Annotated in this window: 56 protein-coding genes (1 of these 56 running past the window's edge); 22 read left to right on the plus strand and 34 right to left on the minus strand. The window is 69.4% G+C overall.

The genetic code is table 11. The features are described 5' to 3' along the window. The 3 genes in view from BM140_RS16975 to mdcA are tightly spaced (at most 23 nt apart) and all read right to left on the minus strand, a layout consistent with a single transcriptional unit that may run on beyond the window. A protein-coding gene (locus BM140_RS16975) for a biotin-independent malonate decarboxylase subunit beta (RefSeq protein WP_091948953.1) crosses the window boundary here: on the minus strand, positions 1-220 show its start. 689 nt of this gene lie to the left of the window's left edge; only the first 220 of its 909 coding nucleotides appear in the window; the start codon lies at positions 218-220; its stop codon lies beyond the left edge, outside the window. A 1-nt stretch (position 221) separates the two neighbouring features. Then, positions 222-530 (minus strand): malonate decarboxylase acyl carrier protein, encoded by a 309-nt coding sequence (gene mdcC, locus BM140_RS16980; RefSeq protein WP_091948956.1) that lies wholly within the window; start codon positions 528-530, stop codon positions 222-224. Between the two features lie 23 nt (positions 531-553). Then, a complete protein-coding gene (mdcA, locus tag BM140_RS16985) occupies positions 554-2,200 on the minus strand; it encodes a malonate decarboxylase subunit alpha (RefSeq protein ID WP_091949183.1) in 1,647 nt (548 codons plus the stop codon). Between the two features lie 154 nt (positions 2,201-2,354). Here mdcA and BM140_RS16990 point away from each other — a divergent pair, with 154 nt between their 5' ends. Next, positions 2,355-3,071 carry a GntR family transcriptional regulator gene (locus BM140_RS16990; RefSeq protein WP_091948959.1) on the plus strand — a complete coding sequence of 239 codons (717 nt, stop codon included), beginning with the start codon at positions 2,355-2,357 and terminating at the stop codon, positions 3,069-3,071. A 185-nt stretch (positions 3,072-3,256) separates the two neighbouring features. After that, positions 3,257-4,141 carry a metallophosphoesterase family protein gene (locus BM140_RS16995; protein WP_091948962.1) on the plus strand — a complete coding sequence of 295 codons (885 nt, stop codon included), beginning with the start codon at positions 3,257-3,259 and terminating at the stop codon, positions 4,139-4,141. On the opposite strand, the gene thpR is transcribed toward BM140_RS16995, so the two are convergent. Then, positions 4,084-4,665 carry an RNA 2',3'-cyclic phosphodiesterase gene (gene thpR, locus BM140_RS17000; RefSeq protein WP_091948967.1) on the minus strand — a complete coding sequence of 194 codons (582 nt, stop codon included), beginning with the start codon at positions 4,663-4,665 and terminating at the stop codon, positions 4,084-4,086. The genes BM140_RS16995 and thpR overlap by 58 nt on opposite strands. Positions 4,666-4,669: 4 nt before the next feature. Beyond that, entirely contained in the window at positions 4,670-5,299 is a 630-nt protein-coding gene (locus tag BM140_RS17005) for an arylesterase (RefSeq protein ID WP_091948970.1), read from the minus strand. Between the two features lie 249 nt (positions 5,300-5,548). On the opposite strand from BM140_RS17005, the gene BM140_RS17010 reads away from it, so the two are divergent. The 4 genes from BM140_RS17010 to BM140_RS17025 all read left to right on the plus strand — a co-directional run bounded on the left by BM140_RS17010 (position 5,549) and on the right by BM140_RS17025 (position 9,657). Then, positions 5,549-6,232: an ABC transporter ATP-binding protein gene (locus BM140_RS17010; RefSeq protein ID WP_091948975.1), complete on the plus strand. Its 684-nt coding sequence runs from the start codon at positions 5,549-5,551 to the stop codon at positions 6,230-6,232. Then, positions 6,232-6,843 (plus strand): nucleotidyltransferase domain-containing protein, encoded by a 612-nt coding sequence (locus tag BM140_RS17015; RefSeq protein WP_091948979.1) that lies wholly within the window; start codon positions 6,232-6,234, stop codon positions 6,841-6,843. The genes BM140_RS17010 and BM140_RS17015 overlap by 1 nt, the downstream gene beginning before the upstream one ends. Positions 6,844-7,110: 267 nt before the next feature. Beyond that, positions 7,111-9,198, plus strand: coding sequence for an AbfB domain-containing protein (locus BM140_RS17020; RefSeq protein WP_131803865.1), 2,088 nt, complete (start codon positions 7,111-7,113; stop codon positions 9,196-9,198). A gap of 84 nt (positions 9,199-9,282) precedes the next feature. Next, positions 9,283-9,657 carry a PH domain-containing protein gene (locus BM140_RS17025; protein WP_091948987.1) on the plus strand — a complete coding sequence of 125 codons (375 nt, stop codon included), beginning with the start codon at positions 9,283-9,285 and terminating at the stop codon, positions 9,655-9,657. A gap of 383 nt (positions 9,658-10,040) precedes the next feature. Here the strand turns inward: BM140_RS17025 and BM140_RS25475 are convergent, their stop codons facing one another. Then, on the minus strand, positions 10,041-10,280 hold the full coding sequence (locus tag BM140_RS25475; protein ID WP_131803867.1) for a hypothetical protein: 240 nt from the start codon (positions 10,278-10,280) through the stop codon (positions 10,041-10,043). Positions 10,281-10,648: 368 nt separating this feature from the next. Here BM140_RS25475 and rpsF point away from each other — a divergent pair, with 368 nt between their 5' ends. The 8 genes from rpsF to radA all read left to right on the plus strand — a co-directional run bounded on the left by rpsF (position 10,649) and on the right by radA (position 19,409). Next, complete coding sequence (gene rpsF / locus BM140_RS17030; RefSeq protein WP_091948990.1) at positions 10,649-11,116, plus strand: 30S ribosomal protein S6; 468 nt, start codon at positions 10,649-10,651, stop codon at positions 11,114-11,116. Positions 11,117-11,118: 2 nt separating this feature from the next. Then, positions 11,119-11,373, plus strand: coding sequence for a 30S ribosomal protein S18 (gene rpsR, locus BM140_RS17035; RefSeq protein ID WP_091948993.1), 255 nt, complete (start codon positions 11,119-11,121; stop codon positions 11,371-11,373). A gap of 212 nt (positions 11,374-11,585) precedes the next feature. Continuing rightward, positions 11,586-12,578 carry a DUF2232 domain-containing protein gene (locus BM140_RS17040; protein ID WP_091948996.1) on the plus strand — a complete coding sequence of 331 codons (993 nt, stop codon included), beginning with the start codon at positions 11,586-11,588 and terminating at the stop codon, positions 12,576-12,578. A gap of 34 nt (positions 12,579-12,612) precedes the next feature. Then, complete coding sequence (gene rplI / locus BM140_RS17045) at positions 12,613-13,185, plus strand: 50S ribosomal protein L9 (protein ID WP_091948999.1); 573 nt, start codon at positions 12,613-12,615, stop codon at positions 13,183-13,185. Between the two features lie 455 nt (positions 13,186-13,640). After that, positions 13,641-14,999, plus strand: coding sequence for a hypothetical protein (locus BM140_RS17050; RefSeq protein WP_131803869.1), 1,359 nt, complete (start codon positions 13,641-13,643; stop codon positions 14,997-14,999). A gap of 256 nt (positions 15,000-15,255) precedes the next feature. After that, a complete protein-coding gene (locus BM140_RS17055) occupies positions 15,256-16,743 on the plus strand; it encodes a replicative DNA helicase (RefSeq protein WP_091949006.1) in 1,488 nt (495 codons plus the stop codon). 13 nt (positions 16,744-16,756) lie between these two features. Next, positions 16,757-17,923: an alanine racemase gene (alr, locus tag BM140_RS17060; protein ID WP_091949010.1), complete on the plus strand. Its 1,167-nt coding sequence runs from the start codon at positions 16,757-16,759 to the stop codon at positions 17,921-17,923. A 55-nt stretch (positions 17,924-17,978) separates the two neighbouring features. Further along, positions 17,979-19,409 (plus strand): DNA repair protein RadA, encoded by a 1,431-nt coding sequence (gene radA / locus BM140_RS17065; RefSeq protein ID WP_091949014.1) that lies wholly within the window; start codon positions 17,979-17,981, stop codon positions 19,407-19,409. A gap of 124 nt (positions 19,410-19,533) precedes the next feature. On the opposite strand, the gene BM140_RS17070 is transcribed toward radA, so the two are convergent. After that, positions 19,534-20,217, minus strand: coding sequence for a queuosine precursor transporter (locus BM140_RS17070; RefSeq protein WP_091949018.1), 684 nt, complete (start codon positions 20,215-20,217; stop codon positions 19,534-19,536). Positions 20,218-20,368: 151 nt separating this feature from the next. Between BM140_RS17070 and BM140_RS17075 the strand changes: the two genes are divergently transcribed. The 5 genes from BM140_RS17075 (at position 20,369) to BM140_RS17095 (ending at position 25,108) form a co-directional block, all read left to right on the plus strand. Beyond that, the gene (locus BM140_RS17075) at positions 20,369-20,962 is read left to right on the plus strand and encodes a CvpA family protein (protein WP_091949021.1); all 594 of its coding nucleotides are present in this window, start codon (positions 20,369-20,371) and stop codon (positions 20,960-20,962) included. A 152-nt stretch (positions 20,963-21,114) separates the two neighbouring features. After that, the gene (purF, locus tag BM140_RS17080; protein ID WP_091949025.1) at positions 21,115-22,590 is read left to right on the plus strand and encodes an amidophosphoribosyltransferase; all 1,476 of its coding nucleotides are present in this window, start codon (positions 21,115-21,117) and stop codon (positions 22,588-22,590) included. 5 nt (positions 22,591-22,595) lie between these two features. Then, the gene (locus tag BM140_RS17085) at positions 22,596-23,339 is read left to right on the plus strand and encodes an SDR family NAD(P)-dependent oxidoreductase (RefSeq protein WP_091949028.1); all 744 of its coding nucleotides are present in this window, start codon (positions 22,596-22,598) and stop codon (positions 23,337-23,339) included. Positions 23,340-23,409: 70 nt separating this feature from the next. Further along, entirely contained in the window at positions 23,410-23,820 is a 411-nt protein-coding gene (locus BM140_RS17090) for a dihydrofolate reductase (protein WP_091949030.1), read from the plus strand. 163 nt (positions 23,821-23,983) lie between these two features. After that, positions 23,984-25,108 (plus strand): carboxylate-amine ligase, encoded by a 1,125-nt coding sequence (locus BM140_RS17095; RefSeq protein ID WP_091949034.1) that lies wholly within the window; start codon positions 23,984-23,986, stop codon positions 25,106-25,108. A gap of 10 nt (positions 25,109-25,118) precedes the next feature. Here the strand turns inward: BM140_RS17095 and BM140_RS17100 are convergent, their stop codons facing one another. The 14 genes from BM140_RS17100 to BM140_RS17165 all read right to left on the minus strand — a co-directional run bounded on the left by BM140_RS17100 (position 25,119) and on the right by BM140_RS17165 (position 42,403). After that, entirely contained in the window at positions 25,119-26,036 is a 918-nt protein-coding gene (locus BM140_RS17100; RefSeq protein ID WP_091949036.1) for a sulfite exporter TauE/SafE family protein, read from the minus strand. A gap of 214 nt (positions 26,037-26,250) precedes the next feature. Continuing rightward, positions 26,251-27,777: a phospholipase D-like domain-containing protein gene (locus BM140_RS17105; RefSeq protein ID WP_091949041.1), complete on the minus strand. Its 1,527-nt coding sequence runs from the start codon at positions 27,775-27,777 to the stop codon at positions 26,251-26,253. Beyond that, complete coding sequence (locus BM140_RS17110) at positions 27,774-28,499, minus strand: TVP38/TMEM64 family protein (protein ID WP_091949045.1); 726 nt, start codon at positions 28,497-28,499, stop codon at positions 27,774-27,776. The genes BM140_RS17105 and BM140_RS17110 overlap by 4 nt, the downstream gene beginning before the upstream one ends. Positions 28,500-28,687: 188 nt before the next feature. Continuing rightward, positions 28,688-29,095 (minus strand): hypothetical protein, encoded by a 408-nt coding sequence (locus BM140_RS17115; protein WP_244535470.1) that lies wholly within the window; start codon positions 29,093-29,095, stop codon positions 28,688-28,690. A 282-nt stretch (positions 29,096-29,377) separates the two neighbouring features. Continuing rightward, positions 29,378-30,094, minus strand: coding sequence for an SURF1 family protein (locus BM140_RS17120; protein ID WP_091949048.1), 717 nt, complete (start codon positions 30,092-30,094; stop codon positions 29,378-29,380). A gap of 10 nt (positions 30,095-30,104) precedes the next feature. After that, complete coding sequence (gene cyoD / locus BM140_RS17125; RefSeq protein WP_091949052.1) at positions 30,105-30,506, minus strand: cytochrome o ubiquinol oxidase subunit IV; 402 nt, start codon at positions 30,504-30,506, stop codon at positions 30,105-30,107. Then, a complete protein-coding gene (cyoC, locus tag BM140_RS17130) occupies positions 30,503-31,150 on the minus strand; it encodes a cytochrome o ubiquinol oxidase subunit III (protein ID WP_091949055.1) in 648 nt (215 codons plus the stop codon). Before cyoC ends, cyoD begins: the two co-directional genes overlap by 4 nt. Positions 31,151-31,155: 5 nt before the next feature. Further along, positions 31,156-33,165: a cytochrome o ubiquinol oxidase subunit I gene (gene cyoB / locus BM140_RS17135; RefSeq protein WP_091949058.1), complete on the minus strand. Its 2,010-nt coding sequence runs from the start codon at positions 33,163-33,165 to the stop codon at positions 31,156-31,158. A gap of 50 nt (positions 33,166-33,215) precedes the next feature. Continuing rightward, entirely contained in the window at positions 33,216-34,349 is a 1,134-nt protein-coding gene (gene cyoA, locus BM140_RS17140; protein WP_244535471.1) for a ubiquinol oxidase subunit II, read from the minus strand. A gap of 120 nt (positions 34,350-34,469) precedes the next feature. After that, a complete protein-coding gene (locus tag BM140_RS17145) occupies positions 34,470-35,804 on the minus strand; it encodes an MFS transporter (protein ID WP_091949064.1) in 1,335 nt (444 codons plus the stop codon). Positions 35,805-36,035: 231 nt separating this feature from the next. Beyond that, on the minus strand, positions 36,036-36,710 hold the full coding sequence (locus tag BM140_RS17150) for a DUF2490 domain-containing protein (protein WP_091949067.1): 675 nt from the start codon (positions 36,708-36,710) through the stop codon (positions 36,036-36,038). Between the two features lie 199 nt (positions 36,711-36,909). Continuing rightward, positions 36,910-39,966 (minus strand): efflux RND transporter permease subunit, encoded by a 3,057-nt coding sequence (locus BM140_RS17155; protein ID WP_091949070.1) that lies wholly within the window; start codon positions 39,964-39,966, stop codon positions 36,910-36,912. A 20-nt stretch (positions 39,967-39,986) separates the two neighbouring features. Beyond that, positions 39,987-41,069, minus strand: a complete 1,083-nt coding sequence (locus BM140_RS17160) for an efflux RND transporter periplasmic adaptor subunit (protein ID WP_091949073.1) — start codon at positions 41,067-41,069, stop codon at positions 39,987-39,989. A 194-nt stretch (positions 41,070-41,263) separates the two neighbouring features. After that, a complete protein-coding gene (locus BM140_RS17165) occupies positions 41,264-42,403 on the minus strand; it encodes an efflux RND transporter periplasmic adaptor subunit (RefSeq protein WP_091949077.1) in 1,140 nt (379 codons plus the stop codon). A gap of 143 nt (positions 42,404-42,546) precedes the next feature. Here BM140_RS17165 and BM140_RS17170 point away from each other — a divergent pair, with 143 nt between their 5' ends. Both BM140_RS17170 and BM140_RS17175 read left to right on the plus strand, forming a co-directional pair. Continuing rightward, positions 42,547-43,119: a TetR/AcrR family transcriptional regulator gene (locus BM140_RS17170; protein ID WP_091949081.1), complete on the plus strand. Its 573-nt coding sequence runs from the start codon at positions 42,547-42,549 to the stop codon at positions 43,117-43,119. Positions 43,120-43,311: 192 nt separating this feature from the next. Beyond that, the gene (locus BM140_RS17175; protein ID WP_091949186.1) at positions 43,312-43,524 is read left to right on the plus strand and encodes a hypothetical protein; all 213 of its coding nucleotides are present in this window, start codon (positions 43,312-43,314) and stop codon (positions 43,522-43,524) included. A 68-nt stretch (positions 43,525-43,592) separates the two neighbouring features. Here BM140_RS17175 and BM140_RS17180 read toward each other — a convergent pair whose 3' ends face one another. The 9 genes from BM140_RS17180 to BM140_RS17220 form a co-directional block, all read right to left on the minus strand. Then, on the minus strand, positions 43,593-43,823 hold the full coding sequence (locus BM140_RS17180) for a DUF6894 family protein (protein WP_091949084.1): 231 nt from the start codon (positions 43,821-43,823) through the stop codon (positions 43,593-43,595). A 173-nt stretch (positions 43,824-43,996) separates the two neighbouring features. Further along, the gene (locus BM140_RS17185; RefSeq protein ID WP_091949189.1) at positions 43,997-44,725 is read right to left on the minus strand and encodes an amino acid ABC transporter ATP-binding protein; all 729 of its coding nucleotides are present in this window, start codon (positions 44,723-44,725) and stop codon (positions 43,997-43,999) included. A 145-nt stretch (positions 44,726-44,870) separates the two neighbouring features. Beyond that, positions 44,871-45,563, minus strand: a complete 693-nt coding sequence (locus tag BM140_RS17190) for an amino acid ABC transporter permease (protein WP_091949086.1) — start codon at positions 45,561-45,563, stop codon at positions 44,871-44,873. After that, a complete protein-coding gene (locus BM140_RS17195) occupies positions 45,564-46,286 on the minus strand; it encodes an amino acid ABC transporter permease (RefSeq protein ID WP_091949088.1) in 723 nt (240 codons plus the stop codon). Between the two features lie 28 nt (positions 46,287-46,314). Beyond that, entirely contained in the window at positions 46,315-47,226 is a 912-nt protein-coding gene (locus BM140_RS17200; protein WP_091949091.1) for an amino acid ABC transporter substrate-binding protein, read from the minus strand. 173 nt (positions 47,227-47,399) lie between these two features. Beyond that, a complete protein-coding gene (locus BM140_RS17205; RefSeq protein WP_091949093.1) occupies positions 47,400-49,055 on the minus strand; it encodes a porin in 1,656 nt (551 codons plus the stop codon). Between the two features lie 388 nt (positions 49,056-49,443). Beyond that, positions 49,444-49,947: a DUF3016 domain-containing protein gene (locus tag BM140_RS17210; RefSeq protein ID WP_091949096.1), complete on the minus strand. Its 504-nt coding sequence runs from the start codon at positions 49,945-49,947 to the stop codon at positions 49,444-49,446. Then, entirely contained in the window at positions 49,944-50,159 is a 216-nt protein-coding gene (locus tag BM140_RS17215) for a hypothetical protein (protein ID WP_091949099.1), read from the minus strand. Before BM140_RS17215 ends, BM140_RS17210 begins: the two co-directional genes overlap by 4 nt. Before the next feature lie 264 nt (positions 50,160-50,423). After that, the gene (locus tag BM140_RS17220) at positions 50,424-50,966 is read right to left on the minus strand and encodes a ComEA family DNA-binding protein (protein WP_091949101.1); all 543 of its coding nucleotides are present in this window, start codon (positions 50,964-50,966) and stop codon (positions 50,424-50,426) included. Between the two features lie 348 nt (positions 50,967-51,314). Here BM140_RS17220 and BM140_RS17225 point away from each other — a divergent pair, with 348 nt between their 5' ends. Continuing rightward, entirely contained in the window at positions 51,315-52,508 is a 1,194-nt protein-coding gene (locus BM140_RS17225) for a patatin-like phospholipase family protein (protein WP_091949104.1), read from the plus strand. Positions 52,509-52,573: 65 nt separating this feature from the next. On the opposite strand, the gene BM140_RS17230 is transcribed toward BM140_RS17225, so the two are convergent. From BM140_RS17230 to olsB, 4 genes are all read right to left on the minus strand, one after another. Next, positions 52,574-52,798, minus strand: coding sequence for a hypothetical protein (locus BM140_RS17230; RefSeq protein WP_091949107.1), 225 nt, complete (start codon positions 52,796-52,798; stop codon positions 52,574-52,576). Positions 52,799-53,087: 289 nt separating this feature from the next. Continuing rightward, complete coding sequence (locus BM140_RS17235) at positions 53,088-53,216, minus strand: TFIIS helical bundle-like domain containing protein (RefSeq protein ID WP_091949110.1); 129 nt, start codon at positions 53,214-53,216, stop codon at positions 53,088-53,090. 73 nt (positions 53,217-53,289) lie between these two features. Further along, complete coding sequence (locus BM140_RS17240) at positions 53,290-54,453, minus strand: MFS transporter (protein ID WP_091949113.1); 1,164 nt, start codon at positions 54,451-54,453, stop codon at positions 53,290-53,292. 68 nt (positions 54,454-54,521) lie between these two features. Further along, positions 54,522-55,520 (minus strand): l-ornithine N(alpha)-acyltransferase, encoded by a 999-nt coding sequence (olsB, locus tag BM140_RS17245; RefSeq protein ID WP_091949115.1) that lies wholly within the window; start codon positions 55,518-55,520, stop codon positions 54,522-54,524. Positions 55,521-55,632: the final 112 nt, after the last annotated feature.

Raw genomic sequence — 55,632 nt, forward strand, 5'->3', positions numbered from 1 at the left:
CCTCTTGCGCGGCCACCAGCACCGGCCGCCCGTCGAGGCGCCCGCGTCCGACGACGATGCCGTCGTCGAAGGCGCGGGGCAGTTCGAACAGCGGCAGGTGCGGGCTCATCGCGCGCTCGGTCGGGTCGACGAATTCCTCGAAGCTGTCCGCATCGAGGAAGGCGGCCACGCGCTGGCGGGCGGAGGCCTCGTACCAGCTCACGGCATCGGCGGCTGCCATGTCAGGCCTCCATCAGGCGCACGCCCTGGAGCAGGCGCAAGGACACGGTGTCGGGGCGGGCGCCGCCGTCGTTGATGCTGATGCGCAGGCCCCCCGGCTGGGCGCGGGCGACGAAATCGGCCACCACCGCCTCCCAGACATCGCCGTAGCCGTTGATCGCGGTCTCGACCGCGACCTCACAGGCATCGGGCGGAAGCACCCGCTCCAGCAGCACTTCGAGGTTGCCCGAGGCCACGACCCCGGTGATCGCCGCCCGCTTGGTGCCGGGCAGGGGCTTTTGGATTGTGTGGCGGAAGGTCAGGGATTCCATCGGAGTCTCCGAGAGGAGGGCGCTCACCAGTTCCGGAACTTCGCGGGCGGCTCGTAGAGGCCGCCCGACCAGTGCACGAGGTCCTTGATCGAGCGCGCGGCCAGCAGCGAGCGGTCGGCATCCAGCGGCGAAATGCCGAGGTCTTCCGGCCGGCGGATGACGCCGCGGGCGCGCAAGGCTTCGACCTTGACCCGGTCGCGGCCCCGGCCGACCGGCGTGTAGCCGGCCACGCCGCGGATCGCCTGCTCGCGCTCGTCGGCATCGCGGCACAGCAGCAGGTTGGCGATGCCCTCTTCCGTGACGATGTGGGTCACGTCGTCGGCGTAGATCATGACGGGGGCCAGTTCGAGCCCGGTCTTCGTCGCGAGTTCCATCGCGTCGAGACGCTCGACGAAGGTCGGCACCAGCCCGTCACCGAAGGTCTCGACCAGCTGCACCACGAGCTTGCGCCCGCGCATCAGCGCCGGATCGCCCGACATTTGCGCCTCGCGCCCCGCCTTCATCCACGTGTCCGAGGGGTGGCGCCGCCCGTGCGGGTCCGAGCCCATGTTCGGCGCGCCGCCGAACCCCGCGACCCGCGACTGGGTGACGGTGGACGAGTGCCCCATCAGGTCGATCTGGAGCGTCGCGCCGATGAACATGTCGCAGGCATAGAGCCCGGCCGTCTGGCAGAAGGCGCGGTTCGAGCGGAGCGACCCGTCCGAGCCCGTGAAGAAGACGTCCGGCCGCTCGCGGATATAGCGGTCCATGCCGACTTCCGAGCCGAAGCAATGGACCTGCTTCACCCAGCCGGATTCGATCGCCGGGATCAGGGTCGGGTGCGGGTTGAGCGCCCAGTGGGTGGCGATCGTGCCCTTCAGGCCCAGCCGCTCGCCGTAGGTCGGCAGCAGGAGTTCGATCGCCGCCGTGCCGAAGCCGATGCCGTGGTTGAGGCGCTTTACGCCGTATTCGGCATAGATCCCCTTGATGGCCATCATGGCGATCAGGATCTGCGTCTCGGTCATCGCCGCCGGATCGCGGGTGAAGAGCGGCTCGACGTAGAACGGTGTGTCGGCTTCCACCACGAAGTCGATGCGGTCGCCGGGGATGTCGACGCGGGGCACGCGCTCGACGATCTCGTTGACCTGGGCGATGACGAGCCCGTTCTTGAAATGGGTCGCCTCGACGACGGTCGGCGTGTCCTCGGTGTTGGGCCCCGTATACAGGTTACCGTCGCGGTCGGCCGAGACGCCCGCGATCAGCGCGACCTGGGGCGTCAGATCGACGAAGTAGCGGGCGAACAATTCGAGATAGGTGTGCACCGCGCCGAGCGCGATTTTCCCGCCGTAGAGCATCTTTGCGATGCGGGCCCCCTGCGGGCCCGAATACGAATAGTCGAGGCGCCTGGCCACGCCGGTCTCGAACACGTCGAGATGCTCGGGCAGCACGATGCCCGACTGGACCATGTGCAGATCGTGGATTCTTTCGGGATCGCAGGCCGCCAAGCCCCGGGCGAGGCAATCGGCCTGCTTCTGGTTGTCGCCCTCCAGGCAGACCCGGTCGCCGGGGCGCAACACCGCTTCCAGCAGGTCGGTCACGCTCTCCGCCACCACGACCTTGCCCTCGGCGAAGGCTCGGCCCGCTTCGAGGCGCGCATCCCGCGCCGCCCGCTCGCTCCGCCAATCCGGCATCCGCATCCCCGAGGTATACGAAGGCAGCGAAAAATCCGGATCTCCGGATTTACAAGCCACCGTCTTCGTTAAAATTGTATCTCATATGGCCGCCTGTCAACGATCTCGCATACTGAATGCGAAAATCGGCAGGCCATTACGCAAGGAGGACGGCATGGAGGCGGGGGAGGGCGCCGAGGCGCGTGGACTGATTTCGGACCGGATCCGCACCGCGCTCGCCGACGCCATCGCCGGCGGCAGCCTCACGGCCGGCACGGCGCTCGACGAGCAGGAGCTCGCCGACCGGTTCGGCGCCTCGCGCACCCCCGTGCGGGAGGCCCTGCGCCAACTCGCCTTCGCCGGCTTGGTGGAGCTGCGCCCGCGCCGCGGCGGCGTCGTGGCCCGCACCACGCCGGAGCGCATCGCCGAGATGTTCGAGACCACCGCCGAGATCGAGGCGATGTGCGCGCGGCTGGCCACCTACCGGATCACGCCGCTGGAGCGCAGCCGCCTGATCGACCTGCACGAGGATTCCGCCGCGATGGTCGCGGCGGGCGACGTGGACGCTTATGACGGCTTCAACCGCGCCTTCCACGAGACGCTCTACGCCGCCACCCATAACGGGTTCCTGGCCGAGCAGGCGCTGGCGATCCGGGCGCGGCTCGCCGCCTTCCGCCGCACGCAGCTGCGCCAGCCCCACCGCATCGACGCCTCGCGGGCCGAGCACGGCGCGATCCTCGCCGCCATGGCGGAAGGCGACGGCGAGGCCGCCGCGCGGCGGATGCGGGCGCACATGCTCAACGCCTCGAGCGCGCTGGGGCGCTACGTCGCCGGGCAAGGGGACAGGCAAGGGGACAGGCAAGGGGACAGGCAAGGGACGACGGGCGAGTAACCGCGAACCGGAGACGATCCCGGAGCCGGGGCGGGTCGATGGTGGGCGCCTCACGCTCTACATCGCCCACCGGCCGCCGCGGCGGTCCGAACCTGGCGCCAGACGGCGCGATCCCGGCGCGCCGCCGCGCGTGACCGGGTGGGCGTACGGGAGATGACCGTGATCGTATCGTCGAAGGAGCAACCGTGAGGCGGATCGCACATATCTCCGACCTGCATTTCGGCCGGACCGACCCGGCCGTGGTCGAGGGGCTGGTGGACGAGATCAACGGCGATCCGCCCCACCTCGTCATCGCGTCCGGCGACTTCACCATGCGGGCGCGCCGTCGCGAATATGCCGAGGCGCGCGCCTTCCTGTCCCGGCTGGCCGCCCCCTGGGTGGCGGTGCCGGGCAACCACGACATCGCCCATTTCAAGCTGTTCTCGCGCTTCTTCCATCCGTTCCGGCGCTACCGGAACTACATCCACCCCGAGACCGAGCCGACTTTCCTCGACGACGAGATCGCGGTGATCTGCCTCAACACCGTGCGGACCTGGGCGCCGGAGACCGATTGGTCGCAGGGCAAGATCACCCGGTCGCAGATCGCCCGCACCGAGGGGCGGCTCGCCGCCCTGCCCGGAGGCGTCTTCCGCATCGTGGTCGGCCACCACCCGTTCATGCCGCCGCCCTGGGACGAGGAGGCGCGCCTCGTGGGCCGGGCCGACGAGGCGCTCGACGCCTTTCGCCGTCACGGCGTCGGCCTGACGCTGGCGGGCCATCTCCACCGCCACTATGCCCGCTTCGTCGCGGCGCCCGAGACCGGGGCCGAGCCCGATGCGGAATCGGTCGATCGCGGCCGCGCCGAGGCGCCGGGGACGCGCCTGCTCGCGGTCCAGGCGGGCTCGGCCACCTCGACGCGCCTGCGCGGCAACGAGCCCAACGCCTACAACCGCATCCGCATCGAGAACGGCCGGGCGAGCGTGACGGTGCGGCTCTGGACCGGGAGCGGGTGGGTGGACGCGGACGAGGCGCCTCAGTCTTCGTCCGGTTCGTCGTCGAGCCCGCTCGCATCGTCGAGCCAGAGGGGATAGGCCGCCTCGACCCGATACGGCCCGCCGCCGCGGGAGGTGCGGGCCGAGTACAGCGCCACGCGGGTCGCCGTGAAGGTCAGGGGCGGAAAGACGCCCGCTTCGCCGAGGTAGCGCGCCACCGCCCCCGCATCCGCCTCGCGGTTGAGGCGGGCCAGCGTCACGTGCGGGGTGAAGCGGCGGCACTCCGGCTCGGCGCCGGCCCGGCGGGCGATGCGCTCGTGCTCCTCTTGGATGTCGGCGAGGTCCGGCGTCAGGACCACCGAGGCGTAGACCGCCCGCGGCCGGTCGCCGCCGAAGCTCGCAAGCCCGTCAAGGGTCACCGTGAAGGGCGCGCGGGCGCGGGCCTCGGCCAAACCCGCGTCGAGGTCGGCCGCGAGACCGCCATCGACCTCCCCGAGGAAGCGGAGCGTCACGTGGTAGTCGGACGGCTCGATCCAGCGCGCGCCCCGCAGGCCGCCGCGGAACAGCGTCAGGCGCTGGGCGATCTCGGGTGGGATTTCCAGGCCGGTGAACAGCCGCGGCATCGCCTCAGCGCCCTCCGTTCCCGCTTGGCTTCAGCTTGTCCAAAAAGGTCTCGACGGTGGGCAGGATGCCGGCCACCACCGTCTCGACGCCCTTGGCGTTCGGGTGCAGCCCGTCCTCCAGGGTGTGGGCGCGGTTGCCCGTCACGCCTTCGAGGAAGAACGGGTAGAGGACGAGGCCGTGCGCCTTGGCCAGGTCGGGATAGATCGCGTCGAACCGGGCGCGGTACGCGGCGCCGAGATTCGGCGCGGCCAGCATCCCGGCGAGCAGCACCGGGATGCCGCGCTCCTTCAGCCGCACCACGATGGTCTCCAGCGCCTTGCGGGCGACGGCGGGGTCGGTGCCGCGCAGCATGTCGTTGGCGCCGAGTTCGAGGATGACGCCGTCGGTCCCGTCCGGCACCGACCAGTCGAGCCGGTCGAGCCCGCCCGTGGTGGTGTCGCCGGACACGCCCGCATTGGCGATCTCGACGCTGCGGCCCTTGGCCTTCAGCGCCCGCTCCAGCACCGCCGGAAAGGCCGCGTCCGAGGGCAGGCGGTACCCCGCGGTGAGGCTGTCGCCGAGGGCGACGAGCTTGATCGGCCCCTCGGCGGCCTGGGCGGCGCCCCCGAGCGTGGCGGCCGTGAGCGCGACCATTAGCAAGACCCTTTGCAGCAAGACCCTTCGCAGGCGCGGGCGGCCCCCCATATCGAGCCCGGACGGCGTCTCGCGCGGCAGACGCCGCCGTGAGACAAGCCGCGTCCAGAAACAGTCCCGGCCGGGCCGGGACGGAGAGCCTCTGCCCGCCGCGTTCCGGATGTCGTCCGCGATGTCGTTCGCGCTGCGCAAGGCCGCCGTCCTCCGTTCGGTCCCGTCCATCCCGGCTCCAAGATCGGTCCCTCCGCGATGTCGAACAAGGCCGTCTCCCTGTCGCAGATCGAGCTGAGCCTCGGGCGCGGCCCCGCGCGGGTCCATGTGTTGCGCGGCATCTCGCTCGATGTCGAGCGGGGCGAGGCGGTGGGCCTCGTCGGCCCCTCGGGCTCGGGCAAGTCGACGCTGCTCACCGTCATGGCCGGGCTGGAGCGGCCGGATACCGGGCGCGTCACCATCGCGGGCACCGACCTGTCCGGCCTCGACGAGGACAGCCTGGCGCGTTTTCGCGGCCGCAACATCGGCATCGTGTTCCAGGCCTTCCACCTCGTGCCGACCCTGACGGCCCTTGAGAACGTGGCGCTCCCGCTCGAACTCGCCAACGCCCCCGACCCGCACGGGCGGGCGGCGGCGGAGCTGGAGGCGGTGGGTCTCGGCCATCGCCTCAAGCACTATCCGGCGCAGCTCTCCGGCGGCGAGCAGCAGCGCGTCGCCATCGCCCGGGCGCTCGCGCCCGATCCGGCGATTCTCGTGGCCGACGAGCCCACCGGCAACCTCGACGAGGCCACCGGCCGCCAGATCGTGGACCTGCTGTTCGGGCTCAAGCGCGACCGCGGCGCGACGCTCGTCCTCGTCACCCACGATCCGGGCCTCGCCCGGCTGTGTGATCGCACCGTGGCGCTGCGGGCCGGCCGGATCGAGCAACCGGCTGCCGTGTGATGAGCCCTCTCGACGACGAGGCGTGGGATGCGTGGTCTCCCTGCGAACTCGGCCAGCGCCTCCGCGGAGCAACTTTCCCGTGGTACGTCGCAGGCGGATGGGCACTGGATGTCTGGCATGGCACGCAAACGCGCCCGCACGAAGACTTGGAGTTCGTCGTTCTTCGCAAGGACGCCAATCATGTCCGCGCCATTTTGCATGATGTGGATTTTTTCACTGTAAAAGACGGAGCGATTGAATATCTGCCCCCGTCGGCCGACCTGCCAAGCGATGTCTGGCAGCTTTGGGGCGCGGATCGGCGACAAGGTTGCTGGCGTGTGGACCTGATGATGGAGCCAGGGACGCCGGACCTATGGATTTATAAGCGCGATCATACAGTACGGATGGCGCGTTCCGACGCCGTTCGTGTGAGTCAGGCAGGTATTCCATACCTCGCACCGATCATCGTTCTGCTGTTCAAAGCCAAGCATTGCAGGGAAAAGGATCGGAACGATTTCGATTTTTGCCGCAAGAGACTTTCAACTCAAGAGAGATATCAATTATCGGCCTGGTTGAAGGCGCTGCATCCTGGACATGATTGGATCGAAAAATGCGATCCAGCGAAGGAATGATCACGGCGTGGCACGAGCGGGGCTTCCGCCTGAGATGCGGCGGCCAAGCCCCCCATCCGCCCCACGACAGCATGTTGCAGGATCGACTTGAGCGAGTTTCGCGCCCCGCGCCGCCAACCATTCCGTTCGCGAAAGCGCCGGCTCGGTAGTCCGCACGGTGCATTCGCACGCGATCAATGACGTTTGACAGGGCGTGAAGATTGACGGTCCGGTTACGATAACCGACGGATATAGGGCACAATAATTCCGAAAACCGGGGCAGTGACGATGCCGAAGCGGAGGAGCGCGCGTTCTGCCGGTCTCGGCCTCGCCTGCGCGTTCGCCCTGCTGCTGGCGGCGGGGCCGGCATGGGCGCAGATCCGCATCCCCGACGCGCCCGACCCGCTGATGGCGGGGATCGCGATCCCGGCCTCGGCCCCGGAGCGGGGGATGTGGTCGGGGGTCCATGCCTGGCCGCTCATCGCCATGCATGCGGCGCTGACGCCATCGGGCTCGGTGCTCACGTTCGGCGCCCCGCCTGGCGAACAGCGCCAGGACGGGCGCGTGTTCGACATCTGGGATCCGGACCGGGGCCTCGGCAGCGCCGCCCACACCCTCCTGCCGAACGCCGAGGCCGTGGACAGCTTCTGCGCCAGCGCCACCACGCTGCCGAGCGGGGCCATGCTGATCTCGGGCGGGGCCGGCTACGATTCCGGCCTGACCTCCAAGGAGAGCGCCGCCTTCGATCCGGCCCGGCGCACGGCGAGCGCGATGGTCTCGCAGCTCCTCTTCCCGCGCTGGTACGGCACCCTCATCACGCTGACCGACGGGCGCGCCCTGATGGCGGGCGGTGGCAAGCCCTACGCGCCGGGCGTCTACGACGTCGCCGGCAGCCTGAAGCGCGGCGAGGTGTCGATGACCCCCGAAACCTACGCGCCGGGTTCGGGCTGGCGGCTTCTGAGCCGTGCGGGGAGCCGCGACGCGTTCGGCCCCGATCTCAATCGCTGGTGGTACCCGCGGATGTGGGTGGCCCCCCGCGGGGCGGTGTTCGGCATCTCCTCGGACCGGACCTGGCTGCTCGATCCGACCGGGGCAGGGGCGATCGTCACCTTTCCGTTCAAGACCGCGGCCGATGCGAACACGCGGCCCAATATCGGCCCGACCTCGACGGCGGTGATGTACGACACCGGCCGCATCCTGCAGGTTGGCGGCAACGGCTACAGCAACGGCTATCCGATGCCGTCGAGCAACCGGGCGACGGTGTTCGACCTCAACGGCGCGCGGCTGACCACCACCGACGTCGCGCCGATGACCCATCCGCGCCAATGGGCCAACGCGACGGTGCTGCCGGACGGGCGCGTCGTCGTCACCGGCGGCTCGCGCTACGCCGACAACAACGGCACCGACGCGGTCACCGAGGCCGAACTCTGGAACCCCGCCACCCGCGCCTGGACGCTCGGGGCACGCGCCGGCACCTACCGCGGCTACCACTCCACCGCGATGCTCCTGCCCAACGGTACGGTGCTGTCGGCGGGCGGCGGCGTGAAGGGGCCGGTCGCCAACCTCAACGCCGAACTCTACTATCCGCCTTACCTGTTCACCCGCGTGAACGGCCGGGCGGTGCTGGCGTCGCGGCCGAAGCTCGCCACAATCAGCGCCAGCCAGTTCGGCTACGGCAGCTCCGCCACGGTCGAACTCGCCACCGACGGCGCGATCGCCCGCGTGGCGCTGATCGGCCTCGCCTCGGTGACGCACAGCTTCGATTCCGGCCAGCGCTCCCAGCGCCTGAGCTTCACGCAGGACGGCCGCACCCTGCGCATCGCGATGCCGGCCCATGCCGCCCTCGCCCCGCCGGGCTATTACCAGCTCGTCGTGCTCGACCGGGCCGGCGTGCCGTCGCGCGGCGTCATCCTCGCCATGGCGGCGGCCCCGCCCCAGCCCCGCGGGGTCGCGCGCTATTCCAGCCTGCGCCCGGTCGCGAGGCCCGATCACCGGATGCGGCTCGCCGGCTCGCGCGTGGCGTTGAGCCCCGCCGACGCCGCGGCCGACCGGCTCGACGGCGCCTTCGTGATGCGGGCGGGCCTCGCCGACCCGGCCTGCGTCTCGTTCGAGGCCCGCCGCTACGGCGGGCGCTTCCTGCGCCAGTGGAGCCGGCAGCTGCGGCTGAGCCCGTTCGACCGCAGCGCCGGCTATCGCGACAACGCCACCTTCTGCCCGCAGCCGGGCCTGTCCGGCCGCGGCACCTCCTACACGCTGAAGGCCGAGCCCGGCACCTTCCTGCGCGCCCGCGGCACGCAGCTGTGGCTCGACCCGTTCACCCCGGGCGAGGCCTACGCCCTCGCGGCGAGCTTCGAGACGGTGGACATCGCACCGTAACCCTCTCGCAGGCGAGCGGAGCCGTTCCCACATGCACAGCCGACCGCCCGCCGATGCTCCGTCGGGCGCGGAGGGGAGGGGACGATGGGACTACTCGACGGACTTCTCGGACATGGCAGCGACCTCGCCGCCGGCGAGGTCGATCAGCAGCTCGCGGGCGTCCTCGCGCCCGGCGAGAGCGTGCGCGTCGCCTTCAAGGTGATCCGCGACCTGATGGTCTTCACTGACCGCCGCCTAATCCTCGTCGATCGCCAGGGCATGACCGGCCGCAAGGTCGAGTATCTCACCGTCCCCTACCGCGCGATCACCGCGTTCTCGGTCGAGACCGCGGGCAGCTTCGACATGGATTCCGAGCTGAAGATCTGGGTCTCGGGCCGACCCGATCCGATCCAGCGCACGCTCAAGCGCGGCGCCGACATTTTGGGAATCCAGCAGGCCATCGCCGGCTCGCTGAAATAGGCTGCTCCGAGAGCCGGGCCCGGCGATCTGAGTTTTCGGGCGCTTTGCCCCGCCGCTTGCCCGGCGGGAGCTTCGACAGGGGGAGATCAGTCCCACGCCACCCCGCCGTGGCAAAGCACGAACTCCTGTATCAATGTCTCAAAGGCGGAGCGGGTTGAGGGCCGGTCCAGGAATTGCCTGAAGCCGGACCCGATGTTTTGAAATGGTGGCAGGCCGGCTTCGTGCGGTGCGAATCAGATTCGCGATTGATCGAATGCGTTGCCCCTATGAGCTTGAGTACAGATCCGAAAGGTGAGTGCCAGCTTTCAGAAAACACCGATGCGGCGCAAGAACATAGAGTCTCATCTCGGTTTTCATATTCAGGACGACCCTCCAGATCATTCTCAAGATTTCTGTAAATCTCTCCATTTCTGCAAGCGCCCGATAATGAGGATGGCGAGAAATATTGATACGCCGATAATCGATGCGTAGATCTTGCTCGGCTCCCAGACAAGGCAGTAAACGTTCGATCCGGGATCGTGGCGGATCATCATGGTAATGGGCGCGGTTAAACCGATAGATGCGGCGGACAGAACGTCCATAGCAATCTGTTTCGCCAACGACTTGAGGTCGGGTACTGCCATCGAATCCGTCCGTCTCGTTGGGCACCTCGAGTCTAACGAGAATCGATGAAGCGGTTGTTATTGTCGGTTGCCGGGCGCGTGTCGTCCTCCCGTATGTCGATCCGGCGCCCGCTCTTGCCTTCCCGCCCAAAACCTCCTACAGGCCCGGCCTTCGTATCCGCTCCGGCCGGGGGCTGAACGGACGGTGCCGCTTGCGGCATAGGGTTCTTGCAGAAAAAACCCGTCGTCCGGTGTCTCCGCCTTCGATCAACCGCTCGGGCCATCAAACGGCTCGAAGGGCTTGGCGCCGAGAGGATGCGAGTTGAGCCGGCCCGACTCCGCTTGAATCCGCGGTCCGGGCCTCCTTTGTCGTTGGATAAGGCCCGAAAATGCCTCTCTACGAGCACGTCTTCCTGGCGCGCCAGGACGTGACGTCCCAGCAGGTCGAGACCATGGTCGAGACCTACAAGGGTGTCATCGAGGCGGGTGGCGGCACGATCGAGAAGATCGAGTCCTGGGGCGTCAAGTCCCTTGCCTACCGCATCAAGAAGAACCGCAAGGCGCATTTCACGCTCCTCAACATCTCGGCTCCCCCGGCGGCTCTCGCCGAGATGGAGCGCCAGATGCAGATCTCCGAGGACGTGCTGCGCTTCATGACCGTCCGCGTCGAGCAGCTGGAGGCCGAGCCTTCCGCGATGATGCAGAAGCGCGACCGCGACGACCGCAAGGATCGCGACCGCGGCGACCGTCCGCGTCGTCGCGATGACGATTTCGGCGGCGGCTTCGGCGGTGACCGTGGCGACCGCGGTGATCGCGGCGGCGACCGGCCCGAGCGCAACTTCGGCGGGGAGAACTGATCATGGCTTTCGGTGCTGGTGGCGGCGGTGGTGGCCGTCGTCCGTTCTTCCGTCGGCGCAAGACCTGCCCCTTCTCGGGCGCGAACGCTCCGAAGATCGACTACAAGGACGTGAAGCTGCTCTCCCGCTACGTGTCGGAGCGCGGCAAGATCGTCCCGTCCCGCATCACCGCGGTCTCGGCCAAGAAGCAGCGTGAGCTCGCCCAGGCGATCAAGCGCTCGCGCTTCCTCGGCCTGCTGCCCTACGTCATCAAGTAAGGCCCGAGCGGCGACGCGTTCCTCGCGTCGCCGCTCGCCCCCGCGACGGCGGGGCGGCGGTCGTCCGCCGGGCGCCTCGATCCGACCGAAGGTCGGCATCGAGGCAACTCAGCAAAAGGAGGGCGACCCGACTGGCGGGCCGCCCGATCGTTGGGGCGTCATGGGACGCCTCTAACCCTGCGGACGCAGCGGGACAGCGGATTTTCGTGAGAATGGGCAAGGACATCGGTATAGGCGTCGGCGCCGGCCTCGTGGCCGCGCTGCTGTTCGGCGTGCTGATCAAGGCCAGCGCGCTCGCGATCCTGCTCTACCTGCTCGCCCCCCTGCCGATCCTCATCGTCGGCCTGGGCTGGAGCCACAGGGCCGCGCTCGCCGCAGTCGCGAGCGGTGCGTTCGCGCTGGCGCTCCTCGTCTCGCCCTATCTCGGCTTGGCGTTCGCCGCCTATCTCGCGCTGCCGGCGTGGTGGCTCGCCTATCTGGCGATGCTCGGCCGGCCGGGGCCGGACGGCACCCTCGAATGGTATCCGACCGGCCGCCTGCTGGCCTGGGTCGCCGGCACCGCGGCGCTGGCCTTCGTCGCCATCGCGGTCATCGCCTCGCCCGATTACGACACCTTCCGCACCCAGATCTCGGAGATGAGCCGCCGGGTCGTGCAGATGCAGGTCCAGCGCGGCCGCATCCCGGCGCCCGCGCCGGACAAGGCCGCCGATGCGGATGCCGCGAAGACCGACGCACCGAAATCCGACGACTTGGCGGGTGAGGTCGCCGATGCCCTGGCGACGTTCGCCCCGGCACTCGCCGCGCAGGGCTTCGCGGTACTCTTCACCTTCTACCTCTGGGCCGCCGCCCGCATCGTCCAGATCTCCGGGCGCCTGCTCCGACCCTGGCCGGACCTGCCCGCCACCGCGATGCCGCGGGCCGTGCTTCTCGTCCTCGTCGGCGCCGTCGCGTTGTCGCTGGCGCCGGGCTTCGTCGGCGTGCTCGGCGTCGCGCTGATCGGTGCGCTCTCGGCCGCCTTCGCCCTCCAGGGGCTCGCGGCCTTCCACGACCGCAGCCGCGGCCGTCCCGGCCGCCTCGGCCTGCTGATCGGTCTCTACGTCGTGCTGTTCCTCACCCAGGGCATCGCCATGATGGCGCTCGTCCTGTTCGGCATCGCCGACACCGCCCTCGACCGGCGCCGCCCGCAACCGCGTGGCAGCGCCTGAGACCCCCCTTCCAACCCACTCAAGGAGAAGTCAGATGGAAGTCATCCTGCTCGAACGCGTCGCCAAGCTCGGCCAGATGGGCGAGACCGTGAACGTGCGTCCCGGCTACGCCCGCAACTTCCTGCTCGCCCGCGGCAAGGCCCTTCGCGCGACCGAGAACAACAAGAAGCACTTCGAGACCCAGCGCGCCCAGCTCGAGGCCCGCAACCTCGAGCGCCGCAACGAAGCCCAGACGGTCGCCGAGAAGCTCGACGGCCAGAGCTTCGTGCTGATCCGCCAGTCCGGCGAGACCGGCGTGCTCTACGGCTCGGTCTCGACCCGCGACCTCGCCGAAGTCGTCTCCAAGGAGGGCTTCTCGGTCGAGCGCGGCCAGTTCGTGCTCAACCAGCCGATCAAGACGCTGGGCCTGCACACCGTGCCGGTCACCCTCCACCCCGAGGTCGAGGTGAACGTCACCGTCAACATCGCCCGCTCGCCCGAAGAGGCCGAGCGTCAGGCCCGCGGCGAGTCGGTCACCGAGCGCGAGCAGTTCAACCTCGACGACCTCGGCCTCGAAGTCGGCCAGGCCCTCGCCGATGCCGGCGAAGGCGCCGACGACCGCGGCTGATCCGCCATCGGGCCGCCCCCCTTCGCGGCGGGGCGGCCCGAACCTTCGAGACCTGCCGGAAGTTCTTGTTGAGCCTGGCGCCGTACCGGGACCGGCACATGCCGGACGAGCCTCCGAGAGTGGGCGACCGGCTGCCGCGAAGAGCCGATACGATCCAGGGCCTCGAGACCCTGATCGGCCGGGCGGCACAGCGTCGCCGAACCGGCCCCATCGTCGTCGAGACGAATTTCCCGCTAAATTTCCCGCCCCACGTGATCAACGGGGCATCTTGGTTCGCGCCGATCATCCGAGCACCGCTCCGATGAATGCGATGTTTCCGCTCTTTGAAGCGTTACCTCAGCGCACTTCATCATAAGTTAATGCAACTGCGATCGCTCAGGCTGCATATCTTGGCGGCACGTGCCTGATAGAAAATCCAGGCCATTAGATATGACCTGGAATGGGCGCAGTATAGAATGAGAGCCGTTGCTGATGGCGACCCCGTTGCGCGGCTGATCGACCGCTCCAATGCCGAAACCTTGCACGCCGCGGAGATCGTGGCTGGCCTGAACCCTATCGTGCTGGCGGTGACACGCACGGACTGGGCAGCTGGGTCGGACAACCTCTCGGTTCGGTTTCAGTTCGATTGGTCCGAGACGCTCGCCGGCACCAGAGCGTGGATCGAGCTGATCTACAAAACGCAGCACATGGCTGCGTACCACCTTAACAGCTTCGGGCCGACGTTCTTCTCGTTCGACGTGCGCGAGCCGGAACCGCGTTACGACTTCAAACTTCTCCTGCACGTCGAGGAATTGGCCGCGGCTGTAGCGGTCCGCGGGCTCGAACGGGGTCTGCCCGTCGGGCGGCTGACGCTCGCCTCGGCCCGGATCCAGCCGGCCTGGGGGATCGGCTACGCGGAGCTGGTCAAATACGCCGTCTCCTCGGCCAAGGCGCTCGGCCTGTCCGAGGTCTACATGGAAGGAGACAGGCTGGCGCGCTTCGATGCCTGCCTCTTCGACTGCTTGAATCGGGGCATTCCCTACAGTGTCGTCCGCCTCGGCGACGGCGAGGGGCGCGTGTTGGGCTATCCGATGTATTTCGATCAGAACCGCATCCTGATCGAGGTGCTCTATTACCAGTTCGGTCCGAACTCGATCCAGAACGAGATCGACGGCAGCGGGCGGTGGCTCGACGGCCTGATCGGTGAATTGCGCAGCCTTGTCCGGCTCGGCATCGAGACAGCCGACCGAGTCGGCCTGCCGGTCGCAGAGTTCTTCGAGGGCCACGAGCATGGCGTGACGCTCGGGATGACGGCCTACGCCTATGCGACGCAATACGCATTCGGGCGCCTCCCGCGGATGGAGCCATCGGAGGCCATCGGCACCAATGTGTTCCAGCAACTGGCGGAAGTGCCCTGGTTCTTTCCCCGGATCGCCAAGGCCGCGAAATCGGTCACGACCATCGGGCCGTGGGATCTATCGAACGAGTTGCAGGCCGCACTCGGCGTCGCGCGGGTGTCGCATATCACCGTACCCAGCCATTATACCTGGGGGCTGGACAAGGGGCTGGGACAGTTTCCGGTGTTGTATAAGCAGATCCGCGCCGCCATCCTCGCGCGGGGCGACCTGCGAGGGCAGTTGTTCCTGGTTGGCGCCGGCCTAATCGGAAAGTATTACTGCGCATTGATCAAACAACAGGGCGGCGTCGCACTGGATATTGGCTCGGTCTTCGACTCCTGGGCGCGCAAGGGACTACCCTATGCCGTCGAGAACGGCGAGCGGATTAAGCTGTCACAGCTCGACGCCGCGGCGGTGCGGCCGCCGCAGGGAGGCTAGCGCATCGTCTCAAGCGGTGGACAATCGGGAGAGACGGTTCCCGGACGTTGACTTGTTCTCAATTCGTTCCAGCATGGCGCCTGCGATTCCCGGCAACGGGAGCCGCGGGCGTCGTGCGTTCGAGGGACCGTGGCGCGTGTGCCGCAGCCGTCTCGCGGGCGGTGGCTTAAGGAAAATTCACCATCCCGGCGCAAGGTCCGGCGGGCATGGAAACGGGCGGCCGATGAGGGCCGCCGGCAACGGAGCGTGAGACGCCATGGCCCTGCCCAACGCCGTCGCGGCCAAGCTCGAAGCGGTTCAGGCCGAGTACCGGGTGCCGCCGCACAACATCGACGCGGAGCAGGCGCTCCTCGGCGCGATCATGGTCAACAACGACGCCTATTACCGCGTCTCGGACTTCCTGCTCCCCGAGCATTTCATGGAGGCGGTCCACCGCCAGATCTTCGAGGTCGCGGTCTCGCTGATCAAGGCCGGCAAGCTCGCTACGCCGATCACGCTCAAGACCTATCTGGGCGATGCCGACCTCGGCGGCGTCACGCCGATGCAGTATCTCGCGCGGCTGGCGGCCGAGGCCACCACCGTCATTAACGCGGGCGAGTACGGCCGCACCATCTACGATCTCGCCATCCGCCGCCGCCTCATCACCATCGGCGAGGACATGGTCAACGGCGCCTACGAGGCGCCGGTCGAGTCGCGGCCCCGCGACCAGATCGAGGCGACCGAGCGCCGGCTCTACGAACTCGCCGAATCCGGCAAGTACGACGGCGGCTTCCAGAAATTCTCCGACGCGCTGACGGCGGCCATCGACATGGCGGCCAAGGCCTACCAGCGCGACGGCAAGCTCTCGGGCATCTCCACGGGCCTGACCGATCTCGACGCCAAGATGGGCGGCCTGCAGCCCTCCGACCTGATCATCCTCGCGGGGCGCCCGGCCATGGGCAAGACCTCGCTCGTGACCAACATCGCCTTCAACATCGCAAAAGCCTATCGCGGCGAGAAGCAGGCGGACGGGACGATGCAGACCGTCAACGGCGGCATCGTCGGCTTCTTCTCGCTCGAAATGTCGGCCGAGCAATTGGCCACCCGCATCATCGCCGAGCAATCCGGCGTGCCCTCCTACAAGATCCGTCGCGGCGACATCCGCCCGGAGGATTTTTACAAGATCACCGACGCCGCGCGGGACATGCAGACGATCCCGTTCTACATCGACCAGACCGGCGGCATCTCCATTGCCCAGCTGGCCGCCCGCGCCCGCCGCCTCAAGCGCCAGAAGGGCCTCGACCTCCTCATCATCGATTATCTCCAGCTCCTGTCGGGCTCCGGCAAGAAGAGCGACAACCGCGTGCAGGAGATGACCGAGATCACCACCGGCATGAAGGCGCTGGCCAAGGAGCTGGCGGTGCCGATCATCGGCCTGTCCCAGCTCTCGCGTCAGGTGGAGAACCGCGACGACAAGCGCCCGCAATTGTCGGACCTGCGCGAATCCGGCTCGATCGAGCAGGACGCCGACGTGGTGATGTTCGTCTACCGCGAGGAATACTACGTCGGGAACAAGAAGCCGCGCGAGGGCACGGAAGAGTTCTTCGCCTGGGAACAGGAGATGCAGCGCGTCCACGGCAAGGCCGAGGTGATCCTCGGCAAGCAGCGCCACGGCCCGACCGGCACGGTGGAGCTTCAGTTCGACGCCAACATCACCCGGTTCTCGAACCTCGCGCAGAGCGACCGGATGCCCGAGCAGATGTGATATCGGTATCCGGATGAACGACCCGGCCCCGCCGACGCCGAGGATATCGAAGGAGCCCGACATCGCGCCTCAGGATACCGCGCCTCAAGACAGCGCCCACGACGCGATCCGAGCCGGCCACGGCGCCCGCCTGACGGTCGATCTCGCGGCGCTCGTGGCGAACTGGCGTGCCCTCGGCGCTCAAGCCCCCCAGGCCGAGTGCGGCGCCGTGGTGAAGGCCGACGCCTATGGCTGCGGCCTCTCAAGGGTGGCGCCGGCGCTGGCGCGGGCCGGCTGCCGCAGCTTCTTCGTCGCGCATCTGTCCGAAGGGATCGCGGCGCGAAGGCTGCTGCCGGAGGCGGCGATCTACGTGCTCAACGGGCTGCCGCCCGGCGCGGGCGCGGTCTTCGCCGCGCATGGGCTGCGCCCCGTCCTGGGGGATCGGGACGAACTCGCCGAATGGGCCGCCCTCTCGGATGGGCGCCGTCCGGCGGCGCTCCATGTCGATACCGGCATGAACCGGCTCGGGCTGTCGGTGCCCGCGGCGCTGGGGCTCGCGGGCGATCCGGTGGTCGAAAAGGCCGGCATCGACCTCGTGATGAGCCATCTGGTCAGCGCCGAACTCCCCGCCGACCCGCTCAACGCCCGGCAGGCCGCCGATTTTTCGCGCGTTCGCGCGGCGTTCCCGAACGCGCGCGCCTCCCTCGCCAATTCGTCGGGCACTTGGCTGGCCGACGCCACGCGCCACGACCTGCTGCGGCCGGGCTATTCCCTGTTCGGCGGCAATCCTGAGCCTGGAAAACCCAACCCGATGCGGCCGGTGGTGCGGCTGGAGGCGACGATACTCCAGATCCGCACCGTCGAGGCCGGCGCCACCTGCGGCTACAACGCCCGCTGGACCGCCCCCGGCCCCCGCCGCCTCGCCACCCTGTCGCTGGGCTATGCCGACGGCTATCCCCGCGCGGCGAGCGGGCGGGGCCACGCGCTGGTCGGCGGCGTGTCCTGCCCGATCCTCGGATTGATCTCGATGGATCTCATCATCCTCGACGTCACCGATGCGCCCGCCGCCCGCCGCGGCGGCACCGCGACGCTGATCGGCGACGGCCTCGACATCGACACCGTGGGGCAGGCCGCGGGCACGATCGGCTACGAGATCCTGACCGGGCTGGGTTCTCGTTATGTTCGACACCATGTAGAGTGACGCCCCTCCCATCCTCGTCCTGAGGCGCCGCGAAGCGGCTTCGGTGCCCTTCTCCATGGCCAAGATCCAACAGACCTTCGTCTGCCAGTCCTGCGGGGCGGTCTACAATCGCTGGCGCGGGCGCTGCGAGGCCTGCAACGGCTGGAACACGATCCAGGAGGAGGTCGCCTCCGCCGGCCCGCAATCCGGGCCCGCCGCGACCCGTCCGTCGCGGGCGCGCGGCCGGGTGTTTCCCCTCGAAGGGCTGACCGGCGAGGCCAAGGAGGCGCCGCGCACGGCCTCCGGCATCAACGAGCTGGATCGCGTCACCGGCGGCGGCTTCGTGCGCGGTTCGGTGATCCTGCTCGGCGGCGATCCCGGCATCGGCAAGTCGACCCTGCTGATGCAGGCCTCCGCCGCGATGGCGAAAAGCGGGGAGCGCGTCGCCTACATTTCCGGCGAGGAGGCGGTGGGGCAGGTGCGCCTGCGGGCCGAGCGGCTGGGGCTCGCGAAGTACCCGGTGGAGCTCGCGGCGCAGACCAATGTCGAGGACATCGTCGAGACGCTGTCGCAGGGGCACCCGCCCGCGCTCACCATCATCGACTCGATCCAGACCATGTGGACCGAGACGGTGGAATCGGCCCCCGGCACGGTCACGCAGGTGCGAAGCTCGGCCCAGGCCCTGATCCGCTTCGCCAAGACGACGGGCACGGCGGTGATCCTCGTCGGCCACGTCACCAAGGACGGACAGATCGCCGGCCCCCGCGTGGTCGAGCACATGGTCGATGCGGTCGCCTCGTTCGAGGGCGACCAGGGCCACCACTTCCGGATTTTGCGCGCGGTGAAGAACCGCTTCGGGCCGACCGACGAGATCGGCGTGTTCGAAATGACCGATGCGGGGCTCGCCGAGGTCCCCAACCCCTCCGCCCTGTTCCTGGCGGGCCGCGACCACGCCGCGCCGGGCACCGCGGTCTTCGCCGGGATGGAGGGCACGCGGCCGCTGCTCGTCGAAATCCAGGCGCTGGTCGCCCCCTCCTCGCTCGGCATGCCGCGCCGCGCGGTGGTGGGGTGGGACCCCAACCGCCTGTCGATGGTGCTCGCCGTGCTGGAAGCCCATGGCGGCATCCGCCTCGGCGGGCACGACGTCTATCTCAACGTCGCGGGCGGCCTGCGCATCTCCGAGCCCGCGGCCGACCTCGCGGTGGCCGCCGCCCTCGTCTCGTCGCTGTCGGGGGCGGCGTTGCCGTCCGACTCGGTTTTCTTCGGCGAACTCGGCCTGTCGGGGGCGGTGCGACCGGTCTCCCAGGCGCCGGCCCGGCTGAAGGAGGCGCTGAAGCTCGGCTTCGGCAAGGCGGTGACGCCGCAGGGGCGCGGCGAGGCGGGCGACCGGGCGCTGCCGACGGATGCGCTTCGCCACATCGCCGACCTCGTCGCCGGCATCGCCTCGGGGGCGCCGCGCCGCGGCGGCGGGCGCCCGAAGGCCGTGCGCTACGAAGAAGAGATGTGATCCCAACCCGCGATGATCCTGACGCATCGCCGATTGCCCCCGCGACGGCGGGGCGGCGGGCGTCCGCCGGACGCACGGAACGGGACCATCGGTCCGGTTCCGTGCCGCTGGGTATGAGGCGCCCTCAACCCCTCAAGCTGAACGGGTTGAAGTCCGTCCCCCGGTCGTAGGCGTCCACGCCCTCCGCCCGCTTGAGCCACGCGATCAGCGGCAGGCTGAGCGGCAGGGCCAGCACCTCCCATCCGACCTTCAGCAACCAGACCGAGACGCCGAGCCGCACCAGCTCGGAGGCCGGCAGCGTGCCGGCGAAGGCCAGAGTCAGGAACAGGGCGGAATCGACCGCCTGCCCCACCACCGTCGAGGCGATGAGGCGGAACCCAACGAAGCGCCCGCCCAGCGCCAGCTTGAGGCGGGCCAGCACGTAGGCGTTCAGGAACTCGCCGACGAGGTAGGCGCCCATGCCGGCCACCGCGATGCGCGGGGTCGCGCCGAGCACGGTCTCGAAGGCCTGCTGGTGCGTCCAGAACGGGGCCGGCGGCAGGGCCGCGGCGATCCAGTAGCTGACGATCCAGACGAGCTGCACGGCAAAGCCCGCCCAGACCACCTTGCGGGCGCTCGCATAGCCGTAGACCTCGGTCAGCACGTCGCCGAACAGATAGGAGAGCGGAAACACGATCACGGCGGCCGTGAAGGTGACGCCGCCGACCTCCGCGATCTTGCCCGACAGGATCAGCGAGACGATCAACACGCCGCTGAACAAGCCGGCGATCGGCACGAGGTAGCGGGGAGCGGGCACCGGAGCGACCACGCCTCAGAGGCTCCCGCCGCGCGGGGCGCGGCGCGAAGGTGACGGCCGAGTTCGGCCGGGGTATATCGGTCCAAACGACTGAGGGCGCGCGGTCCGGGTGAACCGCCGCGGCCCGTCAACCGTCTCCCGCCCCGGACCAGCGTAACCAGCGATGCCGTTCTCCGTCCTCGACCTCGTGGTGCTCGGTATCGTGCTGGTGTCCGCATTGCTGGCCGCCGTGCGCGGCGTGACCCGCGAGGTGCTTGCCATCATCGCTTGGGTGGCGGCGGCCGCCCTCGCGTGGTCATTGCATCCGATGCTGCTGCCCACCGTCAAGCAGCATGTCTCCAGCGACACCGTGGCCCTGGTCGCCTCCATCGGCGCGATCTTCCTCGCCACCCTGATCGTCGTCTCGCTGATCACCGTGAAGCTGTCCGACCTCGTGCTCGATTCGCGCATCGGCGCGGTCGACCGCTCGCTGGGCTTCGTGTTCGGCGCCGGCCGCGGCTTCCTGATCTGCGTGATCGGCTGGGTGTTCCTGGCCTGGCTCGTGCAGGGCAAGGTGCCGGACTGGGCCGCCCAGGCGAAGAGCAAGCCGCTGCTGGAGAGCTCCGGCGAGGCGCTGGTGGCGCAGTTGCCCGACAATCCGGAAGGCTTCCTGAAGCAGCTGCGCAAGCCCAAGGACGCGCCGGCCGAGGAGCCCCCGCCCGAGACCGACCTGCCCGCCCAGCGTCGCAGCGATGCGGCGCCCGCGCCGAAACGCTGATATGCTGGAATTGCTCTTGGTTGCGGTGCGATCCCCGCATAGGTAACGGTTTCACGACGGTCCCGGGCCTTGAGGGCTCGGTCCCGACCGTTCCCGCCGTGCCGGATGCGGGGCCGCGCCAGCCGCCCGCGCCGCCAGGATTCGAGAGCGACATGTCAGCTGCCAGCGCGAGCGCCGATTCCCACGATTGGGACATCGACGGCGATACGCTTCGCGAGGAATGCGGCGTCTTCGGCATCTACGGATACGACGACGCCTCCGCCATCGTGGCTCTGGGGCTGCACGCGCTTCAGCACCGCGGCCAGGAAGCCGCCGGCATCGTCTCCTACGACGACGGCGTGTTCCATTCCGAGCGCCGCCAGGGCCTCGTCGGCGACAACTTCTCCGACCGCGGCACGATCGAGCGCCTCGCCGGCCGCTCGGCCATCGGCCACGTGCGCTACTCGACCACCGGCGGCACCATCCTGCGCAACGTCCAGCCGCTCTTCGCCGAACTCGCCGGCGGCGGGCTGGCGGTCGCGCATAACGGCAACCTGACCAACGCGCTGTCGATCCGCCGGGAGCTGGTGCAGGACGGCGCCATCACGCAGTCGACCTCCGACACCGAGGTGATCCTGCATCTCGCCGCGCGCTCGCGAAAGCCCCGCATCGTCGAGCGCTTCATCGACGCGCTCCAGCGGATCGAGGGCGCCTACGCCATCGTCGCGCTGACCAACAAGAAGCTGATCGGCGCTCGCGACCCGATGGGCATCCGCCCCCTCGTGCTCGGCGAACTCGACGGACGCTACATCCTCACCTCCGAGACCTGCGCGCTCGACATCATCGGCGCCCGCTTCATCCGCGACGTGGAGAACGGCGAGCTCATCGTGATCTCGGAGGAGGGCATCGAGTCGATCCGCTTCGCCGAGAAGCGGCCGATGCGCCCGTGCATCTTCGAGTACATCTATTTCGCCCGCCCCGACTCGGTGGTGAACGGCAAGAGCGTCTACGGGGTGCGCAAGAGCATCGGCCGGGAACTCGCCCGCGAGGCGGCGCCTGAGGCCGACATCGTCGTGCCGGTGCCGGATTCCGGCGTGCCCGCGGCGCTGGGCTTCGCGCAGGAGGCGGGCCTGCCCTTCGAGATGGGCATCATCCGCAACCACTATGTCGGGCGCACCTTCATCCAGCCGACCCAGACCGTGCGCGAGCTCGGCGTGCGGATGAAGCACTCGGCCAACCGCGCGGCGATCGAGGGCAAGCGCATCGTCCTCGTCGACGACAGCCTCGTGCGCGGCACCACCTCGGTGAAGATCGTCAAGATGATGCGCGATGCCGGCGCCCGCGAGGTGCATTTCCGCATCGCCTCACCGCCGATCACCTATCCGGACTTCTACGGGATCGACACGCCGGAGCGGGAGAAGCTGCTCGCCGCCACGCACGATCTCGAAGGCATGCGGCAATACATCGGCGCGGATTCGCTCGCCTTCCTGTCGATCCCCGGCCTGTACCGGGCGATGGGCGAGGAGGCCCGCGACGAGGCCTGCCCGCAATACACCGACCATTGCTTCACCGGGCAGTACCCGACCGAACTGACCGACCTCGCCATCGCCGGGCCGAAGCGGCTGGCGATGCTGGCCGAGGCGGATTGAGCGAGATGGCCGAGAAGGTTCTCGCCGACCGCATCGCGGTCGTCACCGGCGCCTCGCGCGGCATCGGCCGGGCGGCGGCCCTGGCGCTCGCCGAGGCCGGGGCGCATGTCGTAGCGGTCGCCCGCACGCAGGGCGCGTTGGAGGAACTCGACGACGCGATCCAGGCCGCGGGCTCCTCCGCGACGCTGGTGCCGTTGAACCTCACGGATTTCGACGCGATCGACCGGCTCGGCGCGGCGCTCAACGAGCGCTTCGGTCGGCTCGACATCCTCATCGGCAATGCGGGCGTGCTCGGCGCGCTGATGCCGCTCGCCCACATCACCCCCAAGGTGTGGCAACAGACCCTCGACGTGAACGTGACGGCCAACTGGCGGCTCTTGCGCTCGCTCGATCCGCTGCTGCGCCGCTCCGATGCCGGCCGCGCCATCTTCGTTTCGTCGGGCGCGGCACACAAGGCGCGGGCCTATTGGGGACCCTACGCGGTGACCAAGGCGGCGCTGGAGGCGATGGTGCGCACCTACGCCTCCGAAACCGAGACGAGCCCGATCCGCGCGATGCTGCTCAATCCGGGCCCCCTTCGCACGGCGATGCGCCGCTCGGCCATGCCGGGCGAGGATCCGGAGACCCTGCGCACGCCGGAGGAGCTGGCGCCGCATTTCGTGCGCCTCGCCGCACCCTCATGGAACGAGACCGGCCGCCTCTACGATTTCCCAAGCGACCGGGTTCTCAGCTTCCGCGCCCCCGAATAACGGGGGTCCGGGGCCTCAGGCCCCGGCGGGATTCGGGCAGAGCCCGTTCTGTTTCTTTTAGGGTTCTTCCATGATCGACGTCCGCTGCATCTGCGCCATCGGCCAGCGGGGCCAGCTCGGCCTCAACGGGCAATTGCCCTGGGAGGGCAACACCGATCCGCTGTTCGTGGAGGACGTGACGCGGTTCTTCGCGCTGACCATGGGCCACGTGCTGATCGCCGGCCCGAAGACCGTGGCGTCGGTGCCCGAGTTCGCCTTCAAGGACCGCACCATCGACGTGATCCGCTCGCACGAGGATCCGGAAGAGGTCCTGAAGCGCTATCCGGGCCGGCGCATCTTCGTCGGCGGCGGGATCGCGGTGTGGAACGTCTATGCCAAGTACATCCAGCACTGGGACGTGACGCGGCTGCCCTATGACGGCGAGGCGGATCGCTGGTTCGATCCGGCGTGGCTGGTGGGCGGGGCGCTGCGCACACCTTGAACGGGGAACCCGCGGACGGAAAACGGCTTGCCTAGAGCATCGTCCCGAAAGGTGGTTTCCGGCTTTCGAAAAAAAACGATGCCGCACAAGAACCTAGGGCATCATCCTGGATCCGACATCCAAGACGATGCGCTAAAGCCGAGCCGTTGCGAGGAAACCCAGGATGAGCGCTCACGCGTACCGGTTCGGGATCGAGGAGGAGTATTTCCTCGCCGATGCGGAGACGCGGGGCACGCCGCGGCGCTCGGTCAAGCCGTTCCATGTCGAGGCGGGCGAGCGGCTGCCGGAGATCGGGCGCGAGTTGCTGCAATGCCAGGTGGAGGTCTGTACCCCACCTTCGACCGAGTTTCCCGAGGCCCACGCGGCGCTCTCGAAGCAGCGTCGGCAACTCGCCGAGATCGGGGCCGAGCACGGGCTTCTGGTCTTCGCCGCCGGCACCCATCCGATCGCCGACTGGGCGCGCCAGCTGCCGACCAAGGGCGACCGCTACCGCGGCATCCTGCGCGACGTCGGCTTGGCCGGGCGGCGCAGCCTGATCTGCGGCATGCATGTCCATGTCGAGGTGAAGGACCCGGACGCCCGCGTCGGGCTGATGGACCGGCTGCTGCCGTTCCAGCCGCTCCTGTTCGCGCTCTCGGCCTCCTCGCCGTTCTGGCAGGGCAAGCCGACGGGGCTCTCGGCCTATCGCCTGAGCGCCTTCGGCGAACTCCCCCGCACCGGCCTGCCGGAGCTGATGGGCGATGCCGGATCTTACGAGCGCTACGTCCGCATCATGACCAAGGCCGGCTCGATCCAGGATGCGAGCTTCCTGTGGTGGTCCCTGCGCCCGTCGATCAAGTTCCCGACGCTGGAACTGCGCATCGCCGATTCCTGCACGCGGCTGTCCGACGCCCTCGTCATCGCCGCCCTGTTCCGCTGCCTCGTGCGGCTGGTCGAGCGGCGCCCGGACATCAACGCGGGCCTCACCGGCGTTTCGCGGGCGATCGCGGCGGAAAACCTGTGGCGGGCGCAGCGCAGCGGCACCGAGGCCGAACTGATAGACGAGGCCTCGGAGGAGGCTTTTTCCTTCGATCAATCCCTCGACACGCTGCTCTCACTGATCGCCGAGGATGCCGCCGCGCTCGGCTGCGAGGCGGAAATCGCCGACGCCCGGCGGATCGTCCGGGAAGGCACCAGCGCCGAGCGCCAGATCGCCGCCTTCGAGGCGGCGCGGGGCGGCGACACCAGCAACCGTCAGGCGCTCGACGCGGTGGTGGACTGGCTGGCGGAGACGACGCGGGCCGGTTAGCCCGCTCGTCTCACATCAGCAGCTTCGCGAGGCTGTAGCCGCTGAGCGAGGCAATCAGCACGCCCACCACCGCCATCAGCACGCGGGCCGGCAGCACGCGCACCAGCCCAGCGGCGATGGGGGCGGCGAACAGGCCGCCGACGACGAGGCCGGCGATGGTGGTCCAGTGGGTGAGCCCGCCGAGCAGCGTCAGCGACAGGCCGCCGGCCAGCGCCACGAAGAACTCCGCGGCGTTGACCGAGCCGATGGCGGTGCGCGGCTCCTGCCCGCTGCCGACCAGCGAGGTCGTCACCACCGGGCCCCAGCCGCCCCCGCCGACGGCATCGACGAAGCCGCCGGTCAGCGCCAGCGGCACCACCGCCCTCGGCGGCTCCCGGCGCGGGTGGATCTTTCGGAAGGCCTTGGCCAGAACGTAGAGGCCCATGCCGAGCAGGTAGACCGAGACGAACGGCTTGATCGTGTCGCCGTCGATGGAGGTGAGCAGCGTGGCGCCCGCCACCGCGCCGATCACGCCGGGAATCAGCAGGCGGCGGAACAGCGCGCCGTTGACGTTGCCGAGCCGCCAGTGCGAGGCGCCGGAGAAGGCCGTGGTGAAGATTTCGGCGACGTGGACCGAGGCCGAGGCGGCGGCGGGCGGCACGCCGGTCGAGAGCAGGAAGGTGGTCGAGGTGATGCCGTAGGCCATGCCGAGCGCGCCATCGACGGTCTGGGCCGCCAGCCCGACGGCGGCGGCACTCCAGAAGCCGTGGCTCGAAAGGCCCTGGGCCAGCGCCTGCAGCGCCGCTCGTCCGTCCTCCGCCGGCACGAGCCGAACCAGGACGAGGGCGAGCGACAGCACGGCGAGCACCGCCAGCGCCACCGCGGCCACGACCCGCGGGTCGGCCCATTTCGTCAGCCGTGCGGTCACGACCGGGGACGATCCTGCCATCGAAAACACTGCCCGTTCCAGAGGAACCGGGAAGCTATAGGTCGCCAACGCCCGAACAAGGGAGCGGTGTCCCAATGATTTCGGGATAAGGAGACGGATCATCTCCGCATAAAGGGGCGTGGAGATGATTTTTCGGATCGCCGCGCGAACGCTCCGATGCCGCGAAAAAAGCTCCCTTCGGAGCCGACGGGGGAGGGGGCCGGTCGGCCCGCCCCTACGCCTCGACCGCCTCTCCCGCTGGCAGCGCTTCCGGGGGGATCGCCGCGCGCGCCCGGCGCAGCACCCCGCGCCGCCGCCAGGGACGCCATGCGTCGTCGGAGCCGGCCGGGTCACCGAGATGGAAGGCCTCGACCAGACGGGCGATCGGGCCGCGATGGGAGGGGACGAGGGGGCAGAGCCGCGGGGAGGGCATCAGCGCGGGATCATCGAGAACGGCCCGGAGCGTGCCGCGCTCGGCATAGGCCTGCGCGAAGGCGTCGGAGGGGCAGCCGCCATGGTGGCCGAGGAGAGCGTGCAGCACCCGGTCGAGCGCGGCGCGGCCGGTCGCGTCATCCGGGCGAAGCTCGATCGAGAGGTCGCATTCGGTGTCGTAGCCGAAGGAGCGGTTGTTGAGGTTGGTCGAGCCGATCCGCAGGAAGCGATGATCGATGATCGCGACCTTGGAATGGATCAGGATCGGCTGGCCCTTGGGCGTGTGCGGGGCCACGATCCGCAGGCGCCCGTGCCGGTCGGCCCGGCGCAGGCCCTTGATCAGGCCACGGCGGGCGCTGTCCATGGTCAGCTGGTCGAAGCCGTTGGGGCTGCGCTCGGACAGCACGATCACGATCTCTGGCCCGTCCGGCTGGGCCAAGCGCGCCCGCAGGGCGTCGGCCACCAGGGGTGAGGCGAGGTACTGGTTCTCCAGATAGACGACCTCTTTCGCGGCCCGGATCGTCGCGAGGTAGAGCGCGGCGTTCTCCGACACCGCCTCGCGGCCCGACACCGCCGGCTCGGTACGCGAGAGCCCGACCTCGACCTCGGTGAGGAGCGGCGTCACCGTCTCGGGCCAGGGGTCGACCGGCGTATCGCGGGTAGGCGAAAAGACTTCGCCGGTGGCACGGCGCCAGCGCTCGCGGGCGAGGTCGGCGAGCGCGCCGGCCGCGGGGCCGTCGACCAGCATCATCACGTCGTGGCGCGGCGGGTAGTCCTCGCCCGACGGCAGGCGTCGGCGCGGGTCGCGGTCGCGGTGGGCCGGCGTGTCCCAGCGGTTCACCTCGAAGTCGCTTCCGCCGCAGAAGGCGATCCGATCATCGATCACCAGGATCTTCTGGTGCTGGCAGGCGCCGTAGGGCAGCGTGCCGTCGATGCGGAAGTCGATGCCGGAGCCGAGGCTCTCGCGCACGGTCTCCGGGGTGTGGTCGTTGCCCGCCGAGATCGGCCAGGGCATGTCCCAGATCAGGATGCGGATCGTCAGGCCGGGGCGCGCCGCCTTGAGGGCGCGCAGCAGATCGGCCAGCGTCTGATCGGCGTCGGGATCGCCCGCCGACGGCAACAGGCGCACCCGCGGATCGAAGCTCCAGCCGATCAGGGTGATGCTCTCCTGCGCCTTGACCAAAGCGGCGCGGGCGGCGGCGAAATAGGCCGCCCCGTCATGGAGCACGGCGGCGCGATGCGCCCGCTCGCGCCGCCAGCAGGTGAGCCCCGGCCGCAGCCAGCCCTCGGGGACGGGGGCGCCTTCGCCCGCTTCGATCTCGCGTCTCATGCGCCCGCGCCGGCCCTCTCCGCCTTGCCCATCCGGCCTTCCGCCTGTTCCAGCTTGGCCTTGACCCGCCGCCGCGTGATCTCGACCGCCACGACGGTGGCGACGAGCCCGAGGCCCAGGGTGATCCAATGGGTCGGCTCGTCGCTGCCCGCCCGGCGGCCGATGGCGCCGAGATAGACGCAGACCACCGTGCCGGGCAGCATGCCGATCACCGTCGACACCAGATAGGCGCCGGTGCGGACATCCGTCACCCCGAGGACGTAGTTCTGCGCGTTGAACGGCACGAAGGGGCTCAACCGCATCAGGGTGAGCAGGCGCCAGCCGCCGTCGCCGACCGCCTCCATGGTGGCGCGCCATTTCGGCTTGCGGGCGATGAGCCGCCGCACCCGCTCGCGGAACAGGTGGCGGGCGGCGAAGAAGGCGAGCCAGGAGCCCACAGTGGCGGAGACCAGCACCACCGGCATCACCGCCCAGCCATAGGCCACGGCGCCCGCGATGGTCAGCGGCGTGCCCGGCACGACGAGAAGCGTCGCCAGGAAGAACAGCAGGCCGAAGACGAGGAGGCCGTAGCGGCCGAAGCCGTTGGCCCAGGCGGAGAAACCCCGCAACCAATCCTCGACCGGCAGGAGCATCCAGGCGCCGACGCACAGGGCCGCGGCGGCGCCGGTCAGGAGCCAGGTGCGGGCCCCGCTGGTGCGGACCCAGCTTCGGGCATTGTCCATCGGGGGGATAGCTCGGGGCGCGAAAGTTCGGACGCTTCCGGCTCTAGCAGCGTTCGCGCCGCCTTGCGACCGGCCCTCTCATACCAAGCGGCACGGAACAGGACCGATGGTCCTGTTCCGTGCATCCGACGGACGCTCCGCAGTCGCCGGGGCAATCGGCGATGCGTCGGGATCATCGCCGATCGGTCTTACCAGTCGCGCTGGAGCCGGACGGCGATCCGGCTCGGGCGGGCGCCGGCCAGGCTGCGCTCGAGGGCGGACAGCGCCGCCCTGGCCTTCACCAGCCGGGGCGCGCGCCAATCGCGTCCCCGTGTGGCGAGGACGGCCTCGCCGAGACGGTCGCCCGCGGCGACGAGCCGGTCCACCGCCCGCAGGATGCGCGGCGATTCCTCGGTCAGCACGCAGAGATCGGAGAGGTGGTTGCGCAAAGCGTGCAACTCGTCGCGCCCCCCGTTCTCACCGGCGAGATGCGCCAAGCTCCGGTCCATGCCGGCGATCAACCCCGCCAGCGGCTCCGGGACGGAGCGCCCCTTCGGCCGCGCGGGAACCTCCGCCATCTGCGGGGCCAGGAGGTCTCGGGCAGGCGGCACGTGCATGTCGGCTCCGCTCGATGAGGATTTCGTTCTAAACTCCCGATCCCTCGACGGTTTCCCACCCCGACGCCCACCGGCGAACGATTTGCGGGATTTCCCGGGGATTTCTTCGTGGCCGGGCGGAGCGCCCCCTTGTGTCCGCTTCGCGCCCCGACATGGTAAACGCAACCTTAGGAATAACAACCCGGCGCGATCCCGAAACCCGTTCCGTTCCGCGCGCTGGTGGAAAAGATCGTTTTCGACCGCCGGGACGATCGAGACGCAATTCGGCAAAGAAGGTCGTGGTCAGCGCTCGGAGCGCGGCCGGCGCAGAGCGTAGACCAGGGCACCGCCACTCATCAGGGCGAGGGCGTACCACGTCAGGGCGTAGACGAGGTGGTCGTTGCGGAACGCGACGACAGTGAGGCCGCCGACCGGGAGGCCGCCGGGATTGGGCGTCGCGTCGGCGTCGATGAAATAGGGCGCGACGTCACGCAGGGTCCGGGCGGCGGCGAGGGCCGACACGTCGCGGGAATACCAGCGGTCGGCGGCCGGATCGTTGTGACGCAGGAAGCCGCCGCCGGGTTCCGAGAGGCGTAGCAGGCCGGTGACGGTGGATTCGCCGGCCGGTTCGGCGCGCTCGGAGCGGTCCTTGCGGTCGCCGGGGACGAAGCCGCGGTTGATCAGGACCGTGGTGCCGTCGGCCTGCACCAGGGGTGTCAGGACCCAGAAACCGGCGCCGCGCTCGGTGAGGGCCTGCACCAGGGCCGCCCGATCGTGCTCGAAGCGGCCGGTGACGCGGACCCGACGATACTCGATCGCTTGTCCGTCCAAATGCCCCCATTCGGTGCTCGGGGGCGGCGCGACGGGTTCGGCGCGCAGGCGCGCCTCGACGCGGGCGATCAGGTCGAGCTTCCAGGCGCGGCGCTGGACCTGCCAGGTGCCGAGGGCGAGGAACACGCCGACGAGGCCGAGCCCGGCGAGCGCCAGGACGGCCCGCCGGACATCGAACCCCCGCGACACCGGATCCGGCCTACGGCGCGTGGCGCGCGTCGTCGGCGGTGATCGGCATCATGTTGGTGTTGAGGTGGTGCATCACCCAGATCGAGCCGCACAGGGTGATCACGACGATGGTGACGGTGAAGATCAGCGCCAGGAAGGTCCAGCCGCCCTCCGACTTCGTGTTCATGTGCAGGAAGTAGACCATGTGGACCACGATCTGCACCACGGCGAAGCCGAGGATGACCACGCCGGTGATCAGCTTGTCGCCGATCACGTCGCCCATCACCAGCCAGAACGGGATCGCGGTCAGGATCACCGACAGGACGAAGCCGGTCACGTAATCCTTGAACGAGCCGTGGCCGTGGACCGCACCGTGTCCGTGATCGTCGTGACCGTGGCCGTGATTTGCGGCGTGTCCGCTCGCGCCGCTCATTGCAGCACTCCCATCAGGTAGACGAAGGTGAAGACGCCGATCCAGATCACGTCGAGGAAGTGCCAGAACATCGACAGGCACATCAGCCGGCGCTTGTTCTCGACAATCAGGCCGCGCTGGCGCACCTGCAGCATCAGCACGGAGAGCCAGATCAGGCCGAAGGTGACGTGCAGGCCGTGGGTGCCGACCAGCGTGAAGAACGAGGACAGGAAGGCGCTGCGCTGGGGCGTGGCGCCCTCATGGATCAGGTGCGCGAACTCATAGAGCTCGATGCCGATGAAGGCCGCGCCGAACAGGCCGGTGACGGCCAGCCAGAGTTGGGTCTTCTGGACGTCCTCACGCTCCATCGCCAGCATGGCGAAGCCGTAGGTGATGGAGGAGAACAGCAGCATCGCGGTGTTCACCGCGACGAGGCTCAGGTCGAACAGGTCCTTCGGCGAGGGCCCGGCCGCGTAGTTGCGGCCGAGCACGGCGTAGGTGGCGAACAGGACCGTGAAGATGAGGCAGTCGCTCATCAGGTAGATCCAGAAGCCGAGCATCGTGCTCCCTTCCGGGTGATGCTCGCCCGCGAGATCCTGGAAGGACGGCTCGTCGGCCTGCGCCACACCGTCCCGGTGCAGCGCGTCGGTTGCGTAGCTCGCCATCTCGATCAGGCCCGTCCCGCCACGGCGAGGGCGTCCGTCCGCTGGGCTTCGGTGCGGACGACCGTCTCGGCCGGGATGTAGAAGTCACGGTTGTAGTTGAAGGTGTGGGCGATCGCGACGACCAGGGTCGCCACCGCGGTGAGCGCGGCCAGCCACCAGATGTACCAGATCATCGCGAACGAGAAGGCGATGCTGATCACGCCGAGGATGACGCCGGTGGCGGTGTTCTTCGGCATGTGGATCGAGTGGAAGCCGGTCACCGGCCGCTGGAAGTTGCGGGCCTTCATCTGCCACCACGCGTCGAGCTGATGCACGACCGGCGTGAAGGCGAAATTGTAGTCCGGCGGCGGCGAGGAGGTGGACCATTCGAGCGTCCGGCCACCCCAGGGATCGCCGGTCACGTCGCGTAGCGCCTCGCGGTTTTTGATCGAGACCGCGAACTGCACGATCATGGCGCCGATGCCGATGGCGATCAGGCCCGCGCCGATGGCGGCCACGACGAACCAGGGCTGGAGCGAGGGATCGTCGAAGTGCTGGGCGCGGCGGGTGACGCCCATCAGGCCGAGCACGTAGAGCGGCATGAAGGCGACGTAGAAGCCGATGGTCCAGAACCAGAAGCTGACCTTGCCCCAGAACTGGTCGAGCTTGAACCCGAAGGCCTTGGGCCACCAGTAGTTCACGCCGGCGAACATGCCGAACAGCACGCCGCCGATGATCACGTTGTGGAAGTGGGCGATCAGGAACAGCGAGTTGTGGAGCACGAAGTCGGCCGGGGGCACGGCGAGCAGCACGCCGGTCATGCCGCCGATGACGAAGGTGACCATGAAGCTCACGGTCCACAGCATCGGCACGTCGAACCGGATCCGGCCGCGATACATCGTGAACAGCCAGTTGAAGATCTTGGCGCCCGTCGGGATCGAGATGATCATCGTCGTGATGCCGAAGAACGAGTTCACGTTCGCGCCCGAGCCCATCGTGAAGAAGTGGTGCAGCCACACAAGGTAGGACAGGATCGTGATCACGACTGTCGCGTAGACCATCGAGGTGTAGCCGAACAGGCGCTTGCCGGAGAAGGTCGAGGTGATCTCCGAGAACACGCCGAAGGCCGGCAGGATGAGGATGTAGACCTCCGGGTGACCCCAGATCCAGATGAGGTTGAAGTACATCATCGGGTTGCCGCCGAGGTCGTTCGTGAAGAAGTGCGTGCCGACGTAACGGTCGAGGGTCAGCAGCGCGAGAACGGCGGCGAGGATCGGGAAGGCGGCGACGATCAGCACGTTGGTGCAGAGCGAGGTCCAGGTGAAGATCGGCATCTTCATCATCGACATGCCGGGCGCGCGCATCTTCACGATGGTCGCCACCAGGTTGATGCCGGACAGCGTCGTCCCGATGCCCGCGATCTGCAGGCCCCAGATATAGTAGTCGACACCCACCCCCGGGCTCATGTCGGCCCCCGAGAGCGGCGGGTAGGCGAGCCAGCCGGTGCGGGCGAACTCGCCGACGAACAGCGAGATCATCGTGGTGACGGCACCCGAGACCGTCATCCAGAAGGAGAAGTTGTTGAGGAACGGGAAGGCGACGTCGCGGGCGCCGATCTGCAGCGGCACGACGTAGTTCATCAGCCCCGTGACGAACGGCATCGCCACGAAGAAGATCATGATCACGCCGTGCGCCGTGAAGATCTGGTCGTAGTGGTGCGGCGGCAGGTAGCCTTCGTTCGCGCCGAACGAGATCGCCTGCTGCGAGCGCATCAGCAGCGCGTCGGCGAAGCCCCGCAGCAGCATCACGAGGGCCAGCACCACGTACATGATGCCGATCTTCTTGTGATCGACCGAGGTCACCCAGTCCCGCCAGAGCGGACCCCAGAACCGGAAATAGGTGATGGCGGCCAGCACCGCGAGGCCGCCCACGGCGACGCCCGCGAAGGTCACTTGCAGGATCGGCTCGTGGTAGGGGATGTCCGCGAGCGTCAGACGCCCGAACAGGAGCCGCTGGAGGTCCGTGTCAGAGAACATGGGGTGTCTCGTACCGTAAATTCTCGTCGTGGATTCGCTTGGCCGACGGATCAGTTGTTGAGCTGGTTGGGCGCGGGCGAATTCTCGCCCTTGCCGTGCGGACCGTGGTCCTTCGAGTCGGACGGCTTGTCGCTGCGCGGCGCGTGGTGCGAGGCTGGGCCGTTGGCGCCCGGAGCCTCGTCGCCGCGCTCGGCGTGGCGGTTGTCGTATTGCAGCCGCTCGGCATTCTCGCGGCTGTCCTTGCCGGCGCCGCCCTTGGCGTCGATGGCCATCATCTCGTGCATGCACATCTTGCCGGGGATGGCGCACATGCCGAGGATCGAGCCGAACAGGCCGTCGGCGACCGACGAATAGTAGGTGACCGGCACCTGCTCGCTCGGGCGCTCCAGTTCGAGATAGGCGTCGCGCGACAGGTCCTTGCCCTCGGCCTTCGCCTTGGCGATCCACTTGTCGAAGCCGTCCTTGTCGAGGCCGTGGAACTTGAAGGTCATGTGCGAGAAGCCGGTGCCGCTGTAGTGCGACGACAGGCCGTTATACGCGCCTTCCTTGTTGATCACCGCGTGCAGCTTGGTCTCCATGCCGGGCATGGCGTAGATCATCCCGGCGAGGGCGGGGATGTAGAAGGCGTTCATCACCGAGGAGGCCGTGATCCTGAAGGTGATCGGACGATCGACCGGCGCGGCCGCCTCGTTGACCACCGCCACCCCGTATTCCGGGTAGAAGAACAGCCATTTCCAATCGAGGGCGACGACCTGCACCTCGAGCGGCTTGGTGTCGGCCGGCACCGGCTTGCCCGGCTCGATGCGCGAGAGCGGCCGGAACGGGTCGAGGGTGTGGGTGCTGATCCAGGTCAGCGCGCCGAGCGCGATGATGATCATCAGCGGCGCGGTCCAGATCACGACCTCCAGCGCGGTCGAGTGATCCCAGTCGGGATCGTGGCGGGCCTGCGTGTTCGAGGCGCGGTAGCGCCACGCGAACAGCAGGGTCAGCGCGATCACCGGGACGATGATCAGCAGCATCAGGCCGGTGGAGGCGACGACGAGGTTGCGCTGCTGCAGCGCCACGTCGCCCGAGGGGAACATGACCTGCAGGTTGCAGCCCGCGAGCAGGGGCAGCAGCGGCAGCAGCAGGACGCCGCGCAGCAGGCGGCGTGCGGCGCTTCCGGGCGCGCGGGAAACTTGCATGGCCGAGGGTGTCACCGATGGTCCTGCCACGGGTCTTCGTTCCATCTCATGGGTCGCGCCGCGGCGACCGCGTTCGGTTCGTCCCGGCGCCGCACCGGCGGCCGGGACGCTCAAGCGAAATCACATCTGCCGCAGTTCGGAGCGGTCGAGGGAGAGCGCCAGCAGCGTCGCGAGCGCGCCCGACAGCAGGTACACGCCGACGAGGGCGAGCCCGTACTCGGTGGAAAGGTACAGCACCACCAGGGGGGCGAAGCCCGCGCCGAACAGCCAAGCCAGGTCGGAGGTCAACGCGGCGCCGGAGTAGCGGTAGCGCTGGCCGAGCCGCGAGGTCACGGCGCCCGCGGTCTGGCCGTAGGACAGGCCGAGCAGCATGAAGCCGACATTGACGTAGATGGTCTGGCCGATGGCGTTCTCGCCGAAGATCAGCGGCGCCAGGATCGAGCCGCAGGCGAAGACGGTGATCAGGCCGGCGCTGATGATGAGGATGTTGCGCCGCCCGATCTGGTCGGCGATCAGCCCCGAGGCCGCGACCGCGCCGGCGCAGATGATGGCGCCGGAGAACTGCACCATCAGGAAGTCGCCCGCCGAACGATCGCTGTTGAGGGTGTTCCACGCGATCGGGAAGATCGTGACGAGGTGGAACAGGGCGAAGCTCGCCAGCGGCACGAAGGCGCCGATCCACACGTCGAGGGCATGGTGACGGGTGAGGTCGACGATGCCGACGGGCTGGAGATGGCCCTTGTCGAGGAGGCGGGTGAATTCCGGCGTCGCGATCAGGCGCAGCCGCGCGAACAGGGCGACGACGTTGATCGTGAAGGCGCAGAAGAACGGGAAGCGCCAGCCCCAGTCGAGGAAGTCGTCCGGCGTCAGGTTGACGACGAAGAACGAGAACAGGGCGCTGGCCACCATGAAGCCGATCGGCGCGCCGAGCTGCGGGATCATGGCGTACCAGCCGCGGCGCTCGCGCGGGGCGTTGAGGGCGAGCAGCGAGGCGAGCCCGTCCCAGGCGCCGCCCAGCGCGAGGCCCTGGAGGATGCGCAGGACCGCGAGCAGCTCGATCGCCACCTGACCGATCGCGTTGTAGCTCGGCAGGAAGCTGATCGCCGCGGTGGAGCCGCCGAGCAGGAACAGCGCGATCGTGAGCTTCACGCCGCGGCCGTAGCGCTCGTGGACCTTCATGAACAGGATCGAGCCGATCGGCCGCGCGACGAAGGCCAGCGCGAAGATCGCGAAGGAATAGAGCGTCGCGGCGAGCGGCTCGGCGAAGGGGAAGAAGACCTTCGGGAACACCAGCACCGAGGCGATGCCGAAGACGAAGAAGTCGAAATATTCCGATGCGCGCCCGATCACCACGCCGAGCGCGATGTCGTTGGGGCTGACGTGGCCGTGGCTCATCGCCACCTGCGCGTCGCGCTCGAGGGAACTCGAATTGGCCGATGCGGGGTTGGTGGTCATCGCGGGCAGCCGGCTCGCCTCTAGCACTATGGCCGCGCCCGTCTTCGGTGTTCACGCGGCGTTCGGCTTGTGCCTAGCGGATGGGATACCATCCGCAAAGTGGATTCGGCGTCGCGGCCGGTCCGGCAGTTCGGCCATGCAGCGCAAGCGCGGCTCATGCATTCTGGCGCGCGACGCGGCGGAATAATGCATGAGCCGCACCGCGCCGATGCGTCCCGATTCGGCGCGCGCTCAGTAGCGCAGGAAGAGATTGAGCGAGAGGACGTGGTTGACCTCGACGCGCGCGGCCGGCGCGTTCACCGTCTGGTTGAGATAGCCGAGTTCGACCGTGGATTTGCCCTGGAGCGGGATTTCGAGCCCGACGAAGGTGCGGATCTGGTCGAAGCCGGCCCGCGCCCCCCAATCGGTGTCGTTCAACGCCACGAACACCTCGCTCGACACCAGGGCCTTGAGGCCGCTCGTGTCACCGAAGATCGGATGGGAGGCGCGCAGCATCTCCCGGAACCGGAAGCCGACATCGCGCCCGTCGGATTGCCAGCGCTGCTCGAACCGGGTGCGCGAGGACAGCTTGAAGCGTTCGAATTCGCCGATCTCCCAGCTGAGCTGCTGGAAGCTGCGGTCCTCGGCAAAGCCCGGCAGCCCCGCGGGCGTGTTCTCGACGCGGGCGTAGCCCTGGTAGATCGTGAGCTTGTCGTCGAGCTTCCAGCCGACGGCCGGGCGCAGGATGAGCTGATCGAGCCGGGAGATGTCGCCGCCGAAGCGCGGCTGGACCTCGGCGAAGTAGGTGACATCGCCGTAGGTGCCGAACAGGGTGGTGTTGAGCCAGAACTGGGTGTCCTGCGCCGCGGCGGGGCTCGCCGTGACGAGGGCCAGGGCCGTCAGGAGGGAGCGCGTCCGGCTGGGCACGAGGGGGACCTCTGGCGGCGTTGACCCGCAACCCGTCTGCGGCACGGGCTCAGATGTCGGGCCTGGCGGGGGCGGGGTCCAGCGTTTTGCGGCGTGACGGGGCGGTGACGATGGGGCTGTGGCGCTTCGGTGACAGGCAGGTTCCTGCGATGGCCGCCCATCCCCTCGCCCCGCAGACGGGGCGAGGGGCTCTCACCGGCTATCCCCGCGCCGTTCCCCGCGGCGGCGCCTTGATGCGGTACCAGCCGACATAGAGGGCGGGCAGGAACAGCAGCGTCAGGAAGGTCGCGGCCAGGATGCCGCCGATCATCGCGTAGGCCATCGGCCCCCAGAAGACCTCGCGGGCGATCGGGATCAGGCCGAGGCTGGCAGCCGCCGCCGTCAGCAGGATCGGGCGCATGCGGTGGCGCGTGGCCTCGACCACGGCGTCCCAGGGGGCCATGCCTTCCGCCTCGCATTCCTCGATCTGGCTCACCAGGATCACGGCGTTGCGCACGATGATGCCGATGAGCGCCAGGATGCCGAGGATCGCCACGAAGCCCATCGGCTTGTCGAAGAGCAGCAGCGCCGGCACCACGCCGATGAGGCCGAGGGGTGCCACCGAGAACACCAGAAACAGTTTCTGGAAGCTCTGGAGCTGGATCATCAGGAACAAAGCCATGGCGAGCAGCATCACCGGCACCACGGCGGCGATCGGACCCTGGCCCTTGCCGGCCTCCTCGACCGCGCCGCCGGTGGCCAGCGTGTAGCCCTCGGGCAGTGCCTTCACGTAGGCGTCGATGGCGGGCTGGAGCGCGGCCACGATGGTCGGCGGCTGGGTCGCGTCGGTGATGGTGGCCCGCACCGTCACCGTCGGCACCCGGTCGCGGCGCCAGACGATGGGTTGCTCGAGGTCGTAATCGATCTTGGCAAACGCCAGGATCGGGACGACCGAGCCGTTCGAGAGCGTGACCTGAAGGCTTTGCAGCGTGTCGAGGGAGGAGCGCTCGATGGCGCGGGCCCGGCCGACCACGTTCACGAGGTAGATCGAATCGCGCACCTGCGTGATCGCCTGACCGCCGACGACGCCGTTAAGGATGCCGGCGATGTCCTGGCTGGTGACGCCGAGCTGACGTGCCTTGTCCTGGAGGATCTCGACCCGCAGCACCTTGCCGGGCTCGTTCCAGTCGAAGGTCGGCACGGCCACGCGCTTGTCGGTGGCGACCACGTCGGCAAGCTTGAGCGAGAGGCGGCGCACCTCCTGGATGTCCGGGCCGGACAGGCGATACTGGATCGGCCGCCCCACGGGGGGCCCGAGGTTCAGGGGCTGGACCAGCACGTCGGTGCCGACGAAGTCCCGCCGCCCGATCGTCTGCAAGCGCGCCAGCACGTGATCGCGCACCTCGAGCGACTTCGTCACGATCACGATCTGGCCGTAGAAGGCGTTGGCGAGCTGCTGGTCCAGCGGCAGGTAGAAGCGCACCGCGCCCTGGCCGACATAGGAAGACCAGCGCTCGATGTCGGGATCGCCCTTGAGATGGGCCTCGAACCGGTCGAGCTGCGCCTGGGTCTCGCGGATGGTGGCGTTCTGCGGCAGCGTCAGGTCGACGAGAAGTTCGGCCCGGTCGGAGGACGGGAAGAACTGCTGCTGCACGTGGCCCATGCCGACGATCGCCAGCGCCATCAGCCCGACGCAGAGCGCCACGGTGATCCAGCGCAGCCGCATGGCCAGGCGCAGCACCGCCATGAAGGCGCGGGTGAACAGGCCCTGCTTCTCGGCATGGTGCTTCATGGTCTTGGGCAGGATCGTCACGCCGAGGAGCGGCGCGAACAGCACCGCCACCACCCAGGAGACGAGGAGCGAGGCCGCGATCACGACGAAGAGCGAGTAGGTGTATTCGCCTGCCGACGAGCCGTTGAAGCCGATGGGCAGGAAGCCCGCCACCGTCACCAGCGTGCCGGTCAGCATCGGGAAGGCGGTGGAGGTGTAGGCGAAGGTCGCGGCCTTCTTCAGGTTGTCGCCGAGTTCGAGACGCGCCACCATCATCTCGACGGTGATCATCGCGTCGTCCACGAGCAGACCGAGCGCGATGATGAGGGCGCCCAGCGAGATGCGCTGGAGCGTGACGCCCATCACCTGCATCACCACGAACACGATGGCGAGCACGAGCGGGATCGAGATCGCCACCACGAGCCCGGCGCGCAGCCCGAGGCTGACGAAGCTGACGAGGAGCACGATGACGACGGCCTCGACCAGCGCCTTGGTGAAGCCGCCCACCGCCTCCTCGACGATCTTGGGCTGGTCCGAGACGAGGTGGATGCCCACCCCGATCGGCAGCTTGCCCTCGACCACATGCATGCGCGCCTTCAGGTCCTCGCCGAACTTCAGGAGGTTGGCGTTGGGCCGCATGGCGATGGCGAGCCCGATGGCCGGCTTGCCGTCGACCCGGAACATGGCCGCGGGCGGGTCCTCGTAGCCGCGGGAGATCTCGGCGACGTCGGCGAGGCGAAAGAAGCGGTCGTTGAAGCGCAGGTTCACGTCGCGCAGCGACTCTTCCGAGGTGAACTGGCCGCTGACGCGCAAGCTCACGCGCTCGGGGCCCGCCTGGACGACGCCGGAGGCCGCCACCGCGTTCTGCGATTGCAGCGCCTTGATCAGCGCCTGGATGTCGATGCCGTAGCCCGCGAGCTTGCGGGTGGAGAAATCGAGGTCGATCGTCTCGCCCTGCACGCCCATCAGCAGGGTCTTGCCGATATTGGGCACCTTGAGGATCTCGGTGCGCACGCCCTCGACGTAGTCGCGCAGCTGCCGATGGGTCAGGCCGTCGGCGGTGAAGGCGTAGACGTTGCCGTAGACGTCGCCGAACTCGTCGTTGAAGGCCGGGCCCTGCACCCCTTGCGGGAAGGTGTGCTGGATGTCGCCGAGGCGCTTCCGGACCTGATAGAAGGCCGGCTGGATCTCTTCCTTCTTCGTGGTGTCGCGGAACTGCACGAAGACGGTCGATTGCCCCGGCGTGGTGTAGCTGCGGACGTAGTCGAGCGCGTTGATCTGCTGCAATTCCTTCTCGATCCGGTCGGTGACCTGATCCAGCGTGTCCTTGATGGTGGCGCCGGGCCAGGTCGCCTGCACCACCATGGTCTTGATGGCAAACGGCGGGTCCTCCTCGCGGCCGAGCCGCGAATAGGCCATCGCGCCGGCCGCCAAGCAGACCAGCATCAGGAACCAGACCAGCGAGCGGTGCGCGAGCGCCCAGTCGGAGAGGTTGAAGTCCTTCACGGGAAAAGCCTTCTTCCGCTTCAGCGCGGTTCGTCGGGCAGGCGAACCGGCTGCCCGTCGCTCAAGGAATGGACGCCGGCCACGACCACGCGGTCGCCCGGCTGCAGGCCGCCGCCGACGCTGACCCGCGGCCCGTCATCGGGCTCGGCGGTGAGGGTCACGTCGCGGCGCGTCACCTGCTGCTTGCCCTCGCCCGCCTCCGACACGATCCAGACCGAGCGCCGCCCGTCCGTGCTCAGGAGCGCGGTGGCCGGCAGCAGGAAGCGGCGCGGGGTCGGGCGCACCAGCGAGACCGTGATGGTGGCGCCCAACCGGAAGGCCGGACCCGGATTTTCCAGGGTCATGCGGATGCGGCGCGTGCGGGTGCCGGAATCGGCGAAGGGCGCGATCTCGCGCACCCGGCCCCGCGCCGTGATCTCCGGCGCGCTCTGGAGCGAGACGGTGAACACGCCGTCCTGCGGCATCGCCCCGACCAGCGTCTCGGGGATGTCGACCACCGCCTCGCGGGTCTCGGGCCGGGCGAGCGTGACGATGCCCTGGCCGGGGCTCACCACTTGGCCCACCTCGGCGAGGCGCTGGGTGACGACGCCGTCGAAATCGGCGTGCAGCTCGGTATAGCCGATCTGGTCGCGCGCCTTCTGCAGGCTGGCGCCGGCCTGCGCCAGGCGCGCCTGGGCGGTGTCGCGCCGGGCCACCGCCGCGTCGAGCTGGGCCTGGGTGACGTTGCCGCCCTCCATCAGGCGCCGCGTGCGGGCCTCGGTGGCGGCGGCGTTCTCGGATTGCGCCCGGGCGTCGGCGAGTTCGGCCTCGGCGCGGGTCAAGTCGAAGCGCGAGACGATGGGGTCGAGGGCCGCGAGCCGCTGGCCCTTCTTCACCACGTCGCCGACGGTGACGTCGCGCGCCACCACCCGGCCGCCGATCTGGAAGCCGAGCTGCGACTGGTAGCGCGGCTCCACCGTGCCGGCGAAGGGGCCGAAGATCACGCTCTCGGTGGGCTCGGCCAGCGTGGTCAGGACCGGGCGCACGGGGGGCGGGCCGGGCTCCTCCTGGGAGGGCTGGCAGGCCGCGAGGGTGAGAGTCGCCAGGGATACGACGGCGCGCAACGCCCAACCCTCCCCCCTCTGCGGGGGAGGGTGCCCCGCGGATGCGGGGCGGGAGAGGGGAACCACGCTTCCGGAGATAACTGGACAATCGCGGCCAAGCGGCACCGTGGTTCCCCTCTCCCGGCCCCCTTCGGGGGCCACCCTCCCCCGCAGAGGGGGGAGGGACGCGGCGGAGGCGTTGCGCCTTAAAAAGATCACTTGCCGCCCTCCGCCACGCTCGGCGCCACCGCCACACGCTGGCCCGGACGCAGGAACTGGATGCCGGCGACCACCACGGACTCGCCCGGCGCGACGCCGCCCTTCAGCACGATGTCGGCCCCGCCGTAGCGGTCGATCTCAATCCGGCGGACCGAGACCGTGCCGGTCGCCGGATCGTGGATCCAGACGGCGGGCCGGTTCTCGAAGCGGTAGAGGGCGGACCAGGGCAGGACCACGGCCTCGCGCCCGCCGAAGCGCCCGCGCCCGATCACCACGGCGCCGAGCGTCATCGCGGGCGGCGTCGCTTCGAGGCCCATCTTGACCCGCACCGTGCCGCTCTGCGGATCGACGGTCGGCGAGATTTCCCGCACGCGGCCCACCGCCGTCACCGACGGGTCGGACTGGAGCACGACCTGGATCGCCTTGTCCTCGGGCGGGTTGGCGGTGAGCGCCTCGTAGACGTTGAACACCGCGTCGCGCGGGCCGTCCTGGGCCAGCACCATCACGGACTGGCCCGCCTGCACCACCTGCCCGACCTCGAAGGTGCGGCTCAGGACGATGCCGGACACGCCGGCCCGCAGCTCGGTGTAGGAGAGCTGCTCCTCCGACGTGCCCAGAGCCGCCTTCGCCGAATCGACCGCGGCCTGGCTCGTGCGCAGTTGCTGCTCGGCGTTGTCGTAGCTCGGGCGCGTGGTGTAGCCGCCGGCGAGCAACTGCTTCTGGCGCTCGAAGGTGACCTTGGCCTGGGTGAGCTGTGCCTCCGCCGAGACGAGGGCGGCCTTCGCGTTGTCGAGGTTGGCCCGCTGCACCAGGGGCTCCAGCACGGCGAGCACCTGATCGGCGGCGACATGGTCGCCGACCTCGACCCGGCGCTCGGATACCTTGCCGTTGGTGCGGAAGGCGACGTTGGTCTGGGCCTGGGCCTGGATGTCGCCGGTCAGCACCACCTCCGCGGCCACCGGGTTCTTGCGCGCCTCGACGACGCGCACCAGCACCACGGAGGGATCGTCGAAGGGGTCTACCTCCCGCGGCGCCGCCTTCGCCGCATCGTCCGCCGCGCGGGCCGGCAGAGGCGCGAGCGCCAGCAGGGAGAGGGCGCCGAGGGCGCAGACCAGAGGGGAAGCCTTTGGGAACATCGGCCGAGCTTTCCAGGCGCAGACCCCGCAGGGCGCGCCGCCGATCGGACGGCGACGCGTCGAGGGGGCGCTATCGCCGCGCAGACTTATCGTCTATCTTACCGACCGTCCAGACGGTTTTTGCGGATCCGAACGAGGGGACGATGACGGAGAGGACGCGCAGCCGGCGCGACGACCGGGCGCAGACGATCCTCGACGCGGCCGGCGCGGTCCTGCGCCGGGGCGGCGGCCGGGCGCTGACCATCGACGCGGTGGCGGCGCAGGCGGGCCTCAGCAAGGGCGGCGTGCTGCACCACTACGGCTCGAAGGACGCGCTGATCCTGGCCCTCGTCGCCCGCAAGCTCGCGGAGTTGCGCGAGGGCATCGCCGCCTGCGAGGCGCAATCCCGGCCGGGGCCCGACGGTCTGGCGCTCGCCATGGTGGCGCATCTGCGCGAGGCCTATTGCGAGGACGACGATTTTTCGCGCGCGCTCCTGATCGCGGCGGCAGAGAACCCGGAGGCTTTGGCCGGCTACCGCGCCTTCGTGGCCGAGCGGCTGGAGCGCCTGGAAAGCGCCGACCCGCCGGGCGCCGGGCCGATGCTGTTCTTCGCCATCCTCGGCCTGGTCATGGGCCGGACGCTCGGCTTCCACGACATCGGCGGCGCCCAGGCCGAGGCGCTGTTCGGCGCGCTGGAGCGGGCGGCGCGCGCCCTCGGACCGGCTCCGGCGCGGTGAGCGAAACGGCCCGCGCCGAGCCGGGAGGATTGGGAACCGCCTCGGGTTTCGGACGTAGTGAACCAGCGAACGGGCGGTAGGCGGTCGTCGCAGCACCGGCGCGGGCACGGGTTTCAAGGAGAGACGGGACGGAACGGTCGTCGCGCCGCGGAGTCATCCGAGTGCGGGCCGTCGACCGCGCGAGCCATGACGATGCCTTCACAGGATGCCGAAGCCCTGGCCGCCTTGGCCCGGCTCTGCGGCGAGGTCCGCGCCCGACTTCCCGGCTCGGCTCATCATCGCCTGCGGGTCCTGCTCGACATGCTCCTCGTCGATCTCGCACGCGAGGGGTTTTGCGCGGAGGGCGGGGCGCAGGGGCAGAGCGGCGGCGAAACGGAGCCGGACCTGTCGCGGACATCGCCTTGAACGAAGCCGGATTCGGCCCCGGCCCGCCCCGAACGACGACCGCCGACGCGTTCAAGAGGGCCGCGGCTTCAGCGATCGTCGATCTGGCAGACGAGGCGGATCGTCATGACGCCGTCGCCGGTTTCGTTGCGCACGGTGAGCACGAGGGTGGAATCCTGGCTGTCCTCGGCTTCGGCGGCCATCAGGGCGGTCATCACCCGCAGGGCCTCGCGCCGCAGGGCAAGCGGATCACCGATCTCGCGGCCGACTTCGTCACGCAGGTCGGCCCCGTCGTGGATGTCGAAGAAGTAGCGGGCCATCGGCAGGAATGACTTCTTGACAAAAACCGGTCTCCGGCCGCGCGCCGACGACCGCCGTGAGTGATGCAACGCAAAAACAACGCGTGTCGATTTGTACGGTTTCGAACCATGCGTCATGAATGACGTATACAGATCACCCCACTATGGCGAGGGCCGCGCGGGGATAACACGCGCTAGTGAGCCAGGATCTTCGACAAAAACTGCTGAGCCCGCTCGCTGCGGGGCTGGCCGAAGAAGGCGTCCTTGGTGGCGTCCTCGACGATCTCGCCGCGATCCATGAAGATCACCCGGTCGGCGACCTTGCGGGCGAAGCCCATCTCGTGGGTCACGACCATCATGGTCATGCCGTCGCGGGCCAACTCGACCATCACGTCGAGCACCTCGCCGACCATCTCGGGATCGAGCGCCGAGGTCGGCTCGTCGAACAGCATCACCACCGGGTTCATGGCGAGCGCCCGGGCGATGGCCACCCGCTGCTGCTGCCCGCCCGAGAGCTGGCCCGGAAATTTTTTCGCGTGCGCGGAGAGCCCGACACGGTCGAGGAGGTCGAGACCGCGCTTCCTCGCGTCCTCCCCGGAGCGCCCGAGCACCTTGCGTTGCGCGATGGTGAGGTTGTCGGTGATCGACAGGTGCGGAAACAGCTCGAAATGCTGGAACACCATGCCGACCCGGGCGCGAAGCTTGGGCAGGTTCGTGCCCCTGTCCTTCACCCGCGTGCCGTCGACCGTGATCTGCCCCTCCTGGAACGGCTCCAGGGCGTTGACGCACTTGATCAGCGTGGACTTGCCCGAGCCCGAGGGCCCGCACACGACCACCACCTCGCCGCGGGCCACGCGGGTCGAGCAGCCGGTCAGCACCTTGAAGTCGCCGTACCACTTCGAGACCCCCTCGATGGCGATCATCGACCCGGCCGTCGCGGGGGCAGGCGCGGGCGTGACGAGCGGGCCGGCGCGCAGGCCTTCGTCCGCCGGAGCTTCGCTCGCGTTCGCCGTGGGGGTTCCGGCGGCGGGGGCCGGCATCGGGGTCGAGGTCATCGCGATAAAAACCTCAGCGGATGATGGCGACGCGGGTCTGCAGCCGGCGCACCAGCCACGAGGCGGTGAAGCAGACCGCGAAGTAGACCAGCGCGGCGAACAGGTACATCTCGACCAGGCGCCCGTCGCGCTGTGCCACTTTCGAGGCCGCGCCCATGAAGTCCGTCAGCGACAGGACGTAGACGAGGGAGGTGTCCTGGAACAGCACGATGGTCTGGGTCAGGAGCAGGGGCAGCATGTTGCGCAGGGCCTGCGGCAGCACCACCAGCCGCATCGTCTGCCAGTAGCTCATGCCCAGCGCCGAGGCCGCCGCACTCTGGCCCTTGGCGATCGACTGGATGCCCGCCCGCATGATCTCGGCGAAATAGGCCGCCTCGAACAGGGTGAAGGTGACGAGCGCCGAGGCGAAGGCGCCGACCTGGATCGGGGTCGCCGAGCCGGTCACCCAGGCGCCGATATAGGGGACGAGGAAGTAGAACCAGAAGATGACGAGCACCAGCGGCAGGGACCGCATCAGCTCGACATAGAGCTTGGCGGCCTGCGTCACGCCGGGGATGCCCGAGAGCCGCATCATCGCGAGCCCCGTGCCGAACACGATGCCGCCGGTTGCCGCCAGCGCGGTGAGCGTCAGCGTGAACACCATGCCCTGCCCGAACAGGTAGGGCAGGGACGCGGCGATGACCGAGAAATCGAAGTTCGAGAACATCTAGCGCCCCCCCGGCACGGCGACGGCGCGCTCCAACAGGGTGGCGCCCGCGATCACCACGAGGTTGATCAGGACGTAGAGGATCGTGGCCGCGGTGAAGGCCTCGAACACCTGGAACGAGAATTCCTGCATCGAGCGGGCCCGCGCCGTCAGCTCCAGCAGGCCGATGGTGAGCGCGACCGAGGTGTTCTTGAGGTTGTTCAGGAACTCGGAGGTCAGCGGCGGCAGGATGATCCGGTAGGCGTTGGGCAGGAGCACGTAACGGTAGGTCTGCGCGACCGTGAAGCCCAAGGCCGTGCCGGCCAGGCGCTGGCCGCGGGGCAGCGACTGGATGCCCGCCCGCACCTGCTCGGCCACCCGCGAGGCGGTGAAGAAACCTAAGCACAGCACCGCCGTGTAGAACGGCGCGTCGGGCAGCTGCTTGACCGCCGTGCCGATCTCGGTCGGCAGCACTTCCGGCAGCACGAAGTACCACAGGAACATCTGCACGAGCAGCGGCACGTTGCGGAACAGCTCGACATAGGCCGTGCCGACGGCGTTGGCGGTCTTGGACGGCAGCGTGCGCAAGACCCCGATCACCGAGCCGAGGCCGAAGGCGATCACCCAGGAGCAGAGCGCGGTCGCGATCGTCCACGACAGGCCGGAGAGCAGCATGTCGGCGTAGGTGCCGACGCCCTCCGGCGAGGGCTCGAGGAAGATGCCCCAGTTCCAGGTGTAGTTCATCGCCTCAAGCCCCCGCCCGGCGCCTCAGTCAGTAGGCGGCCGGGTCGGCGCTGTCGCTGGGGTTGGCGAAGGCCTTCTGCATCGCCTCGCTCATCGGAAGCTTCAGGTTGATGCCCCGCGGCGGGATGGCCTGCGTGAACCACTTCTCGTAGAGCGCCTTGCCCTCCGGGCTCTTGTAGAGCGCGGCGGTGGCCTCATCGACCACGGCCTTGAACGGGGCGTCGTCCTTGCGCAGCATGATGCCGTAGGGCTCCGGCTTCGACTGCGCCTCCGACGAGATCGCGTAGGCGTCGGGCGTCTTGGAGCCGGCCACCAGCGAGGCGAGCAGCACGTCGTCCATCACGAAGGCGTCGGCCCGCCCCGTCTCGACCATCAGGAACGCCTCCGCGTGGTCCTTGGCCGGCAGGATCTTCATGCCGAGGGAGCGGGCGGTGTTGATCTCGTTGATCTGGCGGATGTTGGTGGTGCCCGAGGTGGAGACCACGGTGCGGCCCTTGAGGTCGTCGGTCTTGGTCAGCCCCTTGTCCTTCTTGGCCACGAACCGCGTCGCGGTGAGGAAGTGGGTGTTGGTGAAGGCCGCCTGCTTCTGCCGGTCGGCGTTGTTGGTGGTCGAGCCGCATTCGAGGTCGATCGTGCCGTTGGCGATCAGCGGGATGCGGGTGGCCGAGGTCACGGGGTTGAACTTCACATCGAGCTTGTCGAGCTTGAGATGCGTCTTCACCGCGTCGGCGACCTTGAGGCAGATGTCGAGGGCGTAGCCCACCGGCTTCTGGTCGCCGTCGAGATAGGAGAACGGCACCGAGGAATCGCGGGTGCCGATGGTGATGGCCCCGGACTCCTTCACCTTCTTGAGGGTCCCGGTCAGCTCCTGGCCCCGCGCAGGCGCGCCCGCGGTCAGGGCGGTGACGGCGGCGAGGAGGAACGCGTCTCTCAGGCGCATGCGGCGGACCTTACTTTCTTCGCGGGCGGCCGATGAGGGCCGGATCGGGCCATAGTGAAGCCGGGCGAGACACTTGTCATCCGCCGACCGGCTTCCTTGTCGGGGCAAGGCCCGTGCCGTGTCAGCCCGATCGCACACATCCGCTCGATCGAGGCGATCCTCCGAGAAGAAAATCAGAAGTCGCGCTGGACCCGCATGCGGATCTGGGTCGTGTCGTAGCGCTTCTCGGTATAGGCCGGCAGGCCGCCCACGGTGACGGGGCGCGTCTGATCGGCGATGCGGCCGCTCAAGGGGCCGGTGCCGATGTAGGTGCCCTCGATGCCGATATCGAGATCCTTGACCGGCGACCAGATCAGGCTGGTGCCGGCGATGATCTGGTAGTTGTCGCGCAGGATCGGGCTGACCGCGAAGGCGGCGCCGGGCGGAGGCGCGGAGGCGCCGACGATGCCGTTCACGAGGCTGAAGGCGTCCCGCGTCCCGCGCGGAAAGCTGACCTCGCCGTAGCTGCCGAAGAAGGCCGAGCGCCATTCGGGCGACCAGTAATGCAGGTAGGAGGCGGTCGCCGTGAAGCTCTGCGACAGGGCGATGCGGCCGGTCAGCGGGTTCACCACGGCGTCGGCCAGGGCGTGGACGAAGGGCGCGCCCTGCACCGGCCCGAGTTGGCTGGCATAGCTCCCGGTGAAGATCGAGAAGCCGGTATAGAGGAGCGCGCCCTCGCCGTAGGCGCCTTGCAGGTAGAGGCCGTCGCCGGGGGCGATCCAGGGCATGTTGAGCTTGAGGCCGCCCTGCACCGCCCAGCCATATTCGGTCTGCGCCCCGGAACCGAGGCCGCGGGCGGCAAGCAGCGCCGCGGCGGTGCCGGGCGTCACCGGCCCGGCGGCGGCGCCCGGCACCGGCGTCAGGGTGGAGACGGCCGAGTTGGCGATGAAGCCGCCGATGTTCACGTCCTTGACCGCCGCCGAGAGCTGCATCGCGCCCCAGGGCGCGTCGTAGCGCAGCGACCCGACGAAATCGGGCATGCGCGAGCGCTGGACCGTGTCGAGGAAGACGACGGTGTTGGCGGTGCCGTCGGCGTTGGTGCCGAGGATGACCGGACTGGGCGCGGTGTTGAAGACGTTGTTGACGCCGCTCTGGCCCGGCCCCGTGGCGGGGGCGCCGAAGGAGGAGGCGTAGAACGGGTTCTTGCGGAAGTTCGGATCCTCCATCGACAGGGTCGCGGACCAGCCCTCACCGAATTTGTGGGTGTAGGCGAGCAGGTTGGTGGAGGCGAGGTCGGAGCCCGCCGTCGAGGCGATCAGCTCGTAATCGTGGGCGTAGAAGTCGAAGAACGAGGAGGCGCGGCCCGCCGTCAGCCCGGCGAACTGCACGAAGGCCTTCTCGGCGATGATGAAGTTCTGCACCCGCCCGAGCTGATCCTGGCCGACCGCCGGGAAGGCGTTGGCGATGCGCTGCTGCGTGCCCGAGGTCATGAACACGCCGGTGCGGCTCGCCGCCTCCACCCGCAGGAAGGCACGCAGGGTGCCGTAGCCGGTCTGGGTGCGCGCATCGAAGTTCATCCGCATCAACCCGCGATACTGCGACAGGTCGCCGGACGAGTTGTTGCGGTTCTGGACCGGAATGGTGCCGGCCTCGAAGCGGGCGCGGCCCGAGACCCGCAGGCAGGTGTCGGTGCCGGGGATGTAGAAGAAACCCGCCCCGGAGGCGGAGCAGACCCGGACATACTCGATCGGCACCGCCTTCCGCACCGGCAGGTCGGCCGCCCGAGCGGCCGGGGCCACGACCACGAGGAGCGCCGCCCCCGAGAGAAGCTTTTTCGCGATGTGCCCCATGCCTGCCCCCAGCCGGGCCCGGCTCATCGCCGCCCCGCGCACGCCCGCGCCGCATCATGGCCCCGTCCGCCGTCTCGCGCGGCGCGTTCGCGGCTCGCCCTGCCCACCGATCGGGCAAGGTGTTCGATGCGGATGCAGAACGTGAAGACTGTCCAGTAAGCGGAGCGTGGCGGGCTGGACTGGCCATGACAAGCTCGATCGCGCGCTCCACAGGCGCCGGGGGCGAGCTGTGACTTTTTTGCCGGCGCCGGGCTTTCTCCGGCACCGCGCGGCCGTTCCCGGGATGATGCCGAGGCGCAGGCCGTGCACCTACGCGGGGTCGGCGAGCGAGGCCGGAGGAGGGGGCAGAGGGAGGGGGCCGGGCCCGCCGTCCCGAACCGGCTCTCGATCAGGTGCGCGGCGGGCGCCGTTCGGCAATGCGCGCCTGGAACCAGTCCCGCAGCAATTCCCGCTCGTAGAAGAATGCCTGCCCGGACGAGGAGCGGGCGTAGCGCGTCAGGAAGTTGAGGTCGGAGACCGCCTCCTCCCCCGCCAGCACGGTGCGGCGGCCCTCGCGCAGGGCGTAGCGGATGCGGAAGCGCGGCGGGGTGACGTCGTTGACGACGCGCAGGCCGAACGGCGCGTTGGCCCCCGGCTGGTCGAAGCCGGCGAGGTCGATGTCGAGCACGTCGATGTCGAGGCTCTGGCCCGGCGCCAGCACGCGGCCGCCCAGGCTCTCGAACAGGCGGCGCATCTCGGCGAGCGTCACCCGCAAGGGAGGCCCCGACCCGAAGCGGTTCTCGGCATCGGTGTAGCGCTCGGGCGCGACGAAGCGGACCGTGACCTGCGCGCAGGCCGGGAGCGGCGCGGCCAGCGCCGCCAGCAGCGCGGCCGCCCCGAGCGCCCGCCTCATTGGTGCGAGCGGTTGATGATCGCCTGCAGGGCTCGGGCCACCGGCTCGGTGATGGTGCGCCGGTACTTGCGGTGGACCAACTGGCCGTTGTGGTAAATGTCCTGTTCGACGTAGAGGCGCTCGCCGTCCCAGCGCACGATGTTGTCGGATTCGGTCGTCTCCTCGACGCCCAGATCCTGGCGGAGGATCGGTGCGCCGGATGTCGTGTGCATGGATCGCCTCGCGTCGGGTGTCTCGCCCGCACCGTCTTAAGGCCTGCGGCGGCGGGGCACCAGACGGGCACGCCCATTGACGTGACAGGACGCGCCCGGCGCAGCGGGCCTCGTCCCGAAAGATGGTTTCCGACCTTCGGCAAAGAGACGATGCGGCACAAGGATCGAGGATCGTCCTCGATCCGATATGCAGGACGACCCTCGATCATCGCGACGGCCCAAGGCCGGCGCCCCAGCCGCCCGCGTCGAGGCCGGAGACGACGACTACCTGACCGTCACCTGATCCTTGATGCGCTGGTAGGTGGCGCGGTTGAGCACGCGCTTCGACAGGAGTTGATCGACGGAGGCGTAGGGGCGGTGCCCGATGATCGTCCGGCCGATGGCGCCGCCGCCCTTGAGGGCGTTCAGCTCGGCGAGCGAGGCGGTGTTGAGATCGACCAGGGCGACCGCGGCCGGGGGGGCGCTCTCCGCCGCCGCCTCGGTCGGATCGGGCGCAGCCGTGGCGGGGACGGGAGCGGGGGAAGGGGCGGGCGCGGTGACGGACGCGGGCGGCGGGCTCGGCTCGCGGCGGGGCAGGGACGGTTGCGGCGTGGGCGGCGCCTCGGCCGTCGGGGCGGGCTCGGGCGGCACGGGTTCCGGCGGCGGGACGGGGCGGCTCGGCTCCGACCGGGGGGCCGGCTGCATCGCGGCCTCGGGCTTGGGGGCCGGGGGAGCGCCGCGCATCCAGACGAACTGGACGAGACCGGCGATGCCCGCGGCCGCGACCAGAACGAGCAGGACGCGCAGGATCGCCGAACCGCTGAGCATGCGAGCCCTCCCCCCAGACGGCTCCGGACGCTCGGAGACTCGGCGCGGAACCGGCGCGACCCGCCGCGTCACGCTTCGCTGAGGATCTTAGGGCCCTTCGATCCGGCGAACATATGAGCGGATTTGAGAAAAGCGCTCTGTGCACAGGCCGCTTGCGCACAATCCGGAGAGATTTGCCGAAACGCGCGGCCCGCTCCGCTGTGGCGGCACGGCACCAGGCCGCCTCCGTCGCGCGCGCGGCCGGCGGAACGCGATACGGTCAAGCTCGTTCTGGTATAAGCTGGGCCATGCGCACGGGCTCCGGCTGACATGAGCCGAGCCGTTCGAACGGTTCTTGGGATCCGACCGATGCCTCCTCGCTCCCGCTGGTCTCGCCTGATCGCGGCCGTCCTCGTCGCGGGTCAGGCCGCGTCGTGCTCCTCGTTGCCGCGCACCGCCTACACCAAGGCCGAGGCCGAGGCCGCCACCGTGCCGGGGATGGTGGGCGTGCGGGCCTATGCCGATGCCACCGCGGCGGAATTCGTCACCATGACGGCGGGCCCCCAGCGCAAGCGGCAAGCCTTCAGCTACCTCGCCCTCTCGGGCGGCGGCGGCGACGGCGCCTACGGCGCGGGCGTGCTCAACGGCTGGACGGCCTCGGGCGCGCGGCCCGAATTCACCATCGTGTCCGGCGTCTCGACCGGCGCGCTGATCGCGCCCTTCGCCTTCCTGGGCTCCGGGTACGATTCCTACCTCACCGAGATCTACACCAGCGGCATCGCCGGCTCGCTGGTGCAGGGGCCGAGCCTCGCCAACGTGCTGTTCGGCTCCGGCCTGTTCGGCGACGGGCGCCTGCGCGACCTGATCGCCCGCTACGTCACGCCCGACCTGCTGCGGGCGGTGGCCGAGGAGCACGCCAAGGGCCGGCGCCTGCTCGTGGTGACGACGAACCTCGACAGCCAGCGCGCCGTGATCTGGAACATGGGGGCCATCGCGGCGAGCGGAGCGCCCAATGCGGTGGCGCTGTTCACCGACGTGCTGACCGCCTCGGCCAGCATCCCGGCGGTGTTCCCGCCCCAGCTCCTCGACGTGCAGGCGGAGGGCCGCGCCTTCCAGGAGATGCATGTCGACGGCTCGGTGGTGACGCCGGTCTTCACCCTGCCGCAGTCGTTCCTCGTGCGCGACGGGCGCATCAAGAGCGCCGGCAAGGCCGACATCTTCGTCGTCATCAACGGGCGGCTGGAGCCCGAATTCGACGTCACCAAGAACAACACCCTCTCGATCGTCGAGAAGTCCTTCACCACGGCGAGCCGGGCGCGCTCGCGGGCGACGCTGGTGGCCACCGACGCCTTCGCCAGCCGCAACGGCATCGGCTTCAACCTCACCTATATCGACGAGCGCGCGCCGCAGACCACCACGGCGCGCGGCTTCGACACCGGCTACATGCGCAACCTCTACCAGTTCGGCTACGAGACCGGCCGCACCGGCCGGTTCTGGCACCGCAACGTGCCGGCCGCGCCGCTCGTGAAGGACGTGGTGCAGGAGGCGGTGGCCGGGCGCTGACGCCTCATCCCGAACGGGGCCGCCGGCTTTCGGAACGGGACGAGGCGAACGCCCAGGCTTTCGCGTCAGAGCGTGATCGCCAGCGGCTCCAGGCTGAGCCGCACGGCGCCGGCCGGGCATCCGCTCTCCGCGGCGGCGTAGCGGATCGCGGCCTCGCGATCCCGAAAATAGCCGCCGCCGAGGCCGTGGCTCTCGAGGGCGACCCAGCGGCCGCGGCAATCCTGGCCGACGACGTAGCTCAGGGCGACGCGGGCCGGGGGCGGCTCGGCGGAAACAAGCGAAGCGGACATGATCGGGCAGGGGGTGACGCGGTCGGGGAAGCGGACCGCGACGGGAAACTGAGCGCCGGGGCGTGAGGATTCGAGCGGGAAAACGGCCCGCAGCGTGAGGAAGTCATCAGGACGGAAGGCACGCTTCGAGGCGGCCGCCCTCCCGTGCCCCAGGTCGGCCGACCGAAGCCGGAGGCTCCCCGAAAGGCGGCGGGCCCATGGGCAGGCCTATGGGCAGGCCTATGGGCGGGCCTATGGGCGGGCCTGAGGGCGGGGCAGATTGCCCCGCCCGTCGCGAAACCGCGAAAACCTACTTCCGAAGGATCTTGGTCACCAGCCGGCCGATCGGCGAGCTCGATCCGGCGTTGCGGTCGTCGCGGATGACGGGGCGGTCCTCGTTGCCGAGGATCTTGGTGACGAGGCGGCCGATCAGGCTCATGGCGGGCTCCGCGAGGCTCGAGGGAACGGTGCAGCTTATGCCCGTTAACGGCTCGGCCCGCGGCGGCGTTCCGTCAGGCGGGGCGGCGCCATAGGCTCGCCGCCACCGGCACCGCGAAGGCCAGGAACAGGAGCCCGAGCGCCCAGGCGCAGCCATGCGGCGGCGACAGGTCCATGCCGCCGCCGACGAGGGGCGGCCCGAGCATCAGCCCGACATTGTAGAGCATCACGAAGGCGGCGTTGGCGCCCGCCAGATCCGCCCCCCGCAAGGTGGCGCCGAGATGGGCGAGGCCGACGGTGTAGAGCGTGCCGGCGATGCCGCCCCAGGCGAAGATCAGCGCCGCGAGCCCCGCCCACGAGCCGGAGGCGGCCGGGATCGCGGCGGCGCCGAGCGCCCCCAGCAGGCTGGCGCCGAGCATCACCGCGCGGCGGTCGATCCGGTCGGCCAGGAGCCCCACGGGGATCTGGAACAGCACGTTGCCGAGCGCCGCCGCGCTCACGAGGGCGGCGGCGCTGGCGGCATCGTAGCCGATGCGCAGGCCGTAGAGCGGCAGGATCGCGAAGGCCCCGGCCTCGACGGCGCCGTAGAGCGCGGCGGCGAGCACCGCCACGGGAGCGAGCCGCAGGTAGCGCACGAGCCCGCCGCCCTCGCCGTGGCCGAGCGCGGGCGAGAGGTTGCGGGCGAGCCCAAGGGGCAGCAGGCCGAGGAAGAACAGCCCGGCGCCCGCGAGGTAGGGGGCGAAGCCGTCCGTGCCGAGCCCCGTCAACAGGGCCGGGCCGATGGCGAAGCCGAGCGCCAGGATCGTGGCGTAGACGCCCATGACGAGGCCGCGCCGCTCCGGGGGCGCCGCGTCGTTAATCCAGAATTCCGAGAGCACGAACAGGACGCCGAGCGTCGTCGAGAAGACGAAGCGCAGGGGAAACCACAGGGCGAGGTTCGGCACGAGCTTGAAGGCGACGAGGCACAGGCCGCCGAGCGCGATCGCCGAGGCCAGCAGCCGCACCACGCCGAGCATCGCGGCGAGCCGCGGCACGAACGGCACGGTCAGGATCGCGGCGAGCCCCGCCACCGCGGTGTTGAGGCCGATGACGACGCTGGAGGCCCCCATCCGCTCCATCTCCAGCGACAGAAGCGGGATCGACAGCCCGAGCCCGATGCCGACCACCGCCACGCAGGCGATGGCCGCGGCCATCGCACCGAGGCGGTCGCGGTCGGAAGGAGCAGCGGAGGCGAACATGACAACTCAGGGCGCGGGGGAGGCGCCTGCCTCAGCAGCCTACGCCGCCGCGGGCAACCCCGCGCGGCTCAAGCCGCGTGCCGATCCGCACCCGCGCCGAAATGGCCGATGTAGCGCGCCGCGATGGCCGCGACCGGAAGCACCACGAACACGTCGGTGGTGCCGAACTGGCGGTCGATCACCGCGCCGTCGCCGAAGGTGGCGCCGACCCGCAGATACCCCTTCATCAGCGGCGGCAGGCTCGCCAGCGCCGCCTTGGGATCGACCGCCTCGCGGGACAACCGGTCCATGGCCACGTAGCGCTCGGACAGGGCGCGCGCGCGCCACGCCTCGGGGGCGCGGGCGTGATGGTGGAGGAAGCTCAAGGGAAGCGCGAGCCGGTCCGGGTCGGTGCCTTCCAGGCTGGCGCAGCCGAGCATCGCGTCGATGCGGTGGTGCAGCACGTAGGCCCAGATGCCGTGCCACAGCAGCTCCACCGTCCGCTTGGTGCGATAGGGCTTGAGCACGCAGGAGCGGCCGAGTTCGAGGAAGCGCTTTTCGGGGTGGCGCTCGATCAGCGGCGCGAGGTCGTACTCGCCCGCCGAGTAGAAGCCGATATGCGCCTCCGCCCGGTCCTGGCGCAGCAGGCGGTAGGTGCCGACCACCTTGGGCCGCGCCTTGCGGAAGGGCTTCGCCTCGGTCGCGGCGTGATCGATGACGAGGAGGTGGTCGCAGACCGCATCGTAGGCGTCGACGTCGCGGCGCTTGAGGGCGGAAAACCCCGTCGGCACCGCCGACATCTCCTCGTAGAACACGCGGAAGCGCAGGCGCTGCGCCCGGCGTATCTCGGCCTTGGTGGTGGCGAGCCGCACTTCGAGCTGGCCGATCCGGCCGAGGCAGGGATCGAGCCCCGGTGCGGACAGCATCGCCTTGCGTCGGGGCTTCAGCAGGATCGGGGCGCCGCCGGGCAGCGCGATGTCGCCGCCCTCGAAGGTCTGGCGGAAGCGGGCGAAGGGGGCCTGCACCTTCGACTCCCAGCCGGCCTTCCACGCCGCACCGGCCTCGCGCGGGGAAAAATTCGGCAGCATCGTTGTCCGATCCGTCGCGTCGAGGCGCGCCCCTGCGCGGCCCTTGTCGACGCGGGGCGACAACACCACAGGGGCCGCACGCTTTTATGACGGAAAATCTTTTGGATCGACA

Origin of the sequence: Methylorubrum salsuginis, assembly GCF_900114375.1 — a bacterium.
GTDB classification, from domain to species: domain Bacteria; phylum Pseudomonadota; class Alphaproteobacteria; order Rhizobiales; family Beijerinckiaceae; genus Methylobacterium; species Methylobacterium salsuginis.

Bases quoted from the DNA above. Each gene is read 5' to 3' on its own strand.
- mdcC (WP_091948956.1), bottom strand. From the start codon at position 530: ATGGAATCCCTGACCTTCCGCCACACAATCCAAAAGCCCCTGCCCGGC.
- mdcA (WP_091949183.1), bottom strand. From the start codon at position 2,200: ATGCCGGATTGGCGGAGCGAGCGGGCGGCGCGGGATGCGCGCCTCGAA.
- BM140_RS16990 (WP_091948959.1), top strand. From the start codon at position 2,355: ATGGAGGCGGGGGAGGGCGCCGAGGCGCGTGGACTGATTTCGGACCGG.
- thpR (WP_091948967.1), bottom strand. From the start codon at position 4,665: ATGCCGCGGCTGTTCACCGGCCTGGAAATCCCACCCGAGATCGCCCAG.
- BM140_RS17005 (WP_091948970.1), bottom strand. From the start codon at position 5,299: ATGGTCGCGCTCACGGCCGCCACGCTCGGGGGCGCCGCCCAGGCCGCC.
- BM140_RS17010 (WP_091948975.1), top strand. From the start codon at position 5,549: ATGTCGAACAAGGCCGTCTCCCTGTCGCAGATCGAGCTGAGCCTCGGG.
- BM140_RS17015 (WP_091948979.1), top strand. From the start codon at position 6,232: ATGAGCCCTCTCGACGACGAGGCGTGGGATGCGTGGTCTCCCTGCGAA.
- BM140_RS17020 (WP_131803865.1), top strand. From the start codon at position 7,111: ATGCCGAAGCGGAGGAGCGCGCGTTCTGCCGGTCTCGGCCTCGCCTGC.
- BM140_RS17025 (WP_091948987.1), top strand. From the start codon at position 9,283: ATGGGACTACTCGACGGACTTCTCGGACATGGCAGCGACCTCGCCGCC.
- BM140_RS25475 (WP_131803867.1), bottom strand. From the start codon at position 10,280: ATGGCAGTACCCGACCTCAAGTCGTTGGCGAAACAGATTGCTATGGAC.
- rpsF (WP_091948990.1), top strand. From the start codon at position 10,649: ATGCCTCTCTACGAGCACGTCTTCCTGGCGCGCCAGGACGTGACGTCC.
- rpsR (WP_091948993.1), top strand. From the start codon at position 11,119: ATGGCTTTCGGTGCTGGTGGCGGCGGTGGTGGCCGTCGTCCGTTCTTC.
- BM140_RS17040 (WP_091948996.1), top strand. From the start codon at position 11,586: ATGGGCAAGGACATCGGTATAGGCGTCGGCGCCGGCCTCGTGGCCGCG.
- rplI (WP_091948999.1), top strand. From the start codon at position 12,613: ATGGAAGTCATCCTGCTCGAACGCGTCGCCAAGCTCGGCCAGATGGGC.
- BM140_RS17050 (WP_131803869.1), top strand. From the start codon at position 13,641: ATGAGAGCCGTTGCTGATGGCGACCCCGTTGCGCGGCTGATCGACCGC.
- BM140_RS17055 (WP_091949006.1), top strand. From the start codon at position 15,256: ATGGCCCTGCCCAACGCCGTCGCGGCCAAGCTCGAAGCGGTTCAGGCC.
- alr (WP_091949010.1), top strand. From the start codon at position 16,757: ATGAACGACCCGGCCCCGCCGACGCCGAGGATATCGAAGGAGCCCGAC.
- radA (WP_091949014.1), top strand. From the start codon at position 17,979: ATGGCCAAGATCCAACAGACCTTCGTCTGCCAGTCCTGCGGGGCGGTC.
- BM140_RS17075 (WP_091949021.1), top strand. From the start codon at position 20,369: ATGCCGTTCTCCGTCCTCGACCTCGTGGTGCTCGGTATCGTGCTGGTG.
- purF (WP_091949025.1), top strand. From the start codon at position 21,115: ATGTCAGCTGCCAGCGCGAGCGCCGATTCCCACGATTGGGACATCGAC.
- BM140_RS17085 (WP_091949028.1), top strand. From the start codon at position 22,596: ATGGCCGAGAAGGTTCTCGCCGACCGCATCGCGGTCGTCACCGGCGCC.
- BM140_RS17090 (WP_091949030.1), top strand. From the start codon at position 23,410: ATGATCGACGTCCGCTGCATCTGCGCCATCGGCCAGCGGGGCCAGCTC.
- BM140_RS17095 (WP_091949034.1), top strand. From the start codon at position 23,984: ATGAGCGCTCACGCGTACCGGTTCGGGATCGAGGAGGAGTATTTCCTC.
- BM140_RS17100 (WP_091949036.1), bottom strand. From the start codon at position 26,036: ATGGCAGGATCGTCCCCGGTCGTGACCGCACGGCTGACGAAATGGGCC.
- BM140_RS17105 (WP_091949041.1), bottom strand. From the start codon at position 27,777: ATGAGACGCGAGATCGAAGCGGGCGAAGGCGCCCCCGTCCCCGAGGGC.
- BM140_RS17110 (WP_091949045.1), bottom strand. From the start codon at position 28,499: ATGGACAATGCCCGAAGCTGGGTCCGCACCAGCGGGGCCCGCACCTGG.
- BM140_RS17115 (WP_244535470.1), bottom strand. From the start codon at position 29,095: ATGCACGTGCCGCCTGCCCGAGACCTCCTGGCCCCGCAGATGGCGGAG.
- cyoD (WP_091949052.1), bottom strand. From the start codon at position 30,506: ATGAGCGGCGCGAGCGGACACGCCGCAAATCACGGCCACGGTCACGAC.
- cyoC (WP_091949055.1), bottom strand. From the start codon at position 31,150: ATGGCGAGCTACGCAACCGACGCGCTGCACCGGGACGGTGTGGCGCAG.
- cyoB (WP_091949058.1), bottom strand. From the start codon at position 33,165: ATGTTCTCTGACACGGACCTCCAGCGGCTCCTGTTCGGGCGTCTGACG.
- cyoA (WP_244535471.1), bottom strand. From the start codon at position 34,349: ATGCAAGTTTCCCGCGCGCCCGGAAGCGCCGCACGCCGCCTGCTGCGC.
- BM140_RS17145 (WP_091949064.1), bottom strand. From the start codon at position 35,804: ATGACCACCAACCCCGCATCGGCCAATTCGAGTTCCCTCGAGCGCGAC.
- BM140_RS17165 (WP_091949077.1), bottom strand. From the start codon at position 42,403: ATGTTCCCAAAGGCTTCCCCTCTGGTCTGCGCCCTCGGCGCCCTCTCC.
- BM140_RS17170 (WP_091949081.1), top strand. From the start codon at position 42,547: ATGACGGAGAGGACGCGCAGCCGGCGCGACGACCGGGCGCAGACGATC.
- BM140_RS17175 (WP_091949186.1), top strand. From the start codon at position 43,312: ATGCCTTCACAGGATGCCGAAGCCCTGGCCGCCTTGGCCCGGCTCTGC.
- BM140_RS17180 (WP_091949084.1), bottom strand. From the start codon at position 43,823: ATGGCCCGCTACTTCTTCGACATCCACGACGGGGCCGACCTGCGTGAC.
- BM140_RS17185 (WP_091949189.1), bottom strand. From the start codon at position 44,725: ATGATCGCCATCGAGGGGGTCTCGAAGTGGTACGGCGACTTCAAGGTG.
- BM140_RS17190 (WP_091949086.1), bottom strand. From the start codon at position 45,563: ATGTTCTCGAACTTCGATTTCTCGGTCATCGCCGCGTCCCTGCCCTAC.
- BM140_RS17195 (WP_091949088.1), bottom strand. From the start codon at position 46,286: ATGAACTACACCTGGAACTGGGGCATCTTCCTCGAGCCCTCGCCGGAG.
- BM140_RS17200 (WP_091949091.1), bottom strand. From the start codon at position 47,226: ATGCGCCTGAGAGACGCGTTCCTCCTCGCCGCCGTCACCGCCCTGACC.
- BM140_RS17205 (WP_091949093.1), bottom strand. From the start codon at position 49,055: ATGGGGCACATCGCGAAAAAGCTTCTCTCGGGGGCGGCGCTCCTCGTG.
- BM140_RS17210 (WP_091949096.1), bottom strand. From the start codon at position 49,947: ATGAGGCGGGCGCTCGGGGCGGCCGCGCTGCTGGCGGCGCTGGCCGCG.
- BM140_RS17215 (WP_091949099.1), bottom strand. From the start codon at position 50,159: ATGCACACGACATCCGGCGCACCGATCCTCCGCCAGGATCTGGGCGTC.
- BM140_RS17220 (WP_091949101.1), bottom strand. From the start codon at position 50,966: ATGCTCAGCGGTTCGGCGATCCTGCGCGTCCTGCTCGTTCTGGTCGCG.
- BM140_RS17225 (WP_091949104.1), top strand. From the start codon at position 51,315: ATGCCTCCTCGCTCCCGCTGGTCTCGCCTGATCGCGGCCGTCCTCGTC.
- BM140_RS17230 (WP_091949107.1), bottom strand. From the start codon at position 52,798: ATGTCCGCTTCGCTTGTTTCCGCCGAGCCGCCCCCGGCCCGCGTCGCC.
- BM140_RS17235 (WP_091949110.1), bottom strand. From the start codon at position 53,216: ATGAGCCTGATCGGCCGCCTCGTCACCAAGATCCTCGGCAACGAGGAC.
- BM140_RS17240 (WP_091949113.1), bottom strand. From the start codon at position 54,453: ATGTTCGCCTCCGCTGCTCCTTCCGACCGCGACCGCCTCGGTGCGATG.
- olsB (WP_091949115.1), bottom strand. From the start codon at position 55,520: ATGCTGCCGAATTTTTCCCCGCGCGAGGCCGGTGCGGCGTGGAAGGCC.